Genomic DNA, 52602 nt, shown 5'->3' with positions numbered 1-52602 from the left:
GATGGAACGGCCAGTTACTGAAAATCAGCATGCTGAGCGCTATTTCAATCACGCCAAAGATAATTTCCCGCCGCCACTTCGTCCCACGCACAACCAGCGAAGAGGCAATGCGGAAGATTCCATCGCCGAGGAACGCCGCGCCAAACAGCACTGAGGCAAGGAAATTATTATCCCATGGCAGATCAAACACCAGAAAAGCAATAAAGATAAATCCCAGACCTTTCCAGATACCCGGCCAGTAGATGCGCAGACCGACAATCATTGCGGCCACTATTTCTACCAGTCCTTCCACGACCAACAGAATGGCCAGCGTATCCAGCGGCACCGACAGTCGTCCATCACTGGCGATATCGTACAGAATCGCCATGCCGAGCGCGATCCAGCACAAACCGAGAAATGCGAGAAATAACCAGCGGGATTTTAATTGATGAGCACCCACCAGTAAGAAAATTAATCTTATCAAGGGGCTTCTCCGGCAAGGAAGAGGATAGTTCCAAACTAGCAAGAAGACTGGAAGAGCACAAAGGATATGCGTTAATAATGTGCGTAAAATACAATATTAAAAAAAAATCAGGCCCGATGAGCCTGATTTTTTTATCGCATCAATCAACACGGCTACATGAGTGGTTGTGCCATCTGGACCAGATTGATCAGCGGTTGTGGATAGATACCTAACAACAGTACCAGAATCGCCGAAATCAGTACCACCACACCACCAGCGGTAAATGCCCAGTTGGCCGGGGTATCACGCTGCAGTGATTCTGGCGGGCTGAGGTACAGACTGACGGTAACACGCAGATAGTAGTACAGACCAATGGCACTACCCAGCACCACTGCCGCCGTCAGCCACCACAGGTGCGCATTCACGCCGACCGCAATCACGTAGAACTTACCGATAAAGCCCAGCGTCATCGGAATACCCGCCAGTGACAGCATCATTACCGTCATCACCGCCGACAGAATCGGACGATGCCAGAACAGACCACGATAAGAGTACAGTGAATCGGCATCCGGGCCACGATACGGGCTGGACATCAGGCTGACCACGCCGAACGCGCCCAGGCTGCTGAACAGATAACCGGCCAGATAAACACCGACGGTTTCCAGCGACAGCTGATGTGTCTGCACCGCAATCAGCGCCACCAGCAGATAGCCGAGGTGAGCGATTGAGGAGTAACCGAGCATACGCTTGATATTGCTCTGCGAGATAGCCATCAGGTTACCGAACAGCATCGAGGCAAAGGCAATCACGCCCAATACTGTTTTTACCGCTTCGCTGTCGGTTACCGGCGCATACAGGAACAGGCGCATCACCACACCAAAAATGGCGATCTTGCTGGCCGTTGCCAGGAAGGTGGAGACCGGTGCCGGTGCGCCCTGATAGACGTCTGGCGTCCACAGGTGGAACGGAACCAGCGACAGTTTAAAGCCGAGGCCGACAATCATCAGACCCAGACCGGCCAGCAGCAGCGGCTGATGCAGCATGTTATCGCTGAGGTTTTTGCCCAGCGCCACAAAGCTCAGGTTACCGGAATCGGCATACACCAGCGCCATGCCAAACAGCAGGAACGACGATGCCGCAGCGGAAAGGATCATGTACTTGATGGCGGCTTCCAGCGAGCGTTTCTGCCGGAAAGCATAACCAATCAGGCCAAACAGCGGCAGCGACAGCAGCTCAATACCGATAAACAGTGCAGCCAGATGGTTCGCACCGGCCAGTACCACGCCACCCAGTGCGGCAATCAGCACCAGCAGGTAGAACTCTTCACGGTTATCGGTATAGCCCTCCAGCCAGGGATAGGCAAAAGTACAGGTGGCGAGACTCGCCAGTATCACCAGCCCGGTATAGAACATGGCGTATCCGTCAACGCGCAGTAACGGCGTGACATCCATCGGGCCAGCCTGGCCAACAAAGAACAGTGACAGCAGAGCCAGGTTAAGACCGATTACCGTCAAGGTTGCGTTGACGAAGTGGTTGCGTCGCCACGCAATGGACAGCATCACAACCACCACCGTCAATCCGACGATCAACAGCGGTAGCAGCGCGATCAAATGTTGAGGAGTTATTGTCATGGCGAATTACGGCCTTGTAGTTGAAATTGAAGCGGTAAACCACTGCTGAATATTGCTCATCGCAGCATGTGAGGTGTCCAGAATCGGCTGTGGGTAAACCCCCAGCAGCACCAGCAGAACCACCAGCACCATAATCATCAGGAATTCGCGCGGTGACATGCCTTTCAGCGGCTTGTCGGATTTTGCCGGGCCGTAATAAGCCCGTTGCATCATGATTAACGAGTAGACCGAAGCAAACACCAGGCCGAAGGTCGCGATAACGATAATCACCGGCACAACCTGGAAGCTGCCGACCAGAATCATAAATTCACCGACGAAATTACCGGTGCCTGGCATACCAAGGTTTGCCACGGCGAAAAACAGTGACAGACCCGGTAACCATTTAATGCGCGACCATAAACCGCCCATCTGACGCATATCACGGGTATGCAGACGCTCATACAGCTGACCGCACAGGATAAACAGTGCTGCCGCAGAGAGACCGTGAGCAATCATCTGAATCACCGCGCCCTGGTAAGCCAGCTGGCTGCCGGTATAGATGGCAATCAGCACAAAGCCCATATGGGATACTGAGGTGTATGCAATCAGACGTTTGATATCGGTCTGCGAGAACGCCATCCACGCGCCGTAGAAGATACCAATAATACCCAGCCACATGGCAATCGGTGCGAACTCAGCGGACGCATTCGGAAACAGCGGCAGGCTGAAACGAAGCAGGCCATAAGCGGCGGTCTTCAACAGGATGCCTGCAAGGTCGACCGAACCGGCGGTCGGTGCCTGGCTATGCGCATCCGGCAACCAGCCGTGCAACGGCACCACCGGCATTTTTACCGCAAAGGCGATAAAGAAGCCGAGCATCAGCAGGTATTCCACTCCGTGTGACATTGGCGTCTTCAGCAGCAGTTCATAGTTGAACGTCCAGACACCGGTGGCATTGTAGTGAACAAATACCAGGCCAAGAATCGCAATCAGCATCACCAGACCACTTGCCTGGGTATAGATGAAGAACTTGGTGGCCGCGGTAATACGGGTTTTACCGTCGGAGGCTTTATGACCCCAGAGCGCGATGAGGAAGTACATCGGCACCAGCATCATTTCCCAGAAGAAGAAGAACAGGAACAGGTCGATGGCAAGGAACACGCCGATCACGCCGCCCAGAATCCACATCAGGTTAAGGTAGAAGAAGCCCTGATTGTTCTCAATCTCTTTCCACGAACAGAGTACCGCCATCAACCCCAGCAGGCCGGTCAGCACTACCATCAGCAGCGACAGACCGTCGAGTGCCAGATGGAAACTGATGCCGAAACGTGGGATCCACGAGGCGGAGAATTCAGATTGCCACTGCGGCAAACCTGCTGCCTGAGTCAGCGCATAGTTACCCTGCATCCAGAGATGCAGCGACAGCACCAGCGTTAACCCCATGGTGATCAGCGCGATCCAGCGCGGCACTCTTACGCCAAAGCGTTCGCACTGCCAGCACAGCAAGCCACCGACGAAGGGTATAAATATAAGCCAAGGCAATAACATGGCGAGTCTTTCCCTTTCTTGGCCCCGTTTGGGCTATCTTGCTTGTCATTTTGTCCGTCGGCAGTGCTCGCAATCCTCACGTACTTTAGTACGCTCCGGTTGCTCCGCGCTGGCGGCGAACAAACTGACTGCGCCGATAACGCCCATTTATACGGGGTATATTTTCAATATTCTTCTTGTTGGGGTGGCGATTCTGCCCCACCCCGCTCACTAATCTTAAATCACCAGCATCAGCGCCAGTACCACCACGGCACCGACACTCATTGAAGCGATATACCAGCGCAGATAGCCGTTTTCGCTGACCACCAGCCCTTTGTTCGCGAAGCGCGACAGGATAGCCGGGATGTTCATCAGACCATTCAGCGGATCGCGTTGCAGCAGCCACGCGATGCCGAGATACGGTTTAACAAACACTTTGTCGTATAGCCAGTCGAAGCCCCACGCGGCAAACCACCAGGTGCTGAAGAAGCGGCCAATGGCGCTATTGGCAATATTGGTCACCAGGGTGCGCTTGCCCAGCCACAGTGCGGCAGCCAGCAGAATACCGACGATAGCCACCACGCCCGAGGTGATTTCCAGCGTCAGTACGCTGCCATGTGCCAGCTCAGTGGTTTCAGGCAGTACGCCCTGTAACGGTGGAACAATCATTGCGCCGATAAAGGTTGAGAGAATCAGCAGAACAATCAGCGGCAGATGGTGAGTAATGCCTTTACCTGCATGCGCATGAATCTTCTCTTCACCGTGGAAGGCGATAAAGATCATGCGGAAGGTATACAGCGAGGTCATAAATGCCCCCACCAGGCCCGCCACCATCAGATTAAGATGCCCGTTCGCCAGCGCACCGGCGAGGATCTCGTCCTTACTGAAGAAGCCCGCGGTGATCAGCGGCAGTGCTGACAGCGCCGCGCCGCCCACCAGGAAGCAGACATACACCAGCGGAATGCTCTTACGCAGGCCACCCATTTTGAAAATGTTCTGCTCGTGATGGCAGGCAAGGATCACCGAACCGGAAGAGAGGAACAGTAACGCTTTAAAGAAGGCGTGCGTCATCAGATGGAAAATCGCCGCGTCCCAGGCTTGCACGCCGAGCGCGAGGAACATATAACCAATCTGACTCATCGTCGAATAAGCCAGCACGCGTTTGATATCGGTCTGCACCAGCGCGGCAAAGCCAGCCAGCACCAGGGTAATCGCCCCGATAATCCCCACCAGATGCAGCACTTCTGGCGTCAGCAGGAACAGGCCATGGGTACGGGCGATCAGATAGACACCCGCCGTTACCATGGTTGCCGCGTGGATCAGTGCGGAAACCGGCGTCGGGCCTGCCATCGCATCGGCCAGCCAGGTCTGTAACGGCAGCTGAGCAGATTTACCTACCGCGCCACCCAACAGCATCAGCGTCGCCCACTGCAACATGTGGTTGTCAGCAGCGAAGTGAGCCGGTGCCAGCTCAACCATTTCGCGGAAGTTCAGCGTGCCCAGCTCGTTGTAGAGAATAAACAACGCAAACGCCAGGAACACGTCACCGACGCGGGTGATGATAAAGGCTTTCATCGCCGCCGCGCCGTTGTCCGGGTTGCTGTAGTAGAAACCGATCAGCAGATAGGAACAGAGACCCACCCCTTCCCAGCCGAGATACATCAGCATCAGGTTATCGGCCAGAACCAGAACCACCATGCTGGCGATAAACAGGTTGGTATAGGCGAAGAAGCGCGAGTAGCCCTCTTCCTTACGCATATACCAGGAGGCAAACATATGAATGAAGAAACCCACCCCGGTGACGACCGACAGCATGGTCAGCGACAGGCCGTCCAGCGTCAGATTGACACCAATATTGAAGTCACCGACATTCATCCAGGTCCAGAGTGGCTGGTTGAAAACCTGCTGACCCTGATTAAAGAAGTCCACCCCGGCGTAAAGCGTTACCAACGCTGACAGGCCAACCGAACCCATACCGATGGTCGCGGAAGTGTTCTCAGACCAGCGACCACGGGAAAATGCCAGCAGCAAAAAGCCGATCAGCGGAAACAGAATAGTTAAATAGAGAAGGTTCATCCGCGCATCTCGCTCACTGTGTCAATGTTCAGAGTCTGACGACGACGATAGAGCTGAAGCAGCAGCGCCAGGCCAATGCTGGCTTCGGCAGCCGCAAGGCTGATAGCCAGAATATACATCACCTGACCGTCGGCTTGTCCCCAATAGCTTCCCGCCACCACGAACGCCAGTGCCGCAGCGTTAATCATGATTTCGAGGCCAATTAACATAAACAACAGATTGCGACGCATCACCAGCCCGGTCAGTCCGAGAACGAACAGAATCGCCGCCAGGATAAGCCCATGTTGCAGAGGGATCATGCGTGTTCCTCCTTTTTACTTTTCGCTGCATCGCCTGGACGGTTGCTCAGCACCTCGCCCTGACGATCTTCACGTCCGATGTGGAATGCTACCACCAGACCCGCCAACAACAGCATCGAAGCCAGCTCAACTGCCAGAACGTAAGGACCGAACAGGCTAATTCCGACCGCTTTCGCGTCGATAATCGTACCGTCAATGCCCTGGTCGTTAACCGTGGAAATGGCGTAAATCAGCACCGCCAGCAGAACCAGCGCCACCACACCCGGACCAATCCATAATGAAGGCTGCAACCATTGACGCTCCTGCTCCTGCACCGCTTTGCCGAGGTTCAGCATCATCACCACAAACACAAACAGCACCATAATGGCACCGGCGTAAACGATGATTTCCAGCGCGCCGGCAAAATAGGCACCCATGGAGAAGAACACCCCCGCAATCGCCAGCAGTGAGATAATCAGATACAGCAACGCATGCACCGGATTAGTGTGGGTAATGACGCGCAACGTCGTCAGTACCGCCACCAGTCCGCAAAAATAAAATGCAAATTCCATGTCTGGCTCCTTAAGGTAACAAGCCTTTGACGTCGATAGGTTTAGCTTCGTTTTCAGCGTCGCCCTTGTCTTTCCCGTCGATCGCCATACCCGCCATACGATAGAAGTTGTACTCAGGATATTTACCCGGTCCTGAAATCAACAGATCTTCTTTTTCGTACACCAGATCCTGACGCTTAAACTCACCCAGTTCGAAATCCGGCGTCAGCTGGATCGCGGTAGTCGGGCAGGCTTCTTCACACAGACCACAGAAAATGCAGCGCGAGAAGTTGATGCGGAAGAACTCCGGATACCAGCGGCCATCCTGATGCTCGGCTTTTTGCAGCGAAATACAGCCGACTGGGCAAGCGACCGCACACAGGTTACAGGCCACGCAGCGCTCTTCGCCGTCCGGATCGCGCGTCAGCACGATGCGGCCACGATAACGTGGCGGCAGGTAAACCGGCTCTTCCGGGTACATCATGGTTTCGCGTTTGGCGAAAGCATTCATCCCAATCAGCCAGATACTACGAACCGTAGTACCAAAACCAACGACAATATCTTTTAATGTCATGTTCTTAACCTCTTACTGCGCCGTGTACAAAATCACTGCGGCAGTCGCCAGCAGGTTCAACAACGTCAACGGCAGACACACTTTCCAGCCGAAAGACATCACCTGGTCATAGCGCGGACGCGGCAACGCAGCACGAATCAGAATGAACATCATCATGAAAAATGCCGTCTTGATGGCAAACCAGAAAATCGGTGGCAACCATGGACCGTGCCAGCCGCCGAAAAACAGCGTGACGATCAGTGAGGAAACGGTCACGATCCCGATATATTCACCGACAAAGAACAGACCGAACTTCATCCCGGCGTATTCAATATGGTAACCATCGGCCAGTTCCTGCTCAGCTTCCGGCTGGTCAAACGGATGACGGTGACACACCGCCACGCCAGCAATACAGAAGGTGATAAAGCCGAGGAACTGCGGGATCACATTCCACAGATGCGTCTGGCTGTTAACAATCTCGACCATATTGAACGAGCCAGCCTGCGCCACCACGCCCATCAGCGACAGGCCAAGGAACACTTCATAGCTCAGGGTCTGGGCAGAAGCACGCATCGCACCTAACAGCGAGTATTTGTTATTACTCGCCCAGCCAGCGAACAGCACCGCGTATACCGCGAGGCCCGCCATCATCAGGAAGAACAGCAGACCGATATTCAGGTCCGCGCCCATCCAGGTGGAGGTCACTGGCACAATCGCCATCGCCAGCAGCAGCGAGGTAAAGGCGATCATCGGCGCAAGCGTAAAGATCACGCGGTCGGTAAACGGTGGGATCCAGTCCTCTTTAAAGAACATTTTGATCATATCCGCCACCAGCTGTAGCGAGCCGCCCCAGCCGACACGGTTAGGTCCGTAACGGTTCTGGAACAGACCCAGCAGGCGACGTTCGCCGAAGCTCATAAATGCGCCACAGCCGACCACGACAAAGAGGATCACCAGCGCTTTGCCGACGGCGATCAGCACGTCAATCAATTCCGGAGTGAGCCAGCTCATTGCACAGCCTCCCGCAGATCGTCAATATTCGCACCGGAAAGGTATGGCGGAATGCCCGGTAAACCGATCGGCAATCCAACCTGCCCTGCCTGTAGCGCGTCGGAGAACTGTACTGGCAGACGCAGTGTCTGACCGGCATAGCTGAACTCAACGGCAGTCCCGTTATTGACGCCCAGACGTGCGGCATCGGTCGGGTTAACCATCACATACGGCTGCGGCATACGCGTCTGAATCACCGGCGCACGCTGGGTCATCTCTTCACTGCCGAACAGGTGATAGTAAGGCGCGACGCGCCACTGATTTTCGCTACCGCTAAAGGCGGCAGGTACGCTGTCAAACCACGGCAACTGACCTTCGCTGGCCTCAAACAGACGCACGCCCGGATCGCCGTGACGCAGGTGACCGCCCACTTCAGCCTGGAACTTGTTCCACGCCTGCGGTGAGTTCCAGCCTGGCGCCCAGGCAAATGGAATCTGCTGACGATCGGCCAACGGGCTGTTGTTCCCTTCCATTGAGAAGGCGAACATGGTGTCTCTATCTTGCGGCTGACGCGGCTCGTGCACGCTGATATTGGCGCGCATGGCGGTACGGCCACTGTAGCGATGCGGAGAACGCGCCAGTTTCTGACCGCGAATACGGAAGCTGGCATCCGGTGCCGCATCCTTGATCGCTGCCAGCTGTGGCAGTGCCTGAACCGCCGCATCAATGACATCATCAAGCTGGGTCCAGTCAACGTGACGGCTCTCAACGGTGCTGTGCAGCGAGTGCAGCCAGCGCCAGCTTTCCAGCATCTCGACCGTGTTGTCGTAGTAAGCCGGGTCATAAACCTGGAAGAAGCGCTGTGCGCGGCCTTCCTGGTTCACCACCGTGCCATCACTTTCCGCGAAGCTGGCAGTGGAGAGGATCAGTCCGGCTTTGTCCATGGTGGCGGTGCGCTGGTGATCGATAACAATCACATTTGGCGTATTGCTTAACGCGGCATCAACCTGCGCGGCTGGCGCCTGGCGATACAGATCGTTCTCCAGAATCACCACTGCATCGGCACTACCGTTGGCCAGCTCGTCCAGCGCGCTGTCCAGCGTGTTGCCGCCGATCATGCCAAGACCGATGCTGTTGGCGGCGGAAGCCAGCAGGGTAATGCCGACATCGGCACCACGGCCTTTCAGCGCTTTGGCCACGTTTGCCGCCGCTTCAATCATCTGCTGGCTACCGGAATGGGTGCCGGAGATGATCAGCGGTTTTCTCGCGCCCGCTAACGCCTGCACGATCACATCAATTTTGCCTGCCAGGCTGCGTTCAATCCCCTCAACCGCAGGTGCGCTGTTATCCAGCGCATGGGCAATGGCGAAGCCAAGGCGCGCCTGATCTTCAACCGGGGCGCGATAGCTCCATGCGGCGATATCATCCATACGGGTGGCATCGACGTTGGTCATAAACAGCGGGTGTTTGGCGTTCTGACCGATATTCAGGATCGCCGCAATCTGCCAGTCAGCCACTTTTTGTGCTGCTGCCATTTCGCGTGATTTACCTTTTACCGCCTGACGCACCGATAACGCCACGCGTGCACCGGTCTGGGTCAAATCTTCACCCAATATCAGTACCGCATCGTAGCTTTCAATTTCGCGCAGTGCCGGAGTATGAATGCCGCCTTCGCGCAGCACTTTCAGCATCAGTTCCAGGCGCGCCTGCTCTGCTGCCGGAATGCCGGTGGAGAAATTCTCTGCGCCGACCAGCGCACGCAGCGCAAAGTTGCTCTCGATGCTGGCGCGTGGTGAACCAATACCGATCACTTTTTTCGCCTGACGCAATACGTCGGCAGCACCCTGCATCGCCTGGTCCGCATTCAGCGCAATCCAGTCATCGCCGCGACGCTGCATCGGGTGGCGTGGACGATCTTTCAGGTTAACGTAGCCATAACCAAAACGACCACGGTCGCAGAGGAAGTAGTGGTTAACGCTGCCGTTATAGCGGTTTTCAATACGACGCAATTCGCCGTAGCGCTCGCCAGGGCTGGTGTTACAGCCGATGCTGCACTGCTGGCAGATGCTTGGCGCGAACTGCATATCCCACTTACGGTTATAACGCTCGGAGTGGGTTTTGTCGGTGAAGACGCCGGTTGGACAAATTTCTACCAGATTACCGGAAAATTCGCTTTCCAGCGTGCCATCTTCCGGACGACCAAAGTAGACGTTGTCGTGCGCGCCATACACCCCGAGATCGGTGCCGTCAGCATAATCTTTGTAGTAACGCACGCAGCGGTAACAGGCGATACAGCGGTTCATTTCATGAGAAATAAACGGCCCGAGATCCTGGTTACGGTGGGTACGTTTGGTGAAACGATAGCGGCGGAAGCTATGACCGGTCATCACCGTCATATCCTGAAGGTGGCAGTTACCGCCCTCTTCACACACCGGACAGTCGTGCGGGTGGTTAGTCATTAACCACTCGACCACGCTCTCACGGAACTCTTTCGCTTCGCCGTCATCAATTGAGATAAAGGTGCCGTCTGACGCTGGCGTCATGCAGGACATGACCAGGCGACCACGGGTATCTTCGGCATTTTGGTATTGCTTCACCGCACACTGGCGGCAAGCACCTACGCTGCCCAGCGCCGGGTGCCAGCAAAAATAAGGAATATCAAGGCCGAGGGACAGACATGCCTGAAGCAAGTTGTCTGCGCCATCGACATCATATTCTTTACCGTCTACATGAATTGTAGCCATAGTGAACATGCTTCCGTAAGGCTTGATCTCTCAAGCGTTAAACACAATTCTTCTAACCTGGCGGGCGACATCCATTCATGACGCCCCGGTTGTACGCCGTTTTTACCAACGCGCTTTTAACAGGTTTGGCTGAATACCGCTGATTGCACGCGCGTTACCAAAGACCTGTGGCGCGATGCCGGCTTCAAATTCTTCGCGGAAATATTTAATCGCGCTTTGCAGTGGCTCTACTGCACCTGGCGCATGGGCACAAAACGTTTTGCCCGGACCAAGCTGGCGACAAAGCTGCTCAAGCGTTTCGATATCGCCCGGCTGACCTTTGCCCTGCTCCAGCGCACGCAGGATTTTTACGCTCCACGGCAAACCATCGCGACATGGGGTACACCAGCCACAGGATTCTCGCGCGAAGAACTCTTCCAGGTTGCGTACCAGCGACACCATATTGATTTCGTGATCGACCGCCATCGCCAGCGCAGTACCCAAACGGCTGCCGGCTTTACCAATGCTGGCGAACTCCATCGGCAGATCGAGATGCTGATCGGTAAGGAAGTCAGTTCCGGCGCCGCCTGGCTGCCAGGCTTTGAATTTCAGGCCATCGCGCATGCCACCTGCGTAATCCTCAAGGATCTCGCGGGCTGTGGTGCCAAATGGCAGCTCCCAGACCCCTGGGTTTTTCACCCGCCCAGAGAAGCCCATCATTTTGGTCCCGGCATCGTCGCTGTTGGAAATGCCCTTGTACCACTCCACGCCATTCGCGAGGATGGCCGGCACGTTCGACAGGGTTTCGACGTTATTGACGCAGGTCGGCTTGCCCCATGCACCGGCAGAAGCCGGGAACGGTGGCTTGGAGCGCGGATTGGCGCGGCGACCTTCCAGCGAGTTAATCAGCGCGGTCTCTTCACCACAGATGTAGCGACCCGCACCGGTATGCACGATCAGTTCGAAATCAAAACCGCTGCCGAGGATGTTTTTGCCCAGCAGGCCCGCTTCGGTGGCTTCGGCAATCGCACGACGCAGATTCACCGCTGCCTCGATGTACTCACCGCGCAGGAAGATATAGCCACGGTACGCCTTCAGCGCAAAAGCACTGATCAGCATGCCTTCCACCAGCTGATGCGGCATCTGCTCCATCAGCAAGCGGTCTTTATAGGTGCCCGGCTCCATCTCATCGGCGTTACACAGCAGGTAACGGATGTTCATGCTTTCGTCTTTCGGCATCAGGCTCCACTTCAGACCGGTGGAGAAGCCCGCGCCGCCGCGCCCTTTCAGGCCGGAATCTTTTACCAGCGCCACAATCTCGTCTGGCGCCATGCCTTTCAGCGCTTTTTCCGCACCGGCATAGCCGTTTTTGCTGCGATATTCATCCAGCCATACCGGCTGTTTGTCTTCGCGCATCCGCCAGGTCAGTGGATGCATTTCGGCAGTACGAATGATCTGTTTCATTGATACTGCTCCAGTAAGTCAGCGATGGTTTCCGGCGTCAGATGCACATGGGTATCTTCGTCGACCATCATGGTTGGGCCTTTATCGCAGTTACCGAGGCAGCAGGTTGGCAGCAGGGTAAAGCGACCATCGGTGGTGGTCTGGCCCGGCTTGATATTCAGGTTCTGTTCCAGCGCCGCCTGAATTCCCTGATAACCGGTAATATGGCAAACCACGCTGTCGCAGTAGCGAATCACATGGCGGCCTACCGGCTGACGGAAGATCTGGCTGTAAAAGGTTGCGACACCTTCCACATCACTGGCCGGAATGCCCAGCACTTCAGAAATGGCATTGATCGCGCCATCCGGCACCCAGCCACGCTGTTTCTGCACGATCTTCAGCGCTTCAATGGAGGCTGCGCGTGCGTCTTCGTAATGATGTTTTTCATGCTCAATAGCGTCACGTTCTGTGGCACTCAGCACAAAGACCTCACTCACATCGATCGTTTCGATCGCAATTTTTTGATCGTGCATAATTAGCGGTCCACGTCTGACATAACAAAATCGATACTACCGAGGTAAACGATCAGATCGGATACCAGGCTGCCGCGGATCACTGACGGGATCTGTTGCAGGTGCGGGAAGCTTGGCGTACGCACGCGGGTGCGGTAGCTCATGGTGCTGCCATCGCTGGTCAGGTAGTAACTGTTAATCCCCTTCGTCGCCTCGATCATCTGGAAGGATTCGTTGGCAGGCATCACCGGCCCCCAGGAAACCTGCAGGAAGTGAGTGATCAGGGTTTCAATATGCTGCAGAGTGCGCTCTTTCGGTGGCGGCGTGGTCAGCGGATGATCGGCCTTGAACGGGCCTTCCGGCATATTGTTCAGGCACTGTTCCAGAATACGCAAACTCTGGCGCATCTCTTCCATCTTCAGCATCACACGGGTGTAAGCACAGCTGACACCGGCACCGATCGGCACTTCGAAATCGAAGTTTTCATAACCGGAGTACGGACGCCATTTACGCACATCAAAGTCGAGACCGGTGGCGCGCAGGCCAGCACCGGTAGTACCCCATGCCAGCGCTTCATCCATACCGTACGCAGAGACGCCTTTCGAACGACCAATCAGCACCGAGTTTTTCAGCGCGGTTTGCTCATAGGCTTTCAGACGTTTTGGCAGCCAGTCGAGGAATTCGCGCAGCAGACGATCCCAGCCTTTCGGCAGGTCGTGCGCCACGCCGCCAATGCGGAACCATGCCGGGTGCATACGGAAACCGGTGATGGCTTCCACCACATCATAAATTTTCTGGCGATCGGTAAAGGCAAAGAACACCGGAGACATGGCACCGACGTCCTGAATAAAAGTGGAGATGTACAGCAGATGGCTGTTGATACGGAACAGCTCTGATAGCATCACGCGAATCACATCCACGCGTTCTGGCACTTTAATCCCGGCCAGTTTTTCTACTGCCAGCACATACGGCATCTCGTTGACGCAGCCACCGAGATATTCGATACGGTCGGTATACGGAATGTAGCTATGCCAGGACTGGCGCTCGCCCATCTTTTCCGCACCACGGTGGTGGTAACCGATATCCGGCACGCAGTCGACGATCTCTTCACCATCCAGCTGCATAATGATGCGGAACGCACCGTGCGCCGACGGGTGGTTAGGACCGAGGTTGAGGAACATAAAGTCCTCATTGGTGGTGCTGCGCTTCATGCCCCAGTCTTCCGGCTTGAAGGTCAGCGCTTCCATCTCCAGATCTTCTTTCTGCTTTGTCAGCTCGAAAGGATCGAATTCGGTGGCGCGCGCCGGGTAGTCTTTACGCAGCGGATGCCCTTCCCAGGTCTGCGGCATCATAATGCGCGTCAGATGCGGGTGGCCCTGAATATTGATACCAAACATCTCCCAGGTTTCGCGCTCATACCAGTTGGCATTCGGAAACATTTTGGTGATGGTCGGCACATTCAGATCGTTTTCAGACAACGCCACCTTGAGCATGATATCGCGATTGCGTTCAATGGAGATGAAGTGGTAGAAAACGGAAAAATCCGCCGCCGGTAAACCGGCACGGTGGGTCCGCAGGCGCTCATCCATACCATGCAGGTCATACAGCATAACGTAGGGCTTCGGCAGCTTGCGCAGAAACTCAATAATTTCCAGTAACTGCTCACGTTTTACCCACACCACCGGCACGCCGGTACGGGTAGGCTGCACGGTAAAGGCATCCGGCCCAAAACGATTACGCAGCTCGCCGATCACCGGGTCATCCTGGTGATCACGGGTTTGCCATGCTGGCTGAGCGAGATCTTGCGTGGTTAAATCTGTCATAAGGTTGTTCACCATTCTGGCCTGTCAGACAGGCACTCAGTGTTGGCGTCAGGTGGGTCAGCGCACGTTACATTGTGATTTTCTTACGCGCTGGTGTTGACCACATCCATAAACTGCTGGCTTAAATTTCGTCAGGGGTACGCAGATTCGTCACTGCAATACGCTCGGCCTGTTTTCTCTCGCGCTCGGACTGCATATTGGCGCGATAAACACCCTGATCGCCTACCACCCAGGACAACGGGCGGCGCTCTTTACCGATTGACTCCTGCAACAGCAACAGCGCTTGCATATACGCTTCCGGGCGCGGCGGGCAGCCAGGAATATACACATCGACCGGCAGAAACTTATCCACGCCCTGCACTACGGAGTAAATGTCGTACATGCCACCGGAGTTGGCACAGGCCCCCATCGAAATCACCCACTTCGGTTCCAGCATCTGGTCATAAAGACGCTGCACCACCGGAGCCATTTTGGTGAAACAGGTGCCGGCAACCACCATAAAGTCAGCCTGACGCGGCGAAGCACGGATAACTTCTGAACCGAAACGCGCAACGTCGTGAACCGCAGTAAACGAAGTGGTCATCTCGACATAACAACAGGAAAGACCGAAGTTAAACGGCCAGAGGGAGTTCTTACGGCCCCAGTTCACCATATCGTGCAGGGCATTCTCTAACTTGCCCATATAGATATTCTGATGAACGTGCTTCTCCAGGGGATCGGTCACGATTTCCTGTTTCTGCAGGGGATAACGGTCGTTCTCACCGTTCGGGTCTATGCGGGTGAGCGTATAGTCCATCTTAATGCCTCGCTGTTACTGCGTATGACGGTTGGTGTGACTGACCGTGGTGGTTTTGACTACGACACGACGACGTGCTGGAGCCCAGTCCAGTGCGCCGATGCGCGCCAGATAAACCAGCCCGGCCAACAGTACCAAAATGAAAATTGCGGCTTCGACAAAGCCTACCCAGCCGCTTTCGCGAATTGCAGTAGACCATGCGTATAAATAGAGGGCTTCAACGTCGAATATGACGAAGAACATCGCCACCAGATAGAATTTGGCGGAGAGACGCATCTGCGTCGTGCCAACGGCTTCGATACCAGACTCAAAAGGTGTGTTTTTATGTCTTCCGTGGGCTTTTCCGCCCAAAAACCACGCGCCAGCTAACATCAGGCAACAGAGGCCCACGGCGACGATCAGGAAAACAGCGAATGCCCAGTTATGAGCGATGACTTCTGTGGTTGTTGACATACTCTCTGCTTACTCATCAAAAGTGGTGATTAGCGTCCTGCTCTCTTAACGGCAGTTAACACACCACATCGATTCAAGGGAAGGATGAAAAACCTTATAAACTTTGCTGTCTTTAATGATTAAGCAGCAATTTTATGGGGTTTTTTACTCCTTTCTATAACCTTTTGTCAACTTTGACAAAAGTATCCACACGTTATTTTACACCCGCAGCATTTTATTAACATATGATGCGCAGATAATAAGCTAAATCGTGTCAGTCTAACGCTGTAAATAGAGTGTAGCGGGTAATGTGTTGCATGGATCGTGCATTTAACAATCGTATTTTGACAGGAATCAGTCGGTTTTCCTGCCCCTTATTGGGGTTATTTTTTTGATCCAGGACACACTTTTGCCCTTTATGATAAAAAAAAGACCAATATTTAATACAATCACTAACGGCAAGTAATCAATGAAGGGATAGTTACATCGGGTGATATTTGCAAACGAAGAGATTTAAGCAAAAAGCGTGAATCAATTAATTAACTAACATAAAAAAGCCAAAAAAAAGCCAGATAAAGCCTACAAAAAAGCCCCTCGATGAAATAAATCATCGAAGGGCTTATTTTAACCGGTTAATGTATCGAAAACGCTGTTTTAATGAGAACAGGTATCGTTTCGATTAACAGATTTTACTCTTCGTCATCCAGCAGCACACCACTCTCCTGACCGACAGCGGCCAGCGTGTAAGGATCGCTGCTGGACTCCATGGCATTAAAGATCGCCAGTGCCAGTTCGTTTTCACTTTCAGGATTACGGCACAGCAGATACTGCGTATCCGGCAGTGCTGGCAGCCCTTCAGCCGCGCCCATCACCCGCAGTTCCGGGCTCATCATCTCGACCGGACGTGCAGTCACACCCAGACCGGCTTTCACCGCAGCGCGCACCGCCGCCAGTGTGGAGGCGACGTAGGAGATGCGCCATGGGATACCGGCTTCGTTAAGATGATCAATCGCCATATCACGGTACGGACTCGGCTCATCCAGCAGCACCAGTGGAATCGCTTCACCGCGCTGGAAGATATAGTCAGCCGCGCAATACCACAGCGTCGGTGATGTACGCAGTACCTGGTGAGTAAAGCTTCCCGGGCTGGAAGTGGTGACAACCAAATCCACTTCGCCCTGGCTCAGCATATCCATCATGTACGGGTTGCGCTTCACACGCACGTCAATCGCCAGTTTTGGATAAACCGAGGTGACCCGGTTAAGCAGGTAAGGCAGGATGGTATCAGAGGTATCGTCGGACGCACCGATGGTGAGCACCCCCTGAATATTGCTGTACATCAGCGAGGTACAAGCCTCGTCATTGAAGCGCAGTATCTTTCTGGCGTAACCCAGCAATTGAATGCCGTGTTCGGTCAGCAACTTGTTGCGTCCATGTCGGGCAAACAACTCTTTGCCCACCAATTGCTCCAGACGCTGCATCTGCTGGCTTACTGCTGATTGCGTTCTGCATACTGCTGCAGCCGCGGCCGCAAAAGTATTCAGGTCGGCAACCGCAACAAACGTCCTCAGCAGATCGAGGTCGAGGTTGAGAATCGGACGATTTGCATTAGTCATGTTTTTCTTCACTTATTAGATTTTTTACAAACAGCTACCCTGGTGTTACTACATGCTTTATCGATCAAATAAAGCGGTGACAAAACGTCATGGCGAGAGTGCTAAACAGTGATGTCTCTCAACTCATTAGTTTGTCGGCGAACGTCTGAACTCCTTTTCACGATACCGGTCCTGTCGATCTCTCACGATCAGGGACACAGATGAATAGTATCTTGCGTCTGATACATTGTTAATGCACCTGGCATTAACCCATAAGTTGTAGGAAGCTGCGCCGTAGTCGTTAATTGACGCTGCAGCCACTAAAAAGCAAATGACTGCCCGTGTACTGGTCAAAATTACAAACCCAAAATCGACGATCCATCACGTTGCTCATGCAACGCAAAATAGTAAATAATACTTAATATTTATTGCGCTAAAACGGTAGATTTTATCGCCGGAATCATCTGCTTTTTTGCAGCAAACTCCCTTGATTGTTATCCTGGCATACTGCCGATTATATTTTAAGCCCCAATCTTCTAATTCTTATCAGTAAAGCAGGATTTTATCAATCAGCACCCATTTTCTCTGACCTCAGACGAGAAAAAAAGTTGTCTCAGAAGCGATCTAAAAGGCCACTTTGTTGTTGATGCGAATTAACCTCATCACCCGTCTCACGGATAATCTGGTCACACCAGCGCTAAAAACCCTAAATTTAATTAGAAACTTTTGACTATTTAGTTAATCATCTATTTATTATTCTCTATCAAAAGCGCTGTTTTCCAGCCGCCGGACTGCCGCGATGGCTGGATTATCCACTTTACAGCGCAGCAGACACACCAGAATTATATGCTCCCCTGGATACTATTTTTAGATCATTGCACCAAAAATTGCGACAGGCACCCTGTTGCGTGCCATGGTGATAGCAAAAGGCTCGCTATCGCGCCAAAACCTGATGCAGCGCTTCAAAAGCGCGGAGCAGAGGAGTAAATTGTGCAGGGTTATTTTCCACGGCAGGAACGCGGCTCTGCCAGTTAAGGCGATGTAGATGAATTTTCAAATTGATAAATCAGGTAAACTGGACAACGTCTGCTACGACATTCGTGGCCCGGTGTTAAAAGAAGCAAAACGCCTCGAAGAAGAAGGCAATAAAGTCCTTAAACTCAATATCGGTAACCCGGCCCCCTTCGGCTTTGAAGCGCCCGATGAAATCCTGGTCGATGTGATTCGTAACCTGCCAGGCGCTCAGGGCTATTGCGATTCAAAAGGTCTCTACTCCGCCCGTAAAGCCATTATGCAGCACTATCAGGCGCGCGGTATGCGTGATGTCACCGTTGAAGATATCTATATCGGTAACGGCGTTTCTGAGTTGATTGTGCAGTCGATGCAGGCGCTGCTGAACAGTGGCGATGAAATGCTGGTTCCCGCGCCCGACTACCCGTTGTGGACCGCGGCGGTTTCCCTCTCCAGCGGCAAAGCGGTGCACTATTTATGCGATGAGTCTTCCGACTGGTTCCCGGATCTCGATGATATTCGCAGCAAAATCACCCCGCGCACCCGCGGTATTGTGATTATCAACCCCAATAACCCGACCGGTGCGGTTTACAGCAAAGAGTTGCTGATGGAAGTGGTCGAGCTGGCGCGCCAGCATAACCTGATCATCTTCGCCGATGAGATCTACGACAAGATCCTTTATGATGCCGCGCAGCACCACTCGATTGCCGCAATGGCACCGGATCTGTTAACCGTTACCTTTAATGGTCTGTCGAAAACCTACCGCGTTGCCGGTTTCCGTCAGGGCTGGATGGTGCTGAACGGCCCGAAAAAGCATGCGAAAGGCTATATTGAGGGTCTGGAGATGCTGGCATCGATGCGTCTGTGCGCTAACGTACCGGCGCAGCACGCGATCCAGACCGCACTGGGTGGCTATCAGAGTATCAGTGAATTTATCGTGCCGGGTGGTCGCCTGTATGAACAGCGCCAGCGTGCCTGGGAACTGATTAATGAAATCCCTGGCGTCAGTTGTGTGAAACCACAGGGTGCGCTGTATATGTTCCCGCGCATTGATCCTAAACGCTTTAATATTCATGACGACCAGAAAATGGTGCTCGATTTCCTGCTACAGGAAAAAGTGCTGCTGGTACAGGGAACCGCATTTAACTGGCCATGGCCGGACCACGTGCGTATCGTCACCCTGCCACGCGTCGATGAACTGGAAATGGCGGTTAACAAGTTTGGCCGTTTCCTTGAAGGTTACCAACAGTAAACCGAACCCGTAAGGGCGGCGTTCTCGCCGCCCGTGCCGAGGGTTAGTACTCTGCATACCCTCAGGACGGGAGCCGGAAACGGCTCCCCTACGATATTCCAGAAACCCTGATGATTATTCTTTAAACGATCAGCATCAGGCGTTCTCGCTGCAAAACAGGACAGATTGCTATGAACCAAAGCCATTTCTTCGCTCATCTTTCCCGTCTGAAACTGATCAACCGCTGGCCGCTGATGCGTAATGTGCGCACCGAAAATGTTTCTGAGCACAGTCTGCAAGTAGCAATGGTGGCGCACGCGCTGGCATTAATCAAAAATCAGAAGTTTTCCGGTCAGCTGAATGCTGAACGCATCGCCATGCTGGCGTTGTATCACGATGCCAGCGAAGTACTGACCGGCGACCTGCCGACACCGGTGAAATATTACAATGCACAGATCGCCCATGAATATAAGCAGATCGAGAAGATCGCTCAGCAAAAGCTGATCGACATGCTGCCGGACGATTTGCAGGAGGCTTTCCGCCCGCTGCTGGATGAACACCTACACACCGCCGAAGAGAGCGCGGTAGTAAAGCAGGCTGATGCGCTGTGCGCTTATCTCAAATGTCTGGAAGAGTTGTCGGCAGGCAACAATGAATTTCGTCAGGCAAAAACCCGGCTGGAAAAAACGCTGAACGACAGGCGCAGCCCGGAAATGGATTATTTTATTGAGGTCTTTGTCCCGAGCTTTAATCTGTCGCTGGATGAGATCAGTCAGGATACGCCGCTGTAATTCGCAACCATGCCGACACAGCCAGTCAGTGCCGAAGCTGATTCAACTCTTCTTCCGTCAGGCCCGTTATTTTGCTGACGCTGACTAATTCCAGCCCCTCAGCAAGCATTTTAGCGGCAACTTCCTTGATTCCCTCTTGCCGCCCTTTCCGAAGTCCTTTCTGAAGTCCTTTCTGCTCAAGCTGCTCTGCTAACGTCATTATCAGCCCCTCATGGTGATGCGTGCTCCGTGCGAGTGCACGCATAAATGATTCTGGATCTGCCGTTTCACCCACCTGCAACAGGTAATTCATCACTGCAGCGACCAGCATATCGGTAGTGTATTCGCTGTCAATCAGCATTGCCAGCGGTTCCAGAAACAGCATCAGATCGCGCTGGCGAATATTTTTTTGCAGAAACTCCAGCAGCGCAATTCTCCTGTGGGTCAGGATCTCACTGTCCGGAATTACCGTCACATCCACTAACGGGAAATCGCCGCCGTAAACGCGGGCGGCCAGATCCGGATCGCTGAATGCCCTCAGCCAGTTCATCGGATGGGGATAAGGACTGGTTGTACCATGATAGAAAAGAATGGGGATCACTACAGGTAAACAATCGTGACCCGCATTGAGATGACGCTGCATCGCTGCGATAGCGTAACGCATCAGGCGGAAGGTCATATTTTTGTCAGGTGAACTTTGATGCTCAATCAGGCAGTGAATATAGCCTTCGCCACTCACCGTTTTCAGCGAATACAAAACGTCCGAGTAAAACGCCCGCAAATCCTCTTCAACAAAACTGCAAGATTCAAGATGCAGAGAATCCAAATCGCAATATTTCAGCAGTGCCGGCGGCATATGAATTTGCAGGAAATCCCTTGCGGCCTCTGGATAGGTCAGGAATTGTTTAAACAGCGCATCATGCGGCGTGGAGGTGGTACCCATTCCGTGGCTCCTGGCATCAAGATTGATATTAAGGAAATTTATCACAGATGGGCGGTGATTAAAATATAACCTGCCGCACTGAGGGGCAACGCCTGTTGCCGTCAGGCAGTCAGGGTGCGCCGACGTACAGCTGGTTGCGGTTATCAGCGGGAGCGTATCCTGCGACACTCCCCGCTGCTATTTTTTTCGCACAGCGCCGGAGACGGATTAACCCATGCTCAGTGCTTTCTGTGCACCGCAAACGTGCCGTCAGCATTTTTGTTGATAATTAACTCTTCCAGCGAGGAGAGCACCATATCAACATCGTCAAGACGCGGGGCATTCGATGGCGGGTTGACCGCAATCACATGGCTGCCAGCGGCGAGGCCAGAAAGAATACCGGCACCGGCATCTTCCACCACCACACACTCTTCCGGTTCCAGCTCCAGTAACTGCGCACCTAACAAATAGGCATCCGGCTCGGGTTTACCGCGCGCCACGCGCTCTGCGGTAACAAACACCTCCGGCTCCGGTAAGCCGGTGGCTGCACGACGGGCTGAAGCGACCGGCACAGAACCCGAGGTGACAATCGCCCACGGAATCGCCAGCTCATCGAGCGTGGCCAGCAGTTGCTGCGCGCCGGGCAGTGCGATAATGCCATCCGTGTCTTCCGCTTCGATTTTTTCCAGCGCGTAAAACTCCTGCTGAATTTCCTCTTCAGAGGCACCCGCCATAAAATGACGCAGTGAGGTAATCGCCTGTTTACCATGGATAAAATCCAGAATCTCTGCGGCATCGATGCCGTGACGTTTGCCCCAGTTAGTCCATGCACGTTCGACAGCAGGGAGTGAATCTACCAATGTGCCGTCTAAATCAAACAGAAAACCTTTACACTTCACTTGCGTTTCCTTCTCAGGCGTTGATGATTTGCGCGATCTCGTTCGCACTCAGATGGTATTGCCGTGGACAAGTTTGCCACACTGTCAGCATTCGTTGGTATTTTTCCCACATTGGCGTCTGCGCATTAAAACCATGCGTACCGGAATCAAACTGGGTATAGCGCCCTTCAACACTTACCATAAAGCGCACATAGCCGAGATAGCGCGCCTCCGTCGCCGCATCAAATCCGAGAAACGCCAGCCGACGCTGTTCCAGCCCGCGGTTATCTTTCAGATTTGTCCAGGAAACATGCAGCGCATGATGCATCTCCATAATGGCGATCAACGTGCGGCACACCTCTTCGCTCAGCTCACCGAATTCACGATCCAGTTCACGCAGCTGTAAACCATAGCCGCGTTCGACAATGGTCTGCTGGCGGCGATAACGCTCGGCATGATCGGGATCGAGCATCGTCATTATTTTATACTGGTTGGAGAGGATTAAACGCTGAGCGTGGGTCATTTCCATCTTTAACTCCTGTGTCACCTGGACAGTATTAAATTAAAAGTGATGACCAAGAATCGCACAACACAGGAGACCGCAGTATCGCTAGCAGAGGTTTCTTTGATTTGGCACCGGGTTTCCACTGCGTTTTTGCCAGCGGAAACCCGAAAACAACTCAAAGATCGTCGAGAAAGGTTTTGTCGAGCTGTTTAAAGGCACGTTTCAGCACCTCAGCCAGCGACTGATAGGTGGGCTTGCCTTCGACCGGGGCAATCGCCTGTCCGGCTTCCTGCAATTTAGTCCGCACCTCATGGAACCACTGCAACAGCGTGGGCGGTAACGGCGTCACTGAACGCTTACCGAGCCACCACAGCCCCTGCATCGGCAAAGTACAGGCAAACAGCGCTGTCGCCACTGCCGGGCCAAGCTGGCCACCGAGGGCGATTTGCCAGGTCAGGGTGAATACCGCCAGTGGAGGCATAAAACGAATGGCGAAACGCGTGGCACGAGTGACACGATTTTCCGGAAACATTGGCGCAAGGCGCTTATCGACAGGCCATGTCTTCATATAGTGCTGTCCAAGCTGGAACAATTTGAACCAACTGACGGAGCCGGAGTGATTAGCCATGGCGAACCTCAACTTCAAAGATAAAAAATAAAAAAAATACGCAACCAAACAACTTTACATTACATCCTTCAAAATATTTTGTCTTTAAGAGTGACTGTCGGTATCCTGAGCGCGATTTTTCGGGCCTGGAAACGTGAGCAATTCTTAGTCAACTGCTGGCCGAGCCATGTTTAGCTAAGCTGGCCTTCAAAAAAAACTGTAAAATAACCAAGTTTTTTTGCTGTCGGAGCCAATTTTACCCGCCAGCATGATTTTAATCATTAATGTACCAGCTTTCATGCGCTACGCTGATAGTCTGATTGACTTTATTTTAGCCACTTTTAACAAATAGGTACTTCCATGTCGAGTAAGTTAGTACTGGTTCTGAACTGCGGTAGTTCTTCACTTAAGTTTGCCATCATCAACCCGGCAGACGGTGAAGAGTATCTGTCTGGTTTAGCTGAGTGTTTCCATCTGCCTGAAGCGCGTATCAAGTGGAAGATGGACGGCGCTAAACATGAAGCAGCTTTAGGTGCAGGTGCGGCACACAGTGAAGCACTTAACTTTATGGTTAAAACCATTCTGGCACAAAAACCTGAGCTGTCAGCACAAATCGCTGCAATCGGCCATCGCATCGTGCATGGTGGTGAAAAACTCACTCAGTCGGTAGTGATCACTGATGAAGTGGTTCAGGGAATCAAAGACGCGTCTTCTTTTGCTCCGCTGCATAACCCGGCGCATCTGATCGGTATCGACGAAGCCATGAAAAACTTCCCGCTGCTGTCTGATAAAAATGTCGCCGTGTTTGACACCGCTTTCCATCAGACCATGCCGGAAGAGTCCTATCTCTACGCCCTGCCGTACAGCTTATATAAAGAACATGGCGTTCGTCGTTATGGCGCGCACGGCACCAGCCACTTCTATGTGACCCACGAAGCGGCTAAAATGCTGAATAAGCCGGTGGAAGAGCTGAATATTATTACCTGTCATCTCGGCAACGGGGGTTCAGTTTCCGCCATCCGCAACGGCGTTTGCGTCGATACCTCAATGGGCCTGACGCCGCTGGAAGGTCTGGTGATGGGCACCCGTAGTGGTGATATCGATCCAGCAATTATCTTCTTCCTGCACGATACTCTCGGTATGAGCGTTGACGCGATCAACAAGCTGCTGACCAAAGAGTCCGGCCTGTTAGGTCTGACCGAAGTCACCAGCGACTGTCGCTACGTGGAAGATAACTACCACGATAAAGATGATGCCAAACGTGCGATGGACGTATTCTGCCACCGCCTGGCGAAATATATCGGTTCTTACACCGCACTGATGGATGGCCGACTGGACGCAGTCGTGTTTACCGGCGGTATTGGTGAAAACGCCGCCATGGTGCGTGAACTGGCGCTGGGAAAACTGGCGCTGCTGGGCTTTGACGTTGACCACGAGCGTAACCTTGCGGCACGCTTTGGCAAATCCGGCTTTATCAATAAAGAAGGCACCCGCCCTGCGGTGGTGATCCCAACCAACGAAGAGTTGGTCATCGCGCAAGACGCTGCCCGCCTTACTGCTTAATGCTTCTCCTCCGTCAGCCCAGGCTGACGGAGTTGTTTTGGACACCACGCAACACCTGAGAGGTTTACCGTGTCACGTACAATTATGTTGATTCCTACCGGTACCAGCGTCGGCCTGACCAGTGTCAGCCTGGGAGTTATCCGGGCCATGGAACGTAAAGGCGTTCGTCTCAGCGTCTTCAAACCTATCGCACAACCACGCCTCGGCGGTAACACGCCAGACCAGACCACCACCATCATTCGCAAAAACTCTTCAATCCCGGCTGCTGAACCGCTGGAAATGAGCCGTGTTGAATCGCTGCTGGGTTCTAATCAGCAGGATGTGTTGATGGAAGAGATCATCGCCCGCTATCACGAAAACACCAAAGATGCGGAAGTGGTACTGGTTGAAGGTTTAGTACCGACGCGCAAACATCAGTTTGCCAATGCGCTGAACTACGAAATCGCTAAAACGCTGAATGCAGAAATCGTCTTTGTGACGGCGCTGGGTAATGATTCTCCTGCTCAGCTGAAAGAGCGCATTGAACTGACACAAAGCAGCTTCGGCGGCAGCAAGAACAAAAGCATCACCGGCGTAATCATCAACAAACTGAACGCCCCGGTTGACGAGCAGGGACGCACCCGTCCTGACCTGTCTGAAATCTTTGATGATTCCACTAAGGCCAGCGTCGCCAATATCGATCCGAAGCAGCTGTTTGCCAACAGCCCACTGCCGGTGCTCGGCTGCGTACCGTGGAGCTTCGAGCTTATCGCTACCCGCGCCATCGATATGTGTCGTCACCTGAACGCACGTATCATTAACGAAGGCGATATTAATACCCGTCGCGTGAAGTCAGTGACTTTCTGCGCGCGCAGTATCCCGCATATGCTGGAGCATTTCCGTCCAGGTTCGCTGCTGGTTACCTCAGCGGATCGTCCGGACGTGCTGGTTGCGGCCTGCCTGGCGGCAATGAACGGTGTGGAAATTGGTGCCATTCTGCTGACCGGCGGTTATGAAATTGATGACCGCATTAACAAATTGTGTGAGCGTGCGTTCCAGACCGGCCTGCCGGTATTTATGGTCGACACCAACACCTGGCAGACCTCACTGAGCCTGCAAAGCTTTAATCTGGAAGTGCCAAGCGACGATACCCAACGTATTGAGCGCGTGCAGGAGTATGTTGCCAGCCATATCGATGCTGACTGGATTGAGTCGCTGACTGCCGCCTCCGAGCGCAGCCGTCGTCTGTCGCCACCGGCCTTCCGCTACCAGCTGACCGAGCTGGCACGTAAAGCCGGTAAACGCATTGTGCTGCCTGAAGGCGACGAGCCGCGTACCGTCAAAGCGGCAGCGATTTGCGCCGAACGTGGTATCGCGCACTGCGTGCTGCTGGGCAATCCGGATGAAATTCAGCGCGTTGCAGCAGTACAGGGTGTTGAGCTGGGTAAAGGCATCGACATCGTTGACCCGGAAGTGGTGCGTGAAAACTATGTCTCCCGTCTGGTTGAGCTGCGTAAGAGCAAAGGCATGACCGAAGTGGTTGCGCGCGAGCAGCTGGAAGACAATGTGGTACTCGGTACCATGATGCTGGAACAGAATGAAGTAGACGGACTGGTTTCTGGCGCGGTGCACACTACCGCCAACACCATTCGTCCACCGTTACAGCTGATCAAAACCGCGCCAAACAGCTCACTGGTCTCCTCGGTGTTCTTTATGCTGCTGCCTGAGCAGGTGCTGGTATATGGCGACTGCGCCATCAACCCGGACCCAACCTCAGAACAACTGGCTGAGATCGCCATTCAGTCGGCTGACTCTGCGGCGGCGTTTGGTATCGATCCACGCGTTGCGATGATCTCCTACTCAACCGGTAACTCCGGTGCCGGTAGTGACGTAGAAAAAGTCCGTGAAGCGACGCGCATCGCGCAGGAAAAACGTCCTGACCTGGTGATTGACGGTCCGTTACAGTATGACGCAGCGATTATGGCCGACGTGGCAAAATCTAAAGCGCCAAACTCACCGGTTGCAGGCCGTGCTACCGTGTTTATCTTCCCGGATCTGAACACCGGTAATACCACCTATAAAGCGGTGCAGCGTTCAGCTGACCTGATCTCGATTGGCCCGATGCTGCAAGGTATGCGCAAACCGGTCAACGATCTGTCGCGTGGCGCACTGGTAGACGATATTGTTTATACCATCGCGTTAACCGCAATTCAGTCTTTACAGGCTGAAGGCTAAGCGATAAAAAAACCGCTTGCTGCAAGGCAAGCGGTTTTATTTACCGGTTTATCTTGCGAGTGCCTGAAATATCACGCCAACCAAAATGCGCGCTTCAGTTTTTATGCGGCGCACTGCTTAATCTACAGGCAGGCTGTAAACTGGCAGGAAGCGTATCACAGGTTTTATTACAGAGACTCTGCTGATCAACTGGAGCCTGGCTACAGGCATACGCGCTGCCTGCGCCGCTCCATCCGGTTATCGCCAATAAAGTGATTGTCATTACCCTGGTATTCATCGTATCCATCCTGTTATCTAATCGTATATATCGATTTTTATTGATAATAAACGCCATGTTAATGGCAGTTGCTTCTGCCTGAATTCTCCTCCCGCGATTAAAGAAAACCTTTAAGCTTGAATGTTATTAGGCCAACCGCGTCCTGCCAAACATAGTGCGGATAAATTCAGCTGGCAATGGTTATTTTTATCGCCGGAAGATTTGTTGATGATGCATTGATGATTAAATAATAAAAACCTTAATAAACAATAATAAATAAAAGGAATAATATAAATAATATTCTTATATATAAGAATTAATTTATTAAGCAGGCGAAATAATAATAGTACAGCTAAAACTGGAATTACCGGTGGGGTTTTACAACCCAGCTCACACAGTAACTCCAGTCAGGAATTTTTAGCCTTGCTCTTTATTGCGGCTTAACCACAATGAAAGTGCTTTCAGCGAGTCAGGGGTAAACTCATCACAGCGGCTGGTGATCTCTTCCGGCGTCATCCAGAACACCTCTGCCACTTCCTCTTCCTGCATGGCGAACGGGCCATGTGACACACAGCTGAACAGCCCGCCCCAGACGCGGCAGTGCGGATCTTCAAAATAGAACTGACCATGTTCGGCAAACGGCACCGCCGCGATACCCAGCTCCTCTTCCGCTTCCCGACGTGCCGACTCGAGCAGCACTTCGCCACTCTGCACCACCCCACCGGCGGTGGCATCCAGCATACCCGGCAGAAAATCTTTATTGTCGGTACGGCGCTGCACCAGAATTTTTCCCATACCATCGTGAACCACGATATAGGTTGCGCGATGGCGCAAACATTGTGCACGCATCTGAGCCCGACTTGACTGAGCAATCACCTCGTTATCTTCGTTAACGATATCCACCCACTCCATACCGGCAGCCTGACTTTGTTCCACCATCAGTGACCCTTTTTTTCTGTTCTGGCGCATGGTTGCGCGCATTATTGTCGCAACCGCCTAAAGTAATGGCTTATGTTATCGGACGCAATAAGCGTAACGGGTTGTTAACGCGTTTTGCCCGATTCTCCTGACCACAGCTGCACAGACGCGCGTTGCCACTGGAAAAAAGCGTAATCAGCCAGTTTTTCCGGCAGATCGTCACCGTGCAATGCCAGACGATTAATCATAATCGCTAAATCAGTATCGGCTATTGACCACTCACCAAACAGATTTTGTTGCCCGCCGTTGATTAAGCGTTCAGCAACCGCAATCAACTTTTGCGCTGCGCGCTGCCCGCTCCCGGAAAGAGGGAGAAATTTCTCTGCGGCAAACAGCACTTCGGTCGGACGCTCAACGCGTAGCGCAAGCAGATCGCTGCGCAGCCACGCCTGAATTTCACGTGCTCTGGCGCGTTTTTGCACATCACGCGGATAGAGACGCTCAAACTCAGGAGCCGGGAAACGCTCTTCCAGATACTCCGCAATTGCCGATGATTCACTTAACAAAAAATCGTCAACCTGCAAGCCAGGAACCCTGGCCGTCAGCGAGATATCACGATAGCTGTCACTCAGATGCTCTGCTGATGCCAGATCGACACGCTTCAGGCTAAATGGCACCCCTTTCTCAGTCAGCGCCACATAAACCGACATCGCATAAGGGCTAAAAAACGACGCATCGGACCATAAGGTAATTTTCGGGTAATCCATTCTGATTCCTTAAACAAAGTGACGCAGACGGAACCTCATTGTTTACCGATTTTTCCCGACAAAGGCAATCGGCAACTGCAGGGATTTTGCAGCAGCCAGCCGCACAACGTGCGCCTTCCCACTGCCGGTTAATTACTCTATATTTCTAAAACTTATCTCTGTTAACGCCTGATTTTATCTGGAGCTTCAATGATCGATCTCTATTACGCTGGTACCCCAAACGGCCATAAGATCACGCTTTTTCTTGAAGAGGCAGGGCTGCCTTACAAACTGCATCGGGTCAATATCGGTAAAGGCGAGCAATTTTCCGCTGCGTTTCTCGCTATCGCGCCAAATAATAAGATTCCGGCCATCGTCGATGACAAGCCGGTTGATGGCGGCGGTCCGGTCAATCTGTTTGAGTCCGGGGCAATCCTGCTCTATCTGGCAGAAAAGAGTGGCAAATTCCTCAGTGCCGAACTGCGTGAGCGCACCGCGACCCTGCAATGGTTATTCTGGCAAATGGCCGGCTTTGGCCCGATGCTGGGTCAGAATCATCATTTTAACCATTTCGCGCCACAGCCGGTGCCTTATGCGATTGAGCGCTTCCAGGTGGAAACACAGCGCCTTTACAGCGTGCTGAACCAGCAGCTGGAGCAGAAACCCTGGGTCGCGGGTGAACACTACAGCATTGCGGATATGGCGATCTGGCCGTGGGTGAACTCTCATGAGCGTCAGCGTATCGATTTAGCCGATTATCCGGCGGTGCGTAACTGGTTTGAGCGCATCCGTCTTCGTCCGGCAACCCAGCGCGCACTCGCTTTAGCCAACGGCTGAGGATTTTCAGCCGGCGAAAGACGCGCTGCACCCGATAACTCTGACGAATATCACACTCTTCTGTCGGTTCTCTTCTATGCTGAAAATATGCCGTCACACAACGCATAAGGATATCAGCATGCATATTTTACTCACCGGTGGCACCGGATTGATCGGCAGCCACCTGATTCCACGCCTGCTCGGGATCGGGCATCAGGTCAGTGTGGTGACGCGTGACGTCGCCGCCGCCAGAACCCGACTCGACCCGGCCGTCAACCTGTGGTCAGGGCTGGCGCAGCAGCGCGATCTGAATGACATCGAGGCAGTCATCAATCTGGCGGGTGAACCGATTGCGGATAAACGCTGGAGTGAACAGCAGAAACAGAAGCTGTGCGAAAGCCGCTGGCAGATTACCGAGCGGCTGGCGTCGTTAATCAATGCCAGCAGCAATCCGCCGTCCGTGTTTATCTCCGGCTCGGCAACCGGTTTTTATGGCGATACCGGTGAACTGGTGCTGACCGAAGAGGATCCCGGACACGATGAATTTACCCATCAGCTGTGCGCACGCTGGGAAGCCCTGGCGCTCAGCGCCGAAAGCGAGCGTACCCGTGTCTGTCTGCTACGCACTGGCGTGGTGCTGGCGAAACAGGGTGGCGCGCTGGCAAAAATGAAACTGCCGTTCAGACTGGGAATTGGCGGGCCGTTAGGCAGCGGCAAACAGTATATGCCGTGGATCCACCTCGACGATTTGCTGAACGCGATTCTCTGGCTGCTGGATAATCCGCAGCTGCGTGGCCCGTTTAACCTGGTTGCCCCTTATGCGGTGCGCAATGAGCAGTTCGCGGCCGCTCTCGGTCATGCCATGCATCGTCCGGCATTTATGCGCACGCCAGCCAGTGCGATTAAGCTGATGATGGGTGAGTCGGCGGTATTGGTTTTGGGCGGGCAGCATGTGTTACCGAAACGGCTGGAAGAGTCCGGCTTTGGTTTTCGCTGGTATGAGCTGGATGAAGCGTTGCGCGACGTGGTTTAACAGCGGGCGGCGAAAACGCCGCCCGTGGATTCAACACCGGACAAAACTATTTCAGCGCCCCTGATAAAAACTGCTGCAAACGGGCACTTTTCGGGTGGTTAAACAGCTCCTCCGGCGGCCCTTCCTCTTCAATCTTACCCTGATGCAGGAAGATCACATGGCTGGACACATGGCGGGCAAACTCCATTTCATGGGTCACGACCACCATGGTTTTGCCCTCTTCCGCCAGCTTCTGCATAATGCGCAGCACTTCACCTACCAGTTCAGGATCGAGCGCCGAAGTTGGCTCATCAAACAGCAAGACTTCAGGCTCCATCGCCAGCGCACGGGCAATGGAAACACGCTGCTGCTGGCCTCCGGAAAGATTGACCGGATATTTGCCGCGCGCCAGCTCGTCAATGCCCACTTTATCCAGATACCGTACCGCGCGTTCGCGCGCGTCCTGCTTGCTCAGACCCAGCACCTGTATTGGCGCTTCCATCACATTCTCCAGCACCGTCATATGGCTCCAGAGATTGAAATGCTGAAACACCATCGTCAGCCGGGTACGCAGCATCCGCAGCTGCTCTTTATTGGATACTTTCAGCTGACCATCGGTATCGCGCACCAGATTAATGGTCTCATTATTGACCGCAATCGCCCCTTCGCTCGGTTTTTCGAGGAAGTTAATGCAGCGTAAAAACGTACTTTTTCCGGATCCTGATGAACCAATAATACTGATGACGTCACCGGCATTGGCCTGCAATGAAACGCCCTTCAGCACCTCATGTTTTCCATAACGTTTATGGAGTTCAGTTACGTTTAATTTATTTTCGGCCATAGTGATACTTACTCAATGGGACGATGAGGGTTTAACATGCGCCAGCCAGCGCTTTTCCGCCAGGCGGAACAGGCTGATTAACACATAAGAAATAATCAGATACAGCACCGCCGCAATACCAAACGCGGTAAACGGCTGATAGGTCGCCGAGTTGATATCGCGTGCCACCTTCAGTAAATCCGGCACCGTGGCGGTAAATGCCAGCGCGGTTGAATGCAGCATCAGAATCACTTCGTTGCTATAGGCCGGCAGCGCGGAGCGTAGTGCTGCAGGCAGAATAATGCAGCGATAAAGTTTGAAGGTTGAGAAGCCATACGCGCGCGCCGCTTCGATTTCCCCGTGCGGCACGCCACGAATCGCACCGGCAAAAATCTCAGTGGTATAGGCACAGGTATTCAGCGTCAGCGCCAGTAGGGTGCAGTTCAGGCCGCTGCGGAAAAAGGCATTCAGCATTTCGGTGCCTTTCACCACCTCCAGCGTGTACATGCCGGAATAGAACACCAGTAACTGAACATACAGCGGCGTGCCGCGAAACACGTAAGTAAACAGCCAGACCGGGAAACGCACCGCACGATTCGGCGATACCCTGGCGATCGCCAGCAACACCGCCAGACAACCGCCAAGCACCACCGAGATGATCAGCAGCCACAGGGTGATTGCCACGCCGGTAAAACGATAGCCGTCCGTCCAGAGCAGGGCTTTCCAGTACTCGTTAATAATCTCAATCATAGCTCTGCCCTTTTCACCCCTACCGAGTAGCGGCGTTCAAGCCACCACAACACACCATTAGACAGCGTGGTAAACAGCAGATAAATCATCCCGGCCACAATGGCAAACCAGAACGGTTCCCAGGTACTTTTTCCGGCCAGCTGGGTTGCCTTGACCAGATCTTCAAGGCCGAGCAGTGACACCAGCGCAGTGGCTTTCAGAATAACCTGCCAGTTATTACCGATACCCGGCAGCGCAAAGCGCATCATGCCCGGAAACAGAATGCGGCGGAAAACCTGCGAGCCGGTAAAACCGAACGCGGTTGCCGCTTCGATTTGTCCTTTTGGCACCGCCAGATAAGCGCCACGAAACGTTTCGGTGAAATAGGCGCCGTAAATAAAACCCAGGGTAAGAATACCGGCCACCATCGGGTCGATATTAAACTGCGCGATACCGACAGCATCGGTCAGCGTGTTGAGGGCGATTTGCAATCCGTAAAAGATCAGCAGCATCAATACCAGATCCGGCACACCACGAATCAACGTGGTATAAGCTTCGAAAATCAGCGCGATAAGACGATTATTCGACAACTTCGCCCCGGCACCAATCAGACCAAGCACGACCGCGATCAGCAACGAACTTAGCGCCAGCTCCAGCGTCACCGCTGCGCCTTTTAAAATGACTTCAGAATAGCCATACAGCATGGATGTGATCCTGTCGTGTTGGGGCGAAGAAATGACCACCCGCCCGTTGCGGGCAGCCATCACAGGCAACCTTAACCGGCTAACCGCGGTTAAGGTTGACGACAGGTGTTACTCAGCCACCGTAGACATCAAAGTCAAAATACTTCTTCGCCAGTTTGTCGTAGGTGCCGTCTGCGCGCATCTCTGCGAACGCTTTATCAATCGCCGCTTTCAGATCGGTATCATCTTTGCGCAGGCCCATACCGGTACCCACGCCGAAAATAGCGTCATCTTTTACTGCCGGACCGGCGAACTGATAATCTTTGCCCACCGGCTGTTTCAGGAAGCCTTCGCTGGCCGCGACTTCATCCTGAAATGCCGCATCGATACGCCCGGCGGTCAGATCCTGATACACCAGATCCTGGTTAGCGTAAGGCGTGACCGTTATCCCTTTTGGACGCCAGTTCTGGTTAGCGTAGGTTTCCTGGGTCGTGCCCTGCAGCAGGCCGATATTTTTGCCCTTCAGTGACTCAATGGTGGGCTGAATAGGCGAACCTTTCGTGGCAATCAGACGGGAATTGGCGGCATACAGCTTTTCAGAGAAGGCAATCTCCTGCTGACGTTTTTCGGTGATCGAAAGGGAAGAGATAATGGCATCAATCTTCTTCGCTTTTAGCGAAGGGATCAGCGCGTCAAAATCGCTTTCTACATAACTGCATTTAGCTTCAATACGTTTACAAATCTCATTAGCCAGATCGATATCAAAACCCACCAGCTGACCCTGCGCGTTTTTCGATTCAAACGGCGCATAGGTCGGATCGGTTCCGATCCGCAGATTTTTTGGCACGGCAGCGAATGCACTGCTTGCGCTGGAGAAGGCCAGTACCAGAGAAAGAGCCAGGACCTGCTTTTTCATACATTACCCTCAAGTAAATTGCTTATTTTTATCAGGTGCGTGATGTGTTTGCGCCGTTTCTTTTTGCAGATTTCATGCCAGTTATTCGGCATATTGCTGCCCGGCGTCAGCTTGCAAAATGCAAGGCTAAATCCGGGCGCAGGCGCTTAGTTTGCGAGGGAAAATATAACAGGGTTGTTGTTGCCTGGCGGCAATTATGTTGCTTTTTAGTGCACGCGATGCACGAATAGTGATCCAGTCCAGATTATTGCACCACCGCGATGCAAATGGCTAAATGTTACGCACCCTGCCAGCGCGTAAACAGATCCTGTGGCAGGATAATATCAAACTGATCGATCACCCGGTTGACCGTTTGATCGATGATTTGCTGGATGCTTTCCGGTCGGTGATAGAACGCCGGCACCGGCGGCATAATAACTGCGCCAAGTTCTGCCGCACTGGTCATCATCCGCAGATGGCCCAGATGTAATGGGGTTTCACGCACGCACAGCACCAGCCGACGGCGCTCTTTCAATACCACATCCGCCGCGCGCGTCAGCAGGTCGTCAGTATAACTGTGCACGATGCCGGAAAGGGTTTTCATTGAACACGGCAGAATCACCATGCCCTCGGTTTTAAACGAGCCAGATGAAATGCTGGCGGCAATATCACGCACATCATGCACCACATCGGCTAACGCCTGCACATCACGCACCGTCAGGTCACTTTCCAGCGCCAGCGTCTGACGTGCTGCCTGACTCATCACCAGGTGAGTTTCAACTTCCGCCACCTGCTGCAAAATTTGCAGCATCCGTACGCCATAAATTACGCCGCTGGCGCCGGAAATACCGATAATGAGTCGCTTCATACTTCTGCCTTGTTAAATCATACTTAATGGCGCAAGTTTGGACGTTGGCGCGACAAATTACAACTGCGGGTATCCCCGGCTGCCAGCGGTTTGACCGCGGTCAGATTACGCCCGCTGCGCTTGCTCCGGCTTAAGCGACTCATTCTGCGGTTTTTCATTTCTGTCGCATCCCTTCGGCAGAGTCAGTGTAATCAGGCCAGCGATAACCAGTGACGCCGCCAGCGCGCAGATTGCCGCATTCTGGCCATATTGATAAATAACGATACCGACCAGAAACGGCCCGCAAAATCCGCCTAAATTTCCCAGCCCGTTAATCACCCCACGTGCGCTACCGGCCACTTCCGCCGAAGCAATGCGCCCCGGAATCGACCAGAACGGGCTGGTTGCCGCTTTCAGGAAGAAGCCACAAACCACCAGCGAAATATAGGCAGCAATAATATGATCGCGCAGGATGACGGAAGCCAATAACGCGGCGGCGAAACAGAACAGTGAGAACATGACCCAGAAGCGTCTTTTCCCCGAGCGATCGCTGAAGCGGGAAATCACATAAATACCGAGGATAGTGGCGACAAAAGGGAGCACCGCTAATATCCCTACCCCGGCCATATTGGCCCCGGTCAGATTCTTGAGGATACTCGGCAGCCATAAGGTATAGCCGTAATCGCCGGTCTGATAAAAGAAATTCAGCGCCACCAGCTTCAACAGGCCAGTATTACGAAATACATCTTTCAGCGGCGCATTGCTGACCGGTTGCAGATTACGACGGGCATGGCGATCGTTAGCCAGCTCACGCAGCAGATAATCGCGTTCGCGTTCGGGCAACCAGCGCGCTTCCTCCGGACGATCGCTGATCACCAGCCACCAGACCAATAACACCACGGCCGACAGCAAACCTTCGATGATAAACAGCCAGCGCCAGTCAAAGGCATTAATAATTAAACCGGAAATCGGGGCGGTAAACATCCCGCCAAGCGGCGCAAACATCATCACAAAGGCATTGGCGCGTCCCAGCTCTTTTTCCGGGAACCAGTTGCTGACCATGGTTAACACCACCGGCAACATACCGCCTTCCGACACGCCGAGGATAAAGCGCAGTACCAGCAACTGATAATGGTTGGTGACAAAGCCGGTGGCGATCGAAACCACCATCCACGCCACCAGCGACCAGGCAATAAAGCGTTTACCGCTGCCATTCACCGCAATGCGCCCGCCGGGCACTTGCAGAAACAGATAACCAATAAAAAATATCCCGCTGGCAATACCGGCCATCTGGCTGGTAATCGCCAGATCTTTTTCCATCCCGCCAGGCAAGGCAAAGCTGATATTCACCCGATCCATAAATGAGACAATACAGGTAATCAGGATCGGCGCAATCACACGTAACCAACGGGTTCCGGGTATCTTATTATCCACAGGCAACCTCCTTAAAATAACGCAACGGGCAGGGTTAACCGCTGGGGCTAACCACGATAAATACGCTAATGATGTTATTTAACCGGAGGACGAGATAACTGAATCATGAAACTTTCCTCTGATAATTTCAGTCGGGATGACAGAAACTATTAAAGGCGATCTGAGGCTTTTTGTTGCGACACGGCTCACGCTAAAAAGTGTTAACAAATGATGTTACTAATGGCGTGACCTCGCCGGCAAATCAATCATTTGGACACGCAGAGTGGTTAAATCGTTGCACCCATCGACAAACGGTAATGCAAATCGACTTGTTCAATGGTCGGCTGATGCTGAATTTTTTTGATCAGAATTTCGGCGGCAATTTTACCCATATCAAAGCGCGGCGTAATCACACTGGCGAGTTTAGGCGTGGTCACCTGACCAATTTCCAGACCGTGAAAACCGGCGATCGCCAGCTGTTGGGGAACCAGGATACCCGCAACACGGCACTCCTGTAACACGCCAACCGCCAGATCATCATTGGTACAGAGAATACCATCCATATCCGGATACATCTGCCGCGCCAGCGTCATCATGCCGGTACCAATTGACACCGACGACACCTTATTCGGCACAATGCGGCCCGCCGGCAGACACGCCGCTGCCATCGCTTCGCAATAGCCAGCATAGCGCTGTTCATCGCGAATATCTGACATTGAACCGAAGTAAATAATCCGTTTTTTGCCGCTGGCAATCAGCATACTGGTCATATCAAAACCGGCGCGATTATTATTAAAACCAACATTGATACGCCCCGGCGTGTGGGATAATCCCATTACTTCCGCTACCGGAATCGCGGCGGCATTAAGATACTTTTCGGCGCGTACGGTATGGATGGTTTCAGTCAGCAGCAGCGCTTTAACATTAAATGCCAGTACCGCAGCGATTTGCTCTTCCTCACGCTGCCTGTCGTAGTCGTAATTCACCACCAGCGTCTGATAGCCCTGCGCACTTGTAACCGATTCGATACCCGCCAGCAGATCGGCAAAGATTTGATTATGAAATGAGGGGATGAGCACACCGATACGCGGCAGCGAGTGACTGGCGATAACCGGATTATCCGCATCAGGTTGATAACCGACTTCAGCGATAACGCTGGCAATTCTTTCCGCTGTCTCTGCTTTAACTTTTTCAGGCGTGCGCAAATAGCGGCTGACCGTCATTTTTGTTACGCCTGCCAGCGTGGCAATATCATGTAACGTGATGCGTTGCATTTTCATTATTCATGTCCGTCGCACGGCCACCATGTCACGCCATTATGCCTGCGGCAATAGTAAAAAGAAATTGTGTTACGGCGCGGGTTTAGCGAGTTCTGCCGGTACACATTTGTCCGGCATCAGAGCGGAGTAACCTGTTTTTGTAACAGCGCACAATATGCGAATCTCCGCAATGTAAGAGCCAAAAAAAAAGCCAGCCGGCGCTAACCGACTGGCATGCTTTTCTGCGAAAACCAGAGAGACTGACGCGTCAGCATTAACCTTCGTTATGCATTTCCAGGTTTTCCACTTCGTTCTGGCGCGCCAGTGCTTTGGCATCGTCATTACGCAGTGACTGGAGATACTCAAGATATTGTTGATCGACATCTTTAGTGACGTAGATTCCGTTAAATACCGAGCATTCAAACTGCGCGATATCCGGGTTCTCTTCACGTACCGCTTCAATCAGATCGTCAAGATCCTGGAAAATCAGCGCGTCGGCACCAATAATCTGGCGAATCTCTTCGACTTCGCGGCCATGAGCAATCAGCTCAGTCGCGCTTGGCATATCGATACCGTAAACATTCGGGAAGCGAATTTCCGGTGCCGCAGAAGCGAGGTACACTTTTTTCGCCCCGGCTTCGCGCGCCATCTCAATGATCTGCTCAGAGGTGGTGCCACGCACGATGGAGTCATCCACCAGCAGCACGTTTTTATCACGGAACTCAGCACGGTTGGCGTTCAGCTTACGGCGAACCGCACTGCGACGCAGGTGCTGGCCCGGCATGATAAAGGTACGCCCAACATAGCGGTTTTTCACAAAACCCTGACGATAAGGCTTATTCAGAATACCGGCGATCTCCAGCGCGATATCGCAGGAAGTTTCCGGAATCGGAATCACCACGTCGATATCCAGATCTTCCCATTCGCGCGCAATCTTGGCGCCCAGCTTGGTACCCATACGCACACGGGCGCTGTAGACCGAAATCTTGTCGATAAACGAGTCCGGGCGCGCAAAGTAGACGTACTCGAACAGGCAGGGATTACTTTTCGGGTTCTCCGCACACTGACGGGTGGAAAGCTGACCTTTCTCGGTGATGTACACCGCCTCGCCCGGCGCAACGTCGCGCAGGAACTCAAAGCCCAGCGTATCCAGCGCCACACTTTCGGAGGCCACCATATACTCAATGCGACCATCGGCCATCGCACGCTTGCCGATCACCAGCGGACGAATACCGTTTGGATCGCGGAAAGCCACCATGCCGTGACCGATAATCATCGACACCACAGCGTAAGCACCGCGCACCTTCTGATGCACCGCCGCCACCGCCGCAAAAATGTTTTCTGCTTCCAGCGGATAGTGCTGGAAGCGATCCAGTTCCTGCGCAAAGATATTCAGCAGAATTTCTGAATCAGACGTGGTGTTAACGTGACGACGACCGCTTTCAAACAGCTGTTTACGCAGCTCATGTGCGTTAGTCAGGTTGCCGTTATGTGCAAGGGTAATGCCGTAAGGGGAGTTAACGTAGAAGGGCTGCGCTTCAGAAGCACTGGAGCTTCCGGCGGTCGGATAACGGACGTGGCCGATACCCATATTACCCTGCAGACGCTGCATATGACGCGCTTCGAATACATCGCTGACCAGGCCATTAGCCTTACGCAGACGGAAGCAATTTAATGCATCGATGGTGACGATGCCTGCGGCATCCTGCCCACGGTGCTGAAGCACCGTTAACGCGTCATAAATCGACTGGTTTACCGGCATGAAACCGGTGATACCGACAATACCGCACATGTTGTCATATCCTCATAAGCCGCACCCCCGGCGCGATTACCGGGGTAAAAAACTCGACGTGCTTTGCAGGTAGTCAAAGAACCACCTGATGATGTAACTGAACTGGGGAACCAGTTGAGACTGTTGCCAGTCCGGGCTTTTTGAGAAGCCGGTGAATGTATCGAGGAAAAACAGAATGGCAGAAACAATCAGTACGCCACGCAGTGCCCCGAAACAGACGCCCAACACCCTGTCGGTACCTGACAGGCCGGTCTTTTCGACCAGGGAACCAATCACATAATTCACTATCGCCCCCACAATCAGGGTAGCAATAAAGAGTATGCCAATGGCAATTCCATTTCGAACCAGTTCGTCTTCAAAACCTGTGAACCAGACCGCAAGATAGGAGTAGTAATGACTGGCGACAAAGAATGCGCATCCCCAGGTAACGAGAGATAACGCTTCCCGAACAAACCCGCGGATCAGGCTGACCAGAGCCGAAAAACCGATAACCGCAATGATGACGTAATCAATCCAGACCATGAACTCTTCCAGCGACAGTGCCCCTGCATCCAGTTCGGGGCGAATTCTAACAGAAAAAGAAAACGTTTGCGTAGCGTTTTCCTTTACCAGACTAAATAAAAAATGGCGATTAAAAAAACGGCAATCACCATAGAGCATTGCGTTAATTTTCGACAGGCGCGACGAGTATTCCGTATCCCGAATGCCATCAGGAAGGGAGCCGAAAACAGCTCCCCTACAGGGTTTAACGTGCGCTATACGGTTTTACTACGCCACCGAGGCCGGAAATCCCTTGCAGATCGCTGACCGCCGCCTGCATTTTGGCTTTCGAGGCGTCCGGGCCAACGTAAATGCGGGTGATCTGACCCTGTACCGGCGTTGACGGCACGGTATAAGCTCGATACCCCGACAGCCGCAGTTGCGCGACGATCTCATTCACTTTCGCCGCATTTTTCAGTGCGCCCAGCTGAACCACATAAGCCTGACCGCTCGGAGCCTGCTCCTGTGGCCTGCTTTCCGGCTTCGGTTGTTCAACCGGTTTGGGTTGTTCAACCGGCTTCGGTTTTTCGACCGGTTTTGGCTGTGGCTTCGGCTGTTCGACCGGCTTCGGCTGCTGCTGCGGTTTAGGCTGAGACTTGGGCTGCTCCACCGGCTTTGATTGCTGCATTGGCGGCGGCGAAATCACCGTCGGCTGACTTTCTGCCTGCGGCGTGGTTGACCCATTATCCGCTGGCTGCGACGTGCGATCGCTGTCGCCCTCGACTGCTTCACCTGCGCCTTCTGGCGGCTGCGACGGCAATGACTGCGTCACTGGCGGCACCATATCGGTTTCCTGCTGATCGCCCGGTTTTGGCACCAGCGGGATCGCCGCGAACTCTTCTTTATAATGCTTTTTCTTACCGTCAAGCAGACCTGGCAGTACGATAACGCCAACGGCGACCAGAATGACGGTTCCGACTAAACGGTTTTGAAACTTACTTGCCACTGCCGTTCTCCGTTTCCATCGCTTCCATTACCTGTGCCACGGTGTGGAACGAGCCGCACACCAGCACAATATCTTGTTGCTGCGCCTGCTGTAACGCCGCTTGCCAGGCGTCAACCACGCAGGTAAAGCTCTGTCCCTCCGGCAGATACGCCATCAGTTGGGCGGCCGTTGCCCCACGTGGCCCTTCCAGCGGTGCGCAGTACCAGTTATCCACTTGCGGCGCTAAACAGGCAAGGGTTCCGGCGATATCTTTATCATGCAGCATACCGACCACCGCATGCACTTTACCCTGCTTTGGCAGCTCGGCCAGCCGGCTGGCCAGATAACTGGCAGCGTGCGGATTGTGGGCAACATCCAGAATCACGCGCGGCGCGCTGGACACGGTCTGAAAACGACCGGGCAGAATCGCTTTATCCAGCCATTGGCGAATAATCGCCTCATCCACTTGCAACGTCGACGCGCGCAGTGCTGCTAACGCGGTGGCCGCATTGGGCAGGGGCACCTGAGGCAGCGGCAGACCGGCTAAACTGCCGTGACTGTCGGTAAAGCTCCAGCTGTTACCATCAAGCTGGTAATGCCAGTGACGATCGCGCTGCAACAGTGTAGCGCCAAGGGCATCCGCAACGTCCGCAATCGACTGCGGCATATCCGGTTCGCCGACCACCGCCGGTTTCACGCCACGAAACACCCCCGCTTTCTCGCGGCCAATGCTTTCGCGGTCTGAGCCAAGCCAGTCGGTATGGTCAAGGGCAATACTGGTGATCACCGCCACATCGGCATCGACAATATTGGTGGCATCGAGACGTCCGCCGAGGCCGACTTCCAGAATCACCACATCAACCGCCGCCTGCTTAAACAGCATCAGCGCCGACAGTGTGCCGTATTCGAAATAGGTCAGCGATGTCTCACCGCGCCCGGCTTCAATAGCGGCAAAACTGGCGGTATGGGCAGATTCGTCCAGTTCAGCACCCTGAATACGCACGCGCTCGGTATAACGCACCAGATGCGGTGAGCTGTAGACGCCAACCCGATAGCCTGCCGCCATCAACAGCGTTTCCAGCGTACGGCAGGTGGTGCCTTTGCCGTTAGTGCCCGCCACGGTAAATACCGTTGGAGCAGGTTTTAGCAGATCAAGATGATCAGCGACGCGGCGGATGCGATCCAGCCCAAGTTCGATGGCCTGAGAATGTAAATGCTCAAGATAATGAAGCCACGTGGCCAAAGGCGACGTGGCTTGAGGAAGGTGAAGATTATCCATGTGTCCCGTTCACAACGTTACGGTTCATTGGTGAAAGGTACAGCATTGCCGTGTCGACAGTGACTGTACCTCTCCATCATCTGTCAGGCCTCAGGGGTCTGGGAAGGTGCTTCGGCAGCAACTTCTTCCGCTTCAGGCTGCGGCGCTGGCAGATTCATCAGTTTGGCGAGGATACTGGCCAGTTTCAGACGCATTTCCGGACGGCGAACGATCATATCAATCGCGCCCTTTTCAATCAGGAATTCACTGCGCTGGAAGCCCGGCGGCAGTTTTTCACGTACTGTCTGCTCAATAACACGCGGACCGGCAAAACCGATCAGAGCTTTTGGCTCAGCGATGTTCAGGTCGCCCAGCATCGCAAAGCTGGCGGAAACGCCCCCCATGGTTGGGTCAGTCAGCACCGAAATATACGGCAGACCGCGTTCCTGTAATTTTGCCAGCGCGGCACTGGTTTTCGCCATCTGCATCAGCGATTGCAACGCTTCCTGCATACGTGCGCCACCACTGGCCGAGAAACAAATCATCGGGCAGTTATCTTCCAGCGCCTGCTCCACCGCACGCACAAAGCGCGCACCGACCACGGAACCCATTGAGCCGCCCATAAAGGAGAACTCAAATGCCGCCGCGACAACCGGCGCGCCATGCAGCGTCCCCTTCATCACGATCAGTGCATCTTTCTCGCCGGTATCTTTCTGTGCTGCAACCAGGCGATCTTTGTATTTTTTTGAATCCCGGAACTTGAGCAGATCTCTTGGCTCCAGTTCGCTACCCAGTTCAACCATTGAGCCTTCGTCTAACAGGCTGTGCAGGCGGTCACGTCCATGCATACGCATGTGGTGATCACATTTCGGGCAGACTTCCAGATTGCGTTCCAGCTCGGCGCGGTAGAGAACCTGACCACAGCTATCACACTTTGTCCAAACCCCTTCAGGAATACTCGCCTTACGCGAAGGGGTGATGGTGCTCTTGTTGAGAATTCGTTCAATCCAGCTCATTGATGACCTTTCTGTTTGAACCTGGTGAAACCAGTTTTCTTGTTGCTGCTGAAAGCGACTTCAGCAGGCCGTAAATGTCGCTCATTAAACCATAACCTTCCGGCGCTGTGGATAGAAATCTGGTCCGTCCGGCTCGGTTATGGCGTTTTTAGCCCTTAAATTGGCTATTGTTTCTGCTGTCGCGCGGCGCGGCGATGACGCCACACCTCAATCACACCCGGCAGAATCGAAACCACGATAATTGCCACAATCAGCAATTTCAGGTTCTCCTGCACTATCGGTAAGTCACCAAACAGATAGCCAGCATAGGAGAATAGCAGTACCCACAACAGCGCGCCGCTGACGTTATAAAACGCAAAGTGACGATAGGACATATGGCCCATACCGGCAACAAACGGCGCGAAGGTGCGGACTATCGGCACGAAACGCGCCAGAATGATGGTTTTCCCGCCGTGACGCGCATAAAACGCATGGGTTTTATCAAGATAGCTGCGACGGAAAATTTTTGAGTTCGGATTACTGAATAATCGTTCTCCAAACAGTCGTCCGATGGTGTAGTTAACCGCATCTCCCAGAATTGCTGCAATCACCAACAGTGTCACCATCAGGTGAATGTTAAGATCGTTACCCGGCAATGCGGCCAGCGCGCCGGCAACAAACAGCAGTGAGTCACCCGGCAGGAATGGCGTGACCACTAATCCGGTTTCACAGAACAGGATCAAAAACAGGATGGCGTAAATCCAGATGCCGTACTGCGCCACCAGCTCCGCCAGGTGAACATCAATATGCAGGATAAAATCGATGACAAAACGAATTAGATCCATGATTCTCTCTCAAAATCCTTCAGTCCGGTATTAATCCTCGAGGAACAGGGGTCCCATCGGTGGACGTGGTAAGGCAAAATGCTGCGGGTAATCAACCGCCACCAGATACAGCCCTTCAGCTTTCGCCGTGGCCGCCGCCAGCGTACGATCTTTGGCTGCCAGCAGTTCGGCCATCCAGCCTTCATGCTGATTGCCGCAACCAATTTCCATCAGGCTTCCGACAATATTGCGCACCATATGATGCACAAAGGCATTCGCCTTAATATCCACCACAATATAGCTGCCGTGGCGACTGACGTTCAGATGCATCACGTTACGCCATGGCGTCCGTGACTGGCACTGCACGGCGCGAAACGAGGTAAAGTCGTTTTCGCCAATCAGACACTGTCCGGCACGCTGCATTTTCTCCGCATCCAGCGGATGGTAAAAATGGGTCACGCCGCCACCTAAAATCGCCGGACGCAGCCGCTGATTATAGATAACATAGCGATAGCGCCGCGCAGTCGCACTGAAGCGCGCATGAAACTCATCCGGCACCTGTTTCACCCAACGTACCGCGATATCCGCCGGCAGATTGGCATTGGCACCCAGCGTCCACGCAGCGTCTTTGCGCTGCGAGGTGGTTTCGAAATGCACCACCTGACCGGTGCCGTGGACGCCAGCATCGGTGCGCCCGGCGCAAAACACATTCACCGGATGGTTGGCGACTTTCGACAACGCCTGCTCCAGCCGCGCCTGCACGCTGCGCACTTCCTGCTGACGCTGCCAGCCGTAATAACGACAGCCATCATACTCCACGCCGAGCGCCAGCTTAATGGTGCTGGTCTCAACTGGCAAACCCCCCTCAGACATCAGTACAGATACTCCTGCACCAGTTTTTCAGCCGCTTTAATCGCCATCAGCGCGCCGCCGAAGCGGATGTTATCGGCGACCGACCAGAACTGCAGCAGCTCAGGTACGCCGTAATCATTGCGCAGGCAACCCATGCTCAGCTGGATATTGCCGGAAGCATCACCGACCTGCGTCGGGTAGTCATCTTCGCCGGACAGCACGATATCTTCGGCACGCGCCAGTTCATCACGCGCCTCTTCCGCGGACAGCGGACGTAAACCTTCCACATGAACGATCTGCGCATTACCGTAAAATACCGGTGACTGCACACAGCTGACGGCAATCGGTAAGCCTTCGTCCTGCATCACTTTACGTACCTGATCCACCAGCCGACGCTCCTGCGCCACGCTGCCTTCGCTGTCAGCCAGCAGCGGCAGCATGTTAAACGCCAGCTGCCGACCGAAATAGTGATCTTCCGCCGGAATGCCGTTCAGCAAACGCGCACTCTCACCGGCCAGTGAATCCACCGCGGCTTTGCCGTAAGAGGAGACAGACAGCATATTGGTCACCTGCAAACGTCTCAGGCCAGCCTGCTCCACCAGCGGTTTAATCGCACACAGCAACTGGCTGGTCAGACTGTCCGCCACGCTAATAATATTGCGGTTACGGTAATCCGCCAGTACCTGCGGATTAACATCGGCCACCACTAACGGCACGTCAGGTTCCATGGCAAACAGATCGCTGCTGTCGATCACCAGGCAACCGGCACTGGCGGCTTCTTCGGCATAGAGCGCTGAAGCCTCGCGACCCGCAACAAAAAATGCCAGCTGCGCCTGAGACCAGTCGAAATCGCTGGCATCTTTCACAAACAGCGTTTTGCCTTCGAAGCGCATGTTTTCACCTGCACTGCGCTCGCTGGCCAGTAAATACAATTCACCAACCGGGAACTGACGTTCCGCCAGTAATTCCAATAAAGCGTTCCCTGTTGCGCCTGTCGCGCCCAAAAGCGCAATATTCCAGCCGTCAGACATGTTGGTTTACTCCAGACAATGACACAAAAACAGAAGGCGGTGATGACACCGCCCGTTGATTCAGACTTTTCCGCGCTTTACAGCGTGACAGAAATTTTTGACACCAAACGACAGATGCCCGTGGTTTAAACGCACGGGCGGCGTTCTCGCCGCCCGTGCCACGTTAACCTACTGATAAACGGCATTAAAACCGAGCTTTTTCAGCAACTCAGCGGCGTCGGCGTTATCACACTGCACATGCAGCGACGACCATTCGCGTCGCTCCTGATAATTCTTCCGCAGGCGATCAAATTCGCCGGCGATGGCGGCAACATGACGCAGCGGGGCGTCATCGCGGCGCACATCATACACCAGATGCACTAAACGTTTCAGCGTTGGCTGATCTAATGGCCCATGCAGCGTAATGCGGCCAAATTCCGGCGCTGGCAGCAGGGTATCCAGCGCCACCTGCTGCGCCTGACCAATAAACTGCGTCCAGGCTTCAAACACCTGAGTGGTGCCGCGCGCTTTCCCTTCAAGGGTATAACCGGCGATATGAGCGGTGCCAATATCCACTTTATCCAGCAGCGGTAGCGACAGCTCCGGTTCCGGCTCCCAGACATCCAGCACCACGCTAAGATCGTCGCGCTGGTTCAGCACGTCGAGCAGCGCCGCATTATCCACCACCGCACCACGGCAGGCATTAATCAGAATGCTGTTGGGTTTTAACGCCCGCAGCAGCGCGCCATCGGCGAGGTGCAGGGTTTTATAGGCGCCGTCTTTAAATAATGGCGTGTGGAAGGTAAGGATATCGGCCTCAGCCACCAGTTGCTCCAGCGAATAAAACTCGCCCTGGTCACCGCGATCGGCACGCGGCGGATCGCATAACAGCGTGCGAATTCCCAGCGCCTCAAGCCGCGCTTGCAGGCGACTGCCAACATTACCGACACCAACAATACCCACGGTGCGATCGGTTAACTGAAAGCCGTCGCGTTCTGCCAGCAGCAGCAACGCAGAGAACACGTATTCCACTACCGCAATCGCGTTGCAGCCTGGCGCGGCGGAAAAACCAATGCCCTGCGCGGCAAGAAAATCTTCATCAATATGGTCGGTTCCCGCGGTGGCGGTGCCGACAAACTTCACCGGTTTGCCGCTAAGCAGTTCGGCATTCACTTTGGTTACCGAACGCACCATCAGACCATCAGCGTCGCGCAGTTGCGCTTCGGGAATCGGACGACCCGGCACCGCGACCACATCGCCGGTACGGCTAAACAGTTCGCGGGCATAAGGCATATTTTCATCAACGAGGATTTTCAAAAGTTCGTTTCCTGCATCAGCACAGTGGGGGCCAACATTCTGCCATATTGTCAGCGTGCGTTGTAGCATTGCGGCGCGCCATTATCCGGCGCGCTGGCGATAACGTTCCGGCGTCATGCCGCTCTGCCGCTGAAACATCACAATCAGCGCCGAGGCCGAACTGTAGCCTAAATCCAGCGCCACATTCTGCACCGTCATCCCCTGCTCCAGCTTTGAAATCGCATGCAAAAAACGTAAACGCTGCCGCCATTCGCTGAACGACATACCGAGCAGCGCCTGACAGCGGCGCGACAGCGTGCGCTCGGTGGTGTACACCCGCTGCGCCCACTGCGCCAGCGTGGTGTTATCGGCCGGATTGTGCTCCAGCGCCTGCAAAATCGGCGCAAGATATTTATCCTGCGAAGTGGGCAGATAGCTCTCCTGCTGCTGCGCTTTTGACAGCTGATCGAGCAGCACTTCGCACAGGCGAATATCCGCTTCGCTCTCGGCGACCAGCAGCTGGCGCATGGCGCAGTCGTCGATAATCGCATTCACGATCGGCCCGACTTTCAACAGACAGGCATTGTCCGGCAGGCCATGACACAGGCTGGCGGCGATATTAAAGGTGCGAAAATGAGCCTGTTTATTGTTATAGCTGGCGTGCTGTTTACCCGGAGGGATCCAGATGGGAAACTCGGCGGGCGTCAGCAAGCGCTGGCCTTCGACATTCATCTCCAGCACGTTGCATTTGACGAATATCACCTGCCCCCAGCTGTGCGCGTGCGGCAGATATTCAGTGCGCGCGTTGGCCTGTTCATAACGAAAGAAAAAACGCGCGTCTCTGGCATGTTCAGGTGCATGATAAGTCAGCTGCTGGCTCATTCTGTCCGGTCCGCGAGTAAACTTGTCTGATTTTAACTATCTCATGGAAAACCGACAAGCGTACACTGCTGCCATGATTTAATTACTGAGACACGCCATGAATTTCCTGTTTCCTCTGTTCGCGGTATTGATCTGGTCGATCAATGCCATCGTCAGCAAAATGTCGGCAGATGCTATCGATCCGGCGGCCATCTCCTTTTATCGCTGGCTGTTGGCGCTGATTACGCTGACGCCGTTTGTGTTGCCCGGAGCCTGGCGCAACCGTCGGCAGATTGCCGCGCAGTGGTGGAAACTGTTGATTCTCGGCTTGCTCGGCATGGTGCTGTATCAGAGCCTCGCTTATTATGCTGCGCACAGCGTTACCGCGCTGTTTATGGGCATTCTGAATGCGCTGATCCCACTGCTGACGGTGCTGATTAGCCTGCTGGTGCTGCGGCTGGCTCCGACCCTCGGTATTCTGCTCGGCAGTATTTTGTCGTTTGCTGGCCTGGTGTGGCTGGTCAGCCAGGGCAGCCCGCAGCAGTTGCTGATGCATGGACTGGGTAAAGGCGAACTGATGATGTTTGCCGCCTCAACCTCCTATGCGCTTTACGGCGTGCTGACCAAACGCTGGGCGATTCCGCTGCCCAACTGGCAGAGCCTGTATGTGCAGATTATATTTGGCGTGCTGATGCTGACGCCCGGCTTTCTGGCCGCCTCTGACGTGTCACTGAATCTGCACAATATTCCGCTGGTGCTGTTCGCCGGGATTCCGGCATCGATTATCGCGCCATTCCTGTGGATTCAGGGAGTACAGCGTATGGGCGCCAATACCGCCACCATCTTTATGAACCTGGCACCGATCTTTACCGCGATTATCGCCGTACTGTTTCTGCATGAGTCGCTGCACAGCTATCACTATATTGGCGGCGGCGTTACCTTGTTCGGCGTGTTACTGGCGCAGCGTTTACGCACGCCATTAATCCGCAGCAAAGCGCAGGTTACGCCGTCCGCTTGATCTCCGGCAGGCAGGTAAACGGGATACGCACCAGCAGCCCGCCTAATAACGGGCTGCTAAGCAGTTCCGCATGGGTGCCGTGCCAGTCGGTGATATCCTTTACCAGCGCCAGCCCTAGCCCGACTCCGGACTGGCCGCCATTCCCCTCCAGCCGACAGAATGGCATCATCGCCAGTTGACGTTCGGATTGTGCAATACCTGGCCCGCTGTCCTCAATTTCCAGCCGACCATGACGCAGCCGCGCAGTCACCACGCCACCCGGCGGGGTGTATTTGATGGCGTTATCCAGCAGATTGGCGCACAGCTCTGCCAGTAACAGCGCGTCGCCCATCACGTCACAGTGCTCATCGCCCTCATAGCCTAAGTCGATGCGTTTACTTCTCGCCTGTTGATAACGCGTCAGGCAGGCCTCACGCAACCGTTCGGCCAGATCAACACGCTGTAACGCGTTCTCGTCACCGTGCTGCCCTTTAATCCGCGATAGCTGGAGTAGCCGCTCAGTCAGCAGAATGGTGTCATCCAGCGTGACGCGCATTCCCTGCAAGCTCTCGCGCCAGATTTCCGGCCGCGGACTGTTCAGCGCCAGCGCCAGCTGGGTTTTCAGTATGGTCAGCGGCGTGCGCAACTGATGGGAGACATCGCCGCTAAATCGCGCCTGACGTGCCAGCAGTTCGCGCAGGCGCGCCATATAACGATTGAACGCGGCAATCAGCGGCTGCATTTCTGACCACGGCATCACCGACGGCAGGGGCGACAAGTCGCCCGGATCACGGCGCAATATAATACGTGATAAGCGACGCAGTGGACGCAGCACCTTGCGCAGCATCAGCCCCGCCAGCAGCAAAGTGATCAGCACCAACAATCCCTGACTCCAGATCGCGGTGCGCAACAGTCCGGCGGCAAACTGCTGGCGTGACGTCAGCGTTTCCGCCACCAGGATCAGCGCCATACCGCCGATCCCCTCTTCACTGACCGGCTGCCACAGCGCGGCAATGCGAATCGGGGTATGGCGATAGTCGGCGTCATAAAAGTAAACCAGCGCCGGATAACGGGTGGACAGGCGGCTATCCGGCGGGATGCCTGGCAGATCGTTATAGCCGGATAGCGTTTTACCCTCTGGCGAAATCACCTGATAAAACAGCCGATCCGGCATATTGCGCTCGAAACTGTCGAGCACCACCCAGGGCACATCCACTTCCAGCTGTCCGCTGCGCACCGTCAGCCGTTCCGCCACGGTGCGCGCCGACGCCAGCAATGAGCGATCATAAGCCTGGGTTGCCGCCTGCGAGGCACTTTCATAGTGGGTATACACCGACAATCCCCACAGCAGTAACAGCGGCAATCCCAGCCACAGCAACAGCTCGCCGCGTAGCGAGTGGATCAGGCGCACGGCTGGCACTCCAGGCTGTAGCCCAGCCCGCGCAGCGTCACAATCGAGACATTACTGCCGGAGAGTTTTTTACGTACCCGGTGCACATACAGTTCGATACTTTCCGGGCTGGCTTCATCTGCGAGGGTAAAAGTCTGCTCATACAGCTGTTGACGCGAAACCGGCCGGCCACGGCGCTGCATCAGCGTGGTTAACACACTGGATTCACGCGGCGTCAGCGCCAGCGGCTTGTCCTGCAACACAAAGAAACCGTCGTCATGCAGCATCAGCTGACCAAACACCTGCGCCGCCATCGGGTGGCTCTGACTGCGGCGCAGCAGCGCACGAATACGCGCTTCAAGCTCTGCCAGCTCGAAAGGTTTGGTCAGATAGTCATCCGCCCCCTGATTAAGCCCGCGCACCCGATCCGCCAGTTCCGCCCGTGCCGTCAGTAACAGTACCGGCAGGCTCTGCCCGCGCTTACGGATGCGCGCCAGCAGTTCCAGCCCGTTTAGCCGCGGCAGTGACACATCCAGAACCACCAGCGCGTATTGCTCGGTTTGTAACAACTGATCGGCTGCCAGACCATCAGCCACCCAGTCAACGGCGAATCCCGCATGGGTTAGCGCCTTGTGCAACCAGCACGCCAGCTCCGCCGTATCTTCCACCAGTAAGAGACGCATATCACATCCTGTTGATTTTCCCGTCCAGTGAAAGGTAATTGAAAGGTTGCTGCCTTAACAATTTGGCAACCGTGAAAATTCGGCAAGCCTCACACTCTGGGAAGATATTTACATGGAGCAGTTAATGAAAAAAATGATCCGCACCACCCTGGCCACTGCCGCTCTCTGCCTGGCAGCGCAGGCCAGTTTTGCCACTGAAGCGCCCAGCCGCACAGAATGTATTGCCCCGGCCAAACCCGGCGGCGGCTTTGACCTGACCTGCAAACTGTTACAGATCTCATTGCAGGAAAACGGACTGCTGAAAGCGCCGATGCGCGTCACCTTTATGCCTGGCGGCGTCGGTGCCGTGGCGTATAACGCGATTATCGCCCAGCGTCCGGCCGAGTTTGGCACGGTGGTCGCGTTCTCCGGCGGTTCACTGCTGAATCTGTCGCAAGGCAAATTTGGCCGCTACACGGTCGATGATGTGAAGTGGCTGGCGGCAATCGGCACCGATTACGGCATGGTCGCAGTACGCGCCGACTCGCCATACCAGACGCTCGGCGAACTGATGGCGGCGATGAAAAAAGATATCAACTCGGTGGTGGTCGGTGCGGGCGCATCGATTGGCAGCCAGGACTGGATGAAAACCGCACTGCTGACACGCGATACGGGGCTGGATCCGCGTAAAATGCGCTATGTCGCCTTTGAGGGCGGCGGCGAAGCGGTTACCGCGCTGCTTGGCAACCATATTCAGGTAGTGTCCGGTGATATGAGTGAAATGGTGCCCCATCTGGCAGGTGGCAAGCTGCGCGTGCTGGCAGTCATGTCAGATAAACGCCTGCCGGAGCCACTGCAGGCGATTCCGACCGCGAAAGAGCAAGGTTTCGATATTGTCTGGCCGGTTATCCGCGGTTTTTATCTCGGTCCGAAGGTCAGCGACGCCGAATATCAGTGGTGGCAAGACGCCTTTAATAAGTTGACCGCCAGCGAAGCGTTTAAAAAGCAGCGCGACCAGCGTGGCCTGTTTGAATTTAATATGACTGGTAAAGCGCTGGACAGTTACGTCAAACAACAGGTGACGGATTATCGCGAACAAGCCAAATCCTTCGGGCTGGCGAAATAAGCGGAGGCGATGATGAGCGATCGTATCTTCGCGACGCTGTGGCTGGCGCTGTGTCTCGCGGGCCTGTTTATCGGCCGGGGCATTCACAGCGAATACAACTATGAACCTCTCGGTCCGCGCCCGTTTCCAATGATTCTGCTCAGCCTGATGGCGCTTTGTGCGGTGCTGCTGCTGATACGCAAGCCGGACCTGATCAGCTGGCCCGCGAAGCCGGTTTTCCGCCGGTTACTGATGCTGATGGTAATGATGCTGCTGTATGGCTGGCTGTTTGAATCCCTCGGTTTTCCACTGAGTACCGCACTGCTGACCTTTGGTCTTGGCATGCTGTTTGGCGGCGTCTGGTGGGCGTCTGCGCTCTCGGGCGTGGTGATCGGCGGCGTGCTGTTTTACGCCTTTGACCGTCTGCTGGATGTCACTTTACCGCTCGGCAGCTGGCTGAGTTAACGGAGTTACCATGGAAACCTGGTCTTTCTTAATGCAGGGTTTTGCCGTCGCCATGACGCCGGAAAACCTGCTGATCGCGCTGACGGGTTGCTTTATCGGCACCATCGTCGGCGTCCTGCCCGGCCTTGGTCCGATTAATGGCGTTGCCATTCTGATGCCGCTGGCCTTTGCGCTGCATCTGCCC

At 54.0% G+C, this 52602-nt stretch carries 49 protein-coding genes and 1 pseudogene; 10 read left to right on the top strand and 40 right to left on the bottom strand.

The window, feature by feature from the left end; genetic code table 11:
* The 15 genes and pseudogenes from NG42_RS23250 to lrhA form a co-directional block, all read right to left on the bottom strand.
* Positions 1-463 (bottom strand): annotated as a pseudogene (locus tag NG42_RS23250) (hypothetical protein); the annotation flags it as partial.
* Between the two features lie 152 nt (positions 464-615).
* The gene (gene nuoN, locus NG42_RS02160; protein WP_052897313.1) at positions 616-2073 is read right to left on the bottom strand and encodes an NADH-quinone oxidoreductase subunit NuoN; all 1458 of its coding nucleotides are present in this window, start codon (positions 2071-2073) and stop codon (positions 616-618) included.
* Between the two features lie 6 nt (positions 2074-2079).
* Positions 2080-3600, bottom strand: a complete 1521-nt coding sequence (nuoM, locus tag NG42_RS02155; protein ID WP_052897312.1) for an NADH-quinone oxidoreductase subunit M — start codon at positions 3598-3600, stop codon at positions 2080-2082.
* 216 nt (positions 3601-3816) lie between these two features.
* The gene (nuoL, locus tag NG42_RS02150) at positions 3817-5655 is read right to left on the bottom strand and encodes an NADH-quinone oxidoreductase subunit L (protein WP_052897310.1); all 1839 of its coding nucleotides are present in this window, start codon (positions 5653-5655) and stop codon (positions 3817-3819) included.
* On the bottom strand, positions 5652-5954 hold the full coding sequence (nuoK, locus tag NG42_RS02145) for an NADH-quinone oxidoreductase subunit NuoK (RefSeq protein ID WP_052897308.1): 303 nt from the start codon (positions 5952-5954) through the stop codon (positions 5652-5654). Before nuoK ends, nuoL begins: the two co-directional genes overlap by 4 nt.
* Positions 5951-6505: an NADH-quinone oxidoreductase subunit J gene (gene nuoJ, locus NG42_RS02140; RefSeq protein ID WP_052897306.1), complete on the bottom strand. Its 555-nt coding sequence runs from the start codon at positions 6503-6505 to the stop codon at positions 5951-5953. The genes nuoK and nuoJ overlap by 4 nt, the downstream gene beginning before the upstream one ends.
* A gap of 10 nt (positions 6506-6515) precedes the next feature.
* Positions 6516-7058, bottom strand: coding sequence for an NADH-quinone oxidoreductase subunit NuoI (gene nuoI / locus NG42_RS02135; RefSeq protein WP_052897304.1), 543 nt, complete (start codon positions 7056-7058; stop codon positions 6516-6518).
* A 12-nt stretch (positions 7059-7070) separates the two neighbouring features.
* On the bottom strand, positions 7071-8048 hold the full coding sequence (nuoH, locus tag NG42_RS02130; RefSeq protein ID WP_052897302.1) for an NADH-quinone oxidoreductase subunit NuoH: 978 nt from the start codon (positions 8046-8048) through the stop codon (positions 7071-7073).
* Entirely contained in the window at positions 8045-10771 is a 2727-nt protein-coding gene (gene nuoG, locus NG42_RS02125; protein WP_052897300.1) for an NADH-quinone oxidoreductase subunit NuoG, read from the bottom strand. Before nuoG ends, nuoH begins: the two co-directional genes overlap by 4 nt.
* A gap of 102 nt (positions 10772-10873) precedes the next feature.
* Entirely contained in the window at positions 10874-12214 is a 1341-nt protein-coding gene (gene nuoF / locus NG42_RS02120; RefSeq protein WP_052897298.1) for an NADH-quinone oxidoreductase subunit NuoF, read from the bottom strand.
* Positions 12211-12726 (bottom strand): NADH-quinone oxidoreductase subunit NuoE, encoded by a 516-nt coding sequence (gene nuoE, locus NG42_RS02115; RefSeq protein ID WP_052897296.1) that lies wholly within the window; start codon positions 12724-12726, stop codon positions 12211-12213. The genes nuoF and nuoE overlap by 4 nt, the downstream gene beginning before the upstream one ends.
* A 2-nt stretch (positions 12727-12728) precedes the next feature.
* Complete coding sequence (gene nuoC / locus NG42_RS02110) at positions 12729-14543, bottom strand: NADH-quinone oxidoreductase subunit C/D (RefSeq protein ID WP_156322160.1); 1815 nt, start codon at positions 14541-14543, stop codon at positions 12729-12731.
* Positions 14544-14649: 106 nt separating this feature from the next.
* Positions 14650-15324: a NuoB/complex I 20 kDa subunit family protein gene (locus NG42_RS02105; protein WP_052897294.1), complete on the bottom strand. Its 675-nt coding sequence runs from the start codon at positions 15322-15324 to the stop codon at positions 14650-14652.
* A gap of 15 nt (positions 15325-15339) precedes the next feature.
* Entirely contained in the window at positions 15340-15777 is a 438-nt protein-coding gene (locus tag NG42_RS02100; RefSeq protein WP_052897292.1) for an NADH-quinone oxidoreductase subunit A, read from the bottom strand.
* Between the two features lie 668 nt (positions 15778-16445).
* The gene (gene lrhA, locus NG42_RS02095) at positions 16446-17372 is read right to left on the bottom strand and encodes a transcriptional regulator LrhA (protein WP_052897290.1); all 927 of its coding nucleotides are present in this window, start codon (positions 17370-17372) and stop codon (positions 16446-16448) included.
* A 1024-nt stretch (positions 17373-18396) separates the two neighbouring features.
* On the opposite strand from lrhA, the gene NG42_RS02090 reads away from it, so the two are divergent.
* Positions 18397-19614, top strand: coding sequence for a pyridoxal phosphate-dependent aminotransferase (locus NG42_RS02090; RefSeq protein ID WP_052897288.1), 1218 nt, complete (start codon positions 18397-18399; stop codon positions 19612-19614).
* 170 nt (positions 19615-19784) lie between these two features.
* Entirely contained in the window at positions 19785-20384 is a 600-nt protein-coding gene (yfbR, locus tag NG42_RS02085) for a 5'-deoxynucleotidase (protein ID WP_052897286.1), read from the top strand.
* Positions 20385-20409: 25 nt separating this feature from the next.
* Here yfbR and NG42_RS02080 read toward each other — a convergent pair whose 3' ends face one another.
* The 4 genes from NG42_RS02080 to yfbV all read right to left on the bottom strand — a co-directional run bounded on the left by NG42_RS02080 (position 20410) and on the right by yfbV (position 23296).
* Positions 20410-21306: an Rpn family recombination-promoting nuclease/putative transposase gene (locus tag NG42_RS02080; RefSeq protein ID WP_052897284.1), complete on the bottom strand. Its 897-nt coding sequence runs from the start codon at positions 21304-21306 to the stop codon at positions 20410-20412.
* 218 nt (positions 21307-21524) lie between these two features.
* Positions 21525-22184 (bottom strand): sugar phosphatase, encoded by a 660-nt coding sequence (locus NG42_RS02075; RefSeq protein ID WP_052897282.1) that lies wholly within the window; start codon positions 22182-22184, stop codon positions 21525-21527.
* A gap of 13 nt (positions 22185-22197) precedes the next feature.
* The gene (locus NG42_RS02070) at positions 22198-22692 is read right to left on the bottom strand and encodes a YfbU family protein (RefSeq protein ID WP_052897280.1); all 495 of its coding nucleotides are present in this window, start codon (positions 22690-22692) and stop codon (positions 22198-22200) included.
* Between the two features lie 151 nt (positions 22693-22843).
* Complete coding sequence (gene yfbV / locus NG42_RS02065) at positions 22844-23296, bottom strand: terminus macrodomain insulation protein YfbV (RefSeq protein WP_052897278.1); 453 nt, start codon at positions 23294-23296, stop codon at positions 22844-22846.
* Positions 23297-23635: 339 nt separating this feature from the next.
* Between yfbV and ackA the strand changes: the two genes are divergently transcribed.
* Complete coding sequence (gene ackA / locus NG42_RS02060; RefSeq protein WP_052897276.1) at positions 23636-24838, top strand: acetate kinase; 1203 nt, start codon at positions 23636-23638, stop codon at positions 24836-24838.
* Positions 24839-24907: 69 nt separating this feature from the next.
* A complete protein-coding gene (gene pta, locus NG42_RS02055) occupies positions 24908-27052 on the top strand; it encodes a phosphate acetyltransferase (protein WP_072133249.1) in 2145 nt (714 codons plus the stop codon).
* Between the two features lie 673 nt (positions 27053-27725).
* Here the strand turns inward: pta and yfcD are convergent.
* The gene (gene yfcD / locus NG42_RS02050; protein ID WP_052897384.1) at positions 27726-28247 is read right to left on the bottom strand and encodes an NUDIX hydrolase YfcD; all 522 of its coding nucleotides are present in this window, start codon (positions 28245-28247) and stop codon (positions 27726-27728) included.
* Positions 28248-28351: 104 nt separating this feature from the next.
* The gene (yfcF, locus tag NG42_RS02045) at positions 28352-28993 is read right to left on the bottom strand and encodes a glutathione transferase (protein ID WP_052897271.1); all 642 of its coding nucleotides are present in this window, start codon (positions 28991-28993) and stop codon (positions 28352-28354) included.
* Positions 28994-29182: 189 nt separating this feature from the next.
* Between yfcF and yfcG the strand changes: the two genes are divergently transcribed.
* Positions 29183-29809 (top strand): GSH-dependent disulfide bond oxidoreductase, encoded by a 627-nt coding sequence (gene yfcG, locus NG42_RS02040; protein ID WP_052897269.1) that lies wholly within the window; start codon positions 29183-29185, stop codon positions 29807-29809.
* 118 nt (positions 29810-29927) lie between these two features.
* A complete protein-coding gene (locus NG42_RS02035; protein ID WP_052897266.1) occupies positions 29928-30821 on the top strand; it encodes a TIGR01777 family oxidoreductase in 894 nt (297 codons plus the stop codon).
* Positions 30822-30867: 46 nt separating this feature from the next.
* On the opposite strand, the gene hisP is transcribed toward NG42_RS02035, so the two are convergent.
* From hisP to NG42_RS01950, 17 genes are all read right to left on the bottom strand, one after another.
* Positions 30868-31641: a histidine ABC transporter ATP-binding protein HisP gene (gene hisP, locus NG42_RS02030; protein ID WP_052897263.1), complete on the bottom strand. Its 774-nt coding sequence runs from the start codon at positions 31639-31641 to the stop codon at positions 30868-30870.
* Positions 31642-31653: 12 nt separating this feature from the next.
* Entirely contained in the window at positions 31654-32370 is a 717-nt protein-coding gene (locus NG42_RS02025) for an ABC transporter permease (RefSeq protein ID WP_052897260.1), read from the bottom strand.
* Positions 32367-33053 carry a histidine ABC transporter permease HisQ gene (locus NG42_RS02020; protein ID WP_052897258.1) on the bottom strand — a complete coding sequence of 229 codons (687 nt, stop codon included), beginning with the start codon at positions 33051-33053 and terminating at the stop codon, positions 32367-32369. The genes NG42_RS02025 and NG42_RS02020 overlap by 4 nt, the downstream gene beginning before the upstream one ends.
* Positions 33054-33165: 112 nt before the next feature.
* On the bottom strand, positions 33166-33948 hold the full coding sequence (gene hisJ / locus NG42_RS02015) for a histidine ABC transporter substrate-binding protein HisJ (RefSeq protein ID WP_052897255.1): 783 nt from the start codon (positions 33946-33948) through the stop codon (positions 33166-33168).
* Positions 33949-34225: 277 nt separating this feature from the next.
* Entirely contained in the window at positions 34226-34795 is a 570-nt protein-coding gene (locus NG42_RS02010) for a UbiX family flavin prenyltransferase (RefSeq protein WP_052897252.1), read from the bottom strand.
* Positions 34796-34900: 105 nt separating this feature from the next.
* Positions 34901-36208: an MFS transporter gene (locus NG42_RS02005; RefSeq protein WP_052897249.1), complete on the bottom strand. Its 1308-nt coding sequence runs from the start codon at positions 36206-36208 to the stop codon at positions 34901-34903.
* A gap of 266 nt (positions 36209-36474) precedes the next feature.
* On the bottom strand, positions 36475-37467 hold the full coding sequence (locus NG42_RS02000) for a LacI family DNA-binding transcriptional regulator (RefSeq protein ID WP_052897246.1): 993 nt from the start codon (positions 37465-37467) through the stop codon (positions 36475-36477).
* Positions 37468-37720: 253 nt separating this feature from the next.
* Positions 37721-39238: an amidophosphoribosyltransferase gene (gene purF, locus NG42_RS01995; protein WP_052897243.1), complete on the bottom strand. Its 1518-nt coding sequence runs from the start codon at positions 39236-39238 to the stop codon at positions 37721-37723.
* 36 nt (positions 39239-39274) lie between these two features.
* Positions 39275-39760, bottom strand: a complete 486-nt coding sequence (gene cvpA, locus NG42_RS01990; RefSeq protein ID WP_052897382.1) for a colicin V production protein — start codon at positions 39758-39760, stop codon at positions 39275-39277.
* A 223-nt stretch (positions 39761-39983) separates the two neighbouring features.
* Positions 39984-40724, bottom strand: coding sequence for a cell division protein DedD (dedD, locus tag NG42_RS01985; RefSeq protein ID WP_052897240.1), 741 nt, complete (start codon positions 40722-40724; stop codon positions 39984-39986).
* Positions 40714-41982 (bottom strand): bifunctional tetrahydrofolate synthase/dihydrofolate synthase, encoded by a 1269-nt coding sequence (folC, locus tag NG42_RS01980; protein WP_052897238.1) that lies wholly within the window; start codon positions 41980-41982, stop codon positions 40714-40716. Before folC ends, dedD begins: the two co-directional genes overlap by 11 nt.
* Positions 41983-42065: 83 nt before the next feature.
* On the bottom strand, positions 42066-42977 hold the full coding sequence (accD, locus tag NG42_RS01975; protein ID WP_052897236.1) for an acetyl-CoA carboxylase, carboxyltransferase subunit beta: 912 nt from the start codon (positions 42975-42977) through the stop codon (positions 42066-42068).
* Positions 42978-43141: 164 nt separating this feature from the next.
* Positions 43142-43801, bottom strand: coding sequence for a DedA family protein (locus tag NG42_RS01970; protein ID WP_052897234.1), 660 nt, complete (start codon positions 43799-43801; stop codon positions 43142-43144).
* Positions 43802-43831: 30 nt separating this feature from the next.
* Positions 43832-44653 carry a tRNA pseudouridine(38-40) synthase TruA gene (truA, locus tag NG42_RS01965; RefSeq protein WP_052897231.1) on the bottom strand — a complete coding sequence of 274 codons (822 nt, stop codon included), beginning with the start codon at positions 44651-44653 and terminating at the stop codon, positions 43832-43834.
* A complete protein-coding gene (locus NG42_RS01960; protein WP_052897228.1) occupies positions 44653-45663 on the bottom strand; it encodes an aspartate-semialdehyde dehydrogenase in 1011 nt (336 codons plus the stop codon). The genes truA and NG42_RS01960 overlap by 1 nt, the downstream gene beginning before the upstream one ends.
* Positions 45664-45831: 168 nt before the next feature.
* A complete protein-coding gene (gene pdxB / locus NG42_RS01955; protein WP_052897225.1) occupies positions 45832-46959 on the bottom strand; it encodes a 4-phosphoerythronate dehydrogenase PdxB in 1128 nt (375 codons plus the stop codon).
* A gap of 81 nt (positions 46960-47040) precedes the next feature.
* Positions 47041-47820: an AraC family transcriptional regulator gene (locus NG42_RS01950; RefSeq protein ID WP_052897222.1), complete on the bottom strand. Its 780-nt coding sequence runs from the start codon at positions 47818-47820 to the stop codon at positions 47041-47043.
* Positions 47821-47917: 97 nt separating this feature from the next.
* Between NG42_RS01950 and NG42_RS01945 the strand changes: the two genes are divergently transcribed.
* Positions 47918-48817 carry a DMT family transporter gene (locus tag NG42_RS01945; RefSeq protein ID WP_052897219.1) on the top strand — a complete coding sequence of 300 codons (900 nt, stop codon included), beginning with the start codon at positions 47918-47920 and terminating at the stop codon, positions 48815-48817.
* Here the strand turns inward: NG42_RS01945 and NG42_RS01940 are convergent.
* Entirely contained in the window at positions 48801-50207 is a 1407-nt protein-coding gene (locus NG42_RS01940; RefSeq protein WP_052897216.1) for a sensor histidine kinase, read from the bottom strand. The two genes, NG42_RS01945 and NG42_RS01940, sit on opposite strands and share 17 nt — an antisense overlap.
* On the bottom strand, positions 50198-50869 hold the full coding sequence (gene tctD / locus NG42_RS01935) for a transcriptional regulator TctD (protein ID WP_052897214.1): 672 nt from the start codon (positions 50867-50869) through the stop codon (positions 50198-50200). Before tctD ends, NG42_RS01940 begins: the two co-directional genes overlap by 10 nt.
* A 124-nt stretch (positions 50870-50993) precedes the next feature.
* Between tctD and NG42_RS01930 the strand changes: the two genes are divergently transcribed.
* From NG42_RS01930 to NG42_RS01920, 3 genes are all read left to right on the top strand, one after another.
* Complete coding sequence (locus NG42_RS01930) at positions 50994-51974, top strand: Bug family tripartite tricarboxylate transporter substrate binding protein (protein ID WP_052897380.1); 981 nt, start codon at positions 50994-50996, stop codon at positions 51972-51974.
* Positions 51975-51986: 12 nt separating this feature from the next.
* The gene (locus NG42_RS01925) at positions 51987-52418 is read left to right on the top strand and encodes a tripartite tricarboxylate transporter TctB family protein (protein ID WP_052897212.1); all 432 of its coding nucleotides are present in this window, start codon (positions 51987-51989) and stop codon (positions 52416-52418) included.
* A gap of 10 nt (positions 52419-52428) precedes the next feature.
* The coding region (locus NG42_RS01920) for a tripartite tricarboxylate transporter permease (protein ID WP_052897209.1) at positions 52429-52602 on the top strand (174 nt) is incomplete at its 3' end.

The organism is Winslowiella iniecta (assembly GCF_001267535.1).
In the GTDB taxonomy this organism is placed as follows: domain Bacteria; phylum Pseudomonadota; class Gammaproteobacteria; order Enterobacterales; family Enterobacteriaceae; genus Erwinia; species Erwinia iniecta.
The sequence above is the reverse complement of the archived record's forward strand: the minus strand, read 5'-3'. Positions and strand labels throughout refer to the sequence as shown.

Coding starts and splice junctions, on each gene's coding strand:
- NG42_RS01970 (WP_052897234.1), bottom strand. CDS start 43,801: ATGGATCTAATTCGTTTTGTCATCGATTTTATCCTGCATATTGATGTT.
- NG42_RS02035 (WP_052897266.1), top strand. CDS start 29,928: ATGCATATTTTACTCACCGGTGGCACCGGATTGATCGGCAGCCACCTG.
- NG42_RS01950 (WP_052897222.1), bottom strand. CDS start 47,820: ATGAGCCAGCAGCTGACTTATCATGCACCTGAACATGCCAGAGACGCG.
- nuoG (WP_052897300.1), bottom strand. CDS start 10,771: ATGGCTACAATTCATGTAGACGGTAAAGAATATGATGTCGATGGCGCA.
- hisP (WP_052897263.1), bottom strand. CDS start 31,641: ATGGCCGAAAATAAATTAAACGTAACTGAACTCCATAAACGTTATGGA.
- NG42_RS02070 (WP_052897280.1), bottom strand. CDS start 22,692: ATGGAAATGACCCACGCTCAGCGTTTAATCCTCTCCAACCAGTATAAA.
- NG42_RS02000 (WP_052897246.1), bottom strand. CDS start 37,467: ATGAAAATGCAACGCATCACGTTACATGATATTGCCACGCTGGCAGGC.
- NG42_RS02090 (WP_052897288.1), top strand. CDS start 18,397: ATGAATTTTCAAATTGATAAATCAGGTAAACTGGACAACGTCTGCTAC.
- tctD (WP_052897214.1), bottom strand. CDS start 50,869: ATGCGTCTCTTACTGGTGGAAGATACGGCGGAGCTGGCGTGCTGGTTG.
- NG42_RS02080 (WP_052897284.1), bottom strand. CDS start 21,306: ATGGGTACCACCTCCACGCCGCATGATGCGCTGTTTAAACAATTCCTG.
- yfcD (WP_052897384.1), bottom strand. CDS start 28,247: ATGGTGGAACAAAGTCAGGCTGCCGGTATGGAGTGGGTGGATATCGTT.
- folC (WP_052897238.1), bottom strand. CDS start 41,982: ATGGATAATCTTCACCTTCCTCAAGCCACGTCGCCTTTGGCCACGTGG.
- ackA (WP_052897276.1), top strand. CDS start 23,636: ATGTCGAGTAAGTTAGTACTGGTTCTGAACTGCGGTAGTTCTTCACTT.
- cvpA (WP_052897382.1), bottom strand. CDS start 39,760: ATGGTCTGGATTGATTACGTCATCATTGCGGTTATCGGTTTTTCGGCT.
- nuoH (WP_052897302.1), bottom strand. CDS start 8,048: ATGAGCTGGCTCACTCCGGAATTGATTGACGTGCTGATCGCCGTCGGC.
- nuoK (WP_052897308.1), bottom strand. CDS start 5,954: ATGATCCCTCTGCAACATGGGCTTATCCTGGCGGCGATTCTGTTCGTT.
- NG42_RS02100 (WP_052897292.1), bottom strand. CDS start 15,777: ATGTCAACAACCACAGAAGTCATCGCTCATAACTGGGCATTCGCTGTT.
- truA (WP_052897231.1), bottom strand. CDS start 44,653: ATGTCTGAGGGGGGTTTGCCAGTTGAGACCAGCACCATTAAGCTGGCG.
- lrhA (WP_052897290.1), bottom strand. CDS start 17,372: ATGACTAATGCAAATCGTCCGATTCTCAACCTCGACCTCGATCTGCTG.
- hisJ (WP_052897255.1), bottom strand. CDS start 33,948: ATGAAAAAGCAGGTCCTGGCTCTTTCTCTGGTACTGGCCTTCTCCAGC.
- nuoF (WP_052897298.1), bottom strand. CDS start 12,214: ATGAAACAGATCATTCGTACTGCCGAAATGCATCCACTGACCTGGCGG.
- nuoM (WP_052897312.1), bottom strand. CDS start 3,600: ATGTTATTGCCTTGGCTTATATTTATACCCTTCGTCGGTGGCTTGCTG.
- purF (WP_052897243.1), bottom strand. CDS start 39,238: ATGTGCGGTATTGTCGGTATCACCGGTTTCATGCCGGTAAACCAGTCG.
- nuoL (WP_052897310.1), bottom strand. CDS start 5,655: ATGAACCTTCTCTATTTAACTATTCTGTTTCCGCTGATCGGCTTTTTG.
- NG42_RS02105 (WP_052897294.1), bottom strand. CDS start 15,324: ATGGACTATACGCTCACCCGCATAGACCCGAACGGTGAGAACGACCGT.
- yfbV (WP_052897278.1), bottom strand. CDS start 23,296: ATGGCTAATCACTCCGGCTCCGTCAGTTGGTTCAAATTGTTCCAGCTT.
- nuoC (WP_156322160.1), bottom strand. CDS start 14,543: ATGGTGAACAACCTTATGACAGATTTAACCACGCAAGATCTCGCTCAG.
- NG42_RS02010 (WP_052897252.1), bottom strand. CDS start 34,795: ATGAAGCGACTCATTATCGGTATTTCCGGCGCCAGCGGCGTAATTTAT.
- yfcF (WP_052897271.1), bottom strand. CDS start 28,993: ATGGATTACCCGAAAATTACCTTATGGTCCGATGCGTCGTTTTTTAGC.
- yfcG (WP_052897269.1), top strand. CDS start 29,183: ATGATCGATCTCTATTACGCTGGTACCCCAAACGGCCATAAGATCACG.
- nuoN (WP_052897313.1), bottom strand. CDS start 2,073: ATGACAATAACTCCTCAACATTTGATCGCGCTGCTACCGCTGTTGATC.
- NG42_RS01960 (WP_052897228.1), bottom strand. CDS start 45,663: ATGTCTGACGGCTGGAATATTGCGCTTTTGGGCGCGACAGGCGCAACA.
- NG42_RS01925 (WP_052897212.1), top strand. CDS start 51,987: ATGAGCGATCGTATCTTCGCGACGCTGTGGCTGGCGCTGTGTCTCGCG.
- NG42_RS02020 (WP_052897258.1), bottom strand. CDS start 33,053: ATGCTGTATGGCTATTCTGAAGTCATTTTAAAAGGCGCAGCGGTGACG.
- accD (WP_052897236.1), bottom strand. CDS start 42,977: ATGAGCTGGATTGAACGAATTCTCAACAAGAGCACCATCACCCCTTCG.
- nuoJ (WP_052897306.1), bottom strand. CDS start 6,505: ATGGAATTTGCATTTTATTTTTGCGGACTGGTGGCGGTACTGACGACG.
- NG42_RS02025 (WP_052897260.1), bottom strand. CDS start 32,370: ATGATTGAGATTATTAACGAGTACTGGAAAGCCCTGCTCTGGACGGAC.
- nuoI (WP_052897304.1), bottom strand. CDS start 7,058: ATGACATTAAAAGATATTGTCGTTGGTTTTGGTACTACGGTTCGTAGT.
- NG42_RS01930 (WP_052897380.1), top strand. CDS start 50,994: ATGAAAAAAATGATCCGCACCACCCTGGCCACTGCCGCTCTCTGCCTG.
- NG42_RS01945 (WP_052897219.1), top strand. CDS start 47,918: ATGAATTTCCTGTTTCCTCTGTTCGCGGTATTGATCTGGTCGATCAAT.
- nuoE (WP_052897296.1), bottom strand. CDS start 12,726: ATGCACGATCAAAAAATTGCGATCGAAACGATCGATGTGAGTGAGGTC.
- yfbR (WP_052897286.1), top strand. CDS start 19,785: ATGAACCAAAGCCATTTCTTCGCTCATCTTTCCCGTCTGAAACTGATC.